This window comes from Embleya sp. NPDC127516, from assembly GCF_044765325.1.
In the GTDB taxonomy this organism is placed as follows: Bacteria; Actinomycetota; Actinomycetes; order Streptomycetales; family Streptomycetaceae; genus Embleya.
Map to the genome: position 1 here is coordinate 513,483 of NZ_JBIWJT010000005.1, position 48,148 is coordinate 561,630.

General features: G+C 71.5%; 40 protein-coding genes and 2 tRNA genes (1 of these 42 running past the window's edge). 13 read left to right on the top strand and 29 right to left on the bottom strand.

The window, feature by feature from the left end; translation table 11 throughout:
- The 8 genes from ybeY to hrcA all read right to left on the bottom strand — a co-directional run.
- Window positions 1-183, bottom strand: the 5' portion of a protein-coding gene (gene ybeY, locus ACIRL2_RS12895; protein ID WP_360304623.1) for an rRNA maturation RNase YbeY. The gene continues 291 nt to the left of window position 1, outside the view; 183 of the gene's 474 nt are visible here — the first part of the coding sequence; the start codon lies at window positions 181-183; its stop codon lies off the left edge, out of view.
- 5 nt (window positions 184-188) lie between these two features.
- On the bottom strand, window positions 189-1,229 hold the full coding sequence (locus tag ACIRL2_RS12900; RefSeq protein ID WP_395862782.1) for a PhoH family protein: 1,041 nt from the start codon (window positions 1,227-1,229) through the stop codon (window positions 189-191).
- A gap of 214 nt (window positions 1,230-1,443) precedes the next feature.
- Entirely contained in the window at window positions 1,444-2,355 is a 912-nt protein-coding gene (locus ACIRL2_RS12905; RefSeq protein WP_395862012.1) for a ribonuclease Z, read from the bottom strand.
- A gap of 6 nt (window positions 2,356-2,361) precedes the next feature.
- Window positions 2,362-2,724: a histidine triad nucleotide-binding protein gene (locus ACIRL2_RS12910; protein WP_395862010.1), complete on the bottom strand. Its 363-nt coding sequence runs from the start codon at window positions 2,722-2,724 to the stop codon at window positions 2,362-2,364.
- Window positions 2,725-2,797: 73 nt separating this feature from the next.
- Window positions 2,798-3,538, bottom strand: coding sequence for a 16S rRNA (uracil(1498)-N(3))-methyltransferase (locus ACIRL2_RS12915; RefSeq protein ID WP_402231950.1), 741 nt, complete (start codon window positions 3,536-3,538; stop codon window positions 2,798-2,800).
- Entirely contained in the window at window positions 3,535-4,602 is a 1,068-nt protein-coding gene (locus ACIRL2_RS12920) for an NAD(P)H-dependent flavin oxidoreductase (protein WP_402231952.1), read from the bottom strand. The genes ACIRL2_RS12915 and ACIRL2_RS12920 overlap by 4 nt, the downstream gene beginning before the upstream one ends.
- Before the next feature lie 196 nt (window positions 4,603-4,798).
- The gene (dnaJ, locus tag ACIRL2_RS12925; protein WP_395862004.1) at window positions 4,799-5,929 is read right to left on the bottom strand and encodes a molecular chaperone DnaJ; all 1,131 of its coding nucleotides are present in this window, start codon (window positions 5,927-5,929) and stop codon (window positions 4,799-4,801) included.
- A gap of 2 nt (window positions 5,930-5,931) precedes the next feature.
- Window positions 5,932-6,948: a heat-inducible transcriptional repressor HrcA gene (gene hrcA / locus ACIRL2_RS12930; RefSeq protein ID WP_026218791.1), complete on the bottom strand. Its 1,017-nt coding sequence runs from the start codon at window positions 6,946-6,948 to the stop codon at window positions 5,932-5,934.
- 148 nt (window positions 6,949-7,096) lie between these two features.
- Between hrcA and ACIRL2_RS12935 the strand changes: the two genes are divergently transcribed.
- From ACIRL2_RS12935 to ACIRL2_RS12945, 3 genes are read left to right on the top strand one after another with little or no spacing between them, the layout of a single operon-like run.
- Window positions 7,097-7,852, top strand: a complete 756-nt coding sequence (locus ACIRL2_RS12935) for an MBL fold metallo-hydrolase (RefSeq protein WP_402231955.1) — start codon at window positions 7,097-7,099, stop codon at window positions 7,850-7,852.
- Window positions 7,853-7,881: 29 nt separating this feature from the next.
- Window positions 7,882-8,712, top strand: a complete 831-nt coding sequence (locus tag ACIRL2_RS12940) for a DUF3097 domain-containing protein (RefSeq protein WP_395862001.1) — start codon at window positions 7,882-7,884, stop codon at window positions 8,710-8,712.
- A gap of 27 nt (window positions 8,713-8,739) precedes the next feature.
- Window positions 8,740-9,945, top strand: coding sequence for a WD40 repeat domain-containing protein (locus ACIRL2_RS12945; RefSeq protein ID WP_402231957.1), 1,206 nt, complete (start codon window positions 8,740-8,742; stop codon window positions 9,943-9,945).
- A 1-nt stretch (window position 9,946) separates the two neighbouring features.
- Here the strand turns inward: ACIRL2_RS12945 and ACIRL2_RS12950 are convergent, their stop codons facing one another.
- Together ACIRL2_RS12950 and ACIRL2_RS12955 are read right to left on the bottom strand one after the other, a co-directional pair.
- Complete coding sequence (locus ACIRL2_RS12950; RefSeq protein WP_402231959.1) at window positions 9,947-10,516, bottom strand: Uma2 family endonuclease; 570 nt, start codon at window positions 10,514-10,516, stop codon at window positions 9,947-9,949.
- 107 nt (window positions 10,517-10,623) lie between these two features.
- Complete coding sequence (locus ACIRL2_RS12955) at window positions 10,624-11,517, bottom strand: phenylalanine 4-monooxygenase (RefSeq protein ID WP_395861995.1); 894 nt, start codon at window positions 11,515-11,517, stop codon at window positions 10,624-10,626.
- Window positions 11,518-11,829: 312 nt separating this feature from the next.
- Here ACIRL2_RS12955 and ACIRL2_RS12960 point away from each other — a divergent pair, with 312 nt between their 5' ends.
- Genes ACIRL2_RS12960 through ACIRL2_RS12975 form a run of 4 tightly spaced genes read left to right on the top strand, consistent with a single transcriptional unit; the run spans window position 11,830 to window position 19,861 of the window.
- Window positions 11,830-13,857: a dynamin family protein gene (locus ACIRL2_RS12960; RefSeq protein ID WP_395861993.1), complete on the top strand. Its 2,028-nt coding sequence runs from the start codon at window positions 11,830-11,832 to the stop codon at window positions 13,855-13,857.
- Window positions 13,854-14,981 carry a hypothetical protein gene (locus tag ACIRL2_RS12965; protein WP_395861991.1) on the top strand — a complete coding sequence of 376 codons (1,128 nt, stop codon included), beginning with the start codon at window positions 13,854-13,856 and terminating at the stop codon, window positions 14,979-14,981. The genes ACIRL2_RS12960 and ACIRL2_RS12965 overlap by 4 nt, the downstream gene beginning before the upstream one ends.
- A gap of 43 nt (window positions 14,982-15,024) precedes the next feature.
- Window positions 15,025-17,859: a dynamin family protein gene (locus tag ACIRL2_RS12970; RefSeq protein ID WP_402231962.1), complete on the top strand. Its 2,835-nt coding sequence runs from the start codon at window positions 15,025-15,027 to the stop codon at window positions 17,857-17,859.
- 28 nt (window positions 17,860-17,887) lie between these two features.
- Window positions 17,888-19,861, top strand: a complete 1,974-nt coding sequence (locus ACIRL2_RS12975) for a dynamin family protein (RefSeq protein WP_395861987.1) — start codon at window positions 17,888-17,890, stop codon at window positions 19,859-19,861.
- 373 nt (window positions 19,862-20,234) lie between these two features.
- Here ACIRL2_RS12975 and hemW read toward each other — a convergent pair whose 3' ends face one another.
- The 3 genes from hemW to lepA all read right to left on the bottom strand — a co-directional run bounded on the left by hemW (window position 20,235) and on the right by lepA (window position 25,677).
- Window positions 20,235-21,455, bottom strand: a complete 1,221-nt coding sequence (gene hemW / locus ACIRL2_RS12980) for a radical SAM family heme chaperone HemW (RefSeq protein ID WP_395861985.1) — start codon at window positions 21,453-21,455, stop codon at window positions 20,235-20,237.
- Between the two features lie 184 nt (window positions 21,456-21,639).
- Window positions 21,640-23,496 (bottom strand): AMP-dependent synthetase/ligase, encoded by a 1,857-nt coding sequence (locus tag ACIRL2_RS12985; protein WP_395861983.1) that lies wholly within the window; start codon window positions 23,494-23,496, stop codon window positions 21,640-21,642.
- 327 nt (window positions 23,497-23,823) lie between these two features.
- Complete coding sequence (lepA, locus tag ACIRL2_RS12990) at window positions 23,824-25,677, bottom strand: translation elongation factor 4 (protein ID WP_395861982.1); 1,854 nt, start codon at window positions 25,675-25,677, stop codon at window positions 23,824-23,826.
- A gap of 363 nt (window positions 25,678-26,040) precedes the next feature.
- Between lepA and rpsT the strand changes: the two genes are divergently transcribed.
- Entirely contained in the window at window positions 26,041-26,307 is a 267-nt protein-coding gene (rpsT, locus tag ACIRL2_RS12995) for a 30S ribosomal protein S20 (RefSeq protein ID WP_020553196.1), read from the top strand.
- 216 nt (window positions 26,308-26,523) lie between these two features.
- Here rpsT and holA read toward each other — a convergent pair whose 3' ends face one another.
- The 3 genes from holA to ACIRL2_RS13010 form a co-directional block, all read right to left on the bottom strand.
- Complete coding sequence (gene holA, locus ACIRL2_RS13000) at window positions 26,524-27,513, bottom strand: DNA polymerase III subunit delta (RefSeq protein WP_395862780.1); 990 nt, start codon at window positions 27,511-27,513, stop codon at window positions 26,524-26,526.
- The gene (locus ACIRL2_RS13005; RefSeq protein WP_402231965.1) at window positions 27,479-30,691 is read right to left on the bottom strand and encodes a ComEC/Rec2 family competence protein; all 3,213 of its coding nucleotides are present in this window, start codon (window positions 30,689-30,691) and stop codon (window positions 27,479-27,481) included. The genes holA and ACIRL2_RS13005 overlap by 35 nt, the downstream gene beginning before the upstream one ends.
- Window positions 30,692-30,780: 89 nt before the next feature.
- Complete coding sequence (locus tag ACIRL2_RS13010; RefSeq protein ID WP_395861873.1) at window positions 30,781-31,413, bottom strand: helix-hairpin-helix domain-containing protein; 633 nt, start codon at window positions 31,411-31,413, stop codon at window positions 30,781-30,783.
- Between the two features lie 67 nt (window positions 31,414-31,480).
- Between ACIRL2_RS13010 and ACIRL2_RS13015 the strand changes: the two genes are divergently transcribed.
- A complete protein-coding gene (locus ACIRL2_RS13015; protein WP_402231967.1) occupies window positions 31,481-31,687 on the top strand; it encodes a hypothetical protein in 207 nt (68 codons plus the stop codon).
- Window positions 31,688-31,880: 193 nt separating this feature from the next.
- Here ACIRL2_RS13015 and ACIRL2_RS13020 read toward each other — a convergent pair whose 3' ends face one another.
- From ACIRL2_RS13020 to ACIRL2_RS13035, 4 genes are all read right to left on the bottom strand, one after another.
- The gene (locus ACIRL2_RS13020; RefSeq protein WP_395861870.1) at window positions 31,881-32,726 is read right to left on the bottom strand and encodes a DegV family protein; all 846 of its coding nucleotides are present in this window, start codon (window positions 32,724-32,726) and stop codon (window positions 31,881-31,883) included.
- A 198-nt stretch (window positions 32,727-32,924) separates the two neighbouring features.
- A complete protein-coding gene (locus ACIRL2_RS13025) occupies window positions 32,925-33,557 on the bottom strand; it encodes a hypothetical protein (protein ID WP_395861869.1) in 633 nt (210 codons plus the stop codon).
- Between the two features lie 235 nt (window positions 33,558-33,792).
- Window positions 33,793-36,693 carry a leucine--tRNA ligase gene (leuS, locus tag ACIRL2_RS13030; RefSeq protein ID WP_395861868.1) on the bottom strand — a complete coding sequence of 967 codons (2,901 nt, stop codon included), beginning with the start codon at window positions 36,691-36,693 and terminating at the stop codon, window positions 33,793-33,795.
- 271 nt (window positions 36,694-36,964) lie between these two features.
- The gene (locus ACIRL2_RS13035; protein ID WP_395861866.1) at window positions 36,965-37,609 is read right to left on the bottom strand and encodes a lysoplasmalogenase family protein; all 645 of its coding nucleotides are present in this window, start codon (window positions 37,607-37,609) and stop codon (window positions 36,965-36,967) included.
- Between the two features lie 268 nt (window positions 37,610-37,877).
- On the opposite strand from ACIRL2_RS13035, the gene ACIRL2_RS13040 reads away from it, so the two are divergent.
- The gene (locus ACIRL2_RS13040) at window positions 37,878-38,003 is read left to right on the top strand and encodes a hypothetical protein (RefSeq protein ID WP_395861864.1); all 126 of its coding nucleotides are present in this window, start codon (window positions 37,878-37,880) and stop codon (window positions 38,001-38,003) included.
- 2 nt (window positions 38,004-38,005) lie between these two features.
- Here the strand turns inward: ACIRL2_RS13040 and ACIRL2_RS13045 are convergent, their stop codons facing one another.
- Window positions 38,006-38,983, bottom strand: a complete 978-nt coding sequence (locus tag ACIRL2_RS13045; protein WP_402231970.1) for a helix-turn-helix transcriptional regulator — start codon at window positions 38,981-38,983, stop codon at window positions 38,006-38,008.
- A 62-nt stretch (window positions 38,984-39,045) separates the two neighbouring features.
- On the opposite strand from ACIRL2_RS13045, the gene ACIRL2_RS13050 reads away from it, so the two are divergent.
- Window positions 39,046-40,221: an epoxide hydrolase family protein gene (locus ACIRL2_RS13050; RefSeq protein WP_402231972.1), complete on the top strand. Its 1,176-nt coding sequence runs from the start codon at window positions 39,046-39,048 to the stop codon at window positions 40,219-40,221.
- A 72-nt stretch (window positions 40,222-40,293) separates the two neighbouring features.
- On the opposite strand, the gene ACIRL2_RS13055 is transcribed toward ACIRL2_RS13050, so the two are convergent.
- From ACIRL2_RS13055 to ACIRL2_RS13065, 3 genes are all read right to left on the bottom strand, one after another.
- A tRNA-Ala gene (locus tag ACIRL2_RS13055) sits at window positions 40,294-40,366 on the bottom strand.
- Window positions 40,367-40,377: 11 nt separating this feature from the next.
- Window positions 40,378-41,154, bottom strand: coding sequence for a rhomboid-like protein (locus ACIRL2_RS13060; RefSeq protein WP_395861860.1), 777 nt, complete (start codon window positions 41,152-41,154; stop codon window positions 40,378-40,380).
- A gap of 553 nt (window positions 41,155-41,707) precedes the next feature.
- A complete protein-coding gene (locus ACIRL2_RS13065) occupies window positions 41,708-42,727 on the bottom strand; it encodes a GlxA family transcriptional regulator (protein ID WP_402231974.1) in 1,020 nt (339 codons plus the stop codon).
- A gap of 135 nt (window positions 42,728-42,862) precedes the next feature.
- On the opposite strand from ACIRL2_RS13065, the gene ACIRL2_RS13070 reads away from it, so the two are divergent.
- Window positions 42,863-43,501 (top strand): HD domain-containing protein, encoded by a 639-nt coding sequence (locus ACIRL2_RS13070; RefSeq protein ID WP_395862817.1) that lies wholly within the window; start codon window positions 42,863-42,865, stop codon window positions 43,499-43,501.
- On the top strand, window positions 43,498-43,950 hold the full coding sequence (locus ACIRL2_RS13075; protein ID WP_402231976.1) for a nuclear transport factor 2 family protein: 453 nt from the start codon (window positions 43,498-43,500) through the stop codon (window positions 43,948-43,950). The genes ACIRL2_RS13070 and ACIRL2_RS13075 overlap by 4 nt, the downstream gene beginning before the upstream one ends.
- Window positions 43,951-44,108: 158 nt before the next feature.
- On the opposite strand, the gene ACIRL2_RS13080 is transcribed toward ACIRL2_RS13075, so the two are convergent.
- The 5 genes from ACIRL2_RS13080 to ACIRL2_RS13100 form a co-directional block, all read right to left on the bottom strand.
- Entirely contained in the window at window positions 44,109-45,092 is a 984-nt protein-coding gene (locus tag ACIRL2_RS13080; RefSeq protein WP_395862822.1) for an SDR family NAD(P)-dependent oxidoreductase, read from the bottom strand.
- Window positions 45,093-45,255: 163 nt separating this feature from the next.
- Window positions 45,256-45,328: transfer RNA gene (locus tag ACIRL2_RS13085), tRNA-Ala, on the bottom strand.
- 144 nt (window positions 45,329-45,472) lie between these two features.
- Window positions 45,473-46,234: a glucose 1-dehydrogenase gene (locus ACIRL2_RS13090; protein WP_402231978.1), complete on the bottom strand. Its 762-nt coding sequence runs from the start codon at window positions 46,232-46,234 to the stop codon at window positions 45,473-45,475.
- Between the two features lie 58 nt (window positions 46,235-46,292).
- Complete coding sequence (locus ACIRL2_RS13095) at window positions 46,293-47,069, bottom strand: glucose 1-dehydrogenase (RefSeq protein WP_402231979.1); 777 nt, start codon at window positions 47,067-47,069, stop codon at window positions 46,293-46,295.
- A 116-nt stretch (window positions 47,070-47,185) separates the two neighbouring features.
- The gene (locus tag ACIRL2_RS13100; RefSeq protein WP_395862828.1) at window positions 47,186-47,941 is read right to left on the bottom strand and encodes a glucose 1-dehydrogenase; all 756 of its coding nucleotides are present in this window, start codon (window positions 47,939-47,941) and stop codon (window positions 47,186-47,188) included.
- Window positions 47,942-48,148: the final 207 nt, after the last annotated feature.

The following is a 48,148-nucleotide window of genomic DNA, read 5'->3' on the forward strand; positions in this document are numbered from 1 at the left end:
GGTCGGACCGGGCAGGTCCATCCACTGGATGTGCAGTTGTTCCATCGCGGGTTCGTCCACGATGACCACGGACAGTTCCGCCAGTGGATGGATGCGCATACGGTCCAGCGTCCACCGGGCGACGTCCACGATCGCGTGTTCGTCCACCCCCGTGCCGGACTCGTTGGCGATGTCGATGGACATGGCCTTCAGTTCACTTCCCGTTCCACTGTTTGCATGTTCACTGTGTGCTTGCCCCGACCGTTCTTGTCGACCGGCCGCCGGCCGCGCGACCTGGGCAGATCCCCGTTGCCGTTCGCGTGACCGTCGGCCTCGACCTGGATGTCGTAGCGCGCGTACGCGTCCACGATCCGGCCGACCAGCTTGTGTCGGACCACATCCTCGCTGGTGAGGTTGCAGAACGCGATGTCGTCCACGCCACGCAGGATCTCCTGCACCACGCGCAGCCCCGACTGGGTGCCACCGGGCAGGTCGACCTGCGTGGTGTCCCCGGTGACCACGATCCGCGACCCGAACCCGAGCCGGGTCAGGAACATCTTCATCTGCTCGGCCGAGGTGTTCTGCGCCTCGTCCAGGATGATGAACGCGTCGTTGAGCGTGCGACCGCGCATGTACGCGAGGGGGGCGACCTCGATGGTGCCGGCGGCCATCAGCCGCGGGATCGAGTCGGGGTCGATCATGTCGTGCAGCGCGTCGTAGAGCGGGCGCAGGTACGGGTCGATCTTCTCGTAGAGCGTGCCGGGCAGGAAGCCGAGCCGCTCGCCCGCCTCGACCGCCGGGCGGGTCAGGATGATCCGGGTGACCTGCTTGGACTGCAGGGCCTGGACCGCCTTGGCCATCGCCAGGTAGGTCTTGCCGGTGCCCGCCGGGCCGAGACCGAACACGATGGTGTGTTCGTCGATCGCGTCCACATAGCTCTTCTGGTTGAGCGTCTTGGGGCGGATCGTGCGGCCTCGGTTGGACAGGATGTTGAGCGTCATCACCTCGGCGGGACCGTGTCCGTCGTTCGAGCGGACCATCGCCACCGAGCGCTCGACCGCCTCCTCGTTGAGCGGCTGGCCGGTGCGCACGATGACCAGGAGTTCGTCGAAGAGCCGGCGGACCAAGGCCACGTCGGCCTCGGTACCGGAGACGGTGACCTCGTTGCCTCTGACGTGGATGTCGGCCTCGGGGAACCCCTGCTCGACCACTCGCAGGAACGAGTCGCCGGAACCGAGGAGCGCCACCATGGGGTGCTTGGCGGGGATCGTGATCTTCGCCTGGGCCTGCGCGGTCGGAGTTTCGCGCCGGGTGTCTCGCGCGGTGTTCTCGGAGCTCGCGCCTCGCGCGTTCGTCGTGGGAGCCATGGGCGGCCTTGGCGGCCTGATCACGCCTCATTTCCGTGCTCGGGAAGCGGTTCGATGTTGCTCAATGGTAACTCTCCGGGCGTGGCGGACCCGGAGATTATTCCGGTACCGGACGCCGCCTGGGGACTTCGATCCGATCCAGGTCGTGCGCCGCGACGGTGTCCGGGAAAACCTCGCGGGCCTGCTCCAGGAGCGGCCCCACGTCGGTGTAGCGCTGGGAGAAGTGGGTCAGCACCAGCCGGCGGGCGCCCGCCTCGGCGGCGATCCCCGCCGCCTCGCGCGCGGTGAGGTGGCCGACCTCGCGCGCGAGGTCGGCGTCGGCGTCGGCGAAGGTGGACTCGCACACGAGCAGGTCCACGTCGCGCGCGAGCTCGACCGCGGCCGGGCACAGCCGCGTGTCCATCACGAAGGCGAACTTCTGCCCGGGTCGAGGCGCGCTCACCTGCTCCAGGGTCACCGCGCCGACCCGGCCCTCGCGCTGGATCCGGCCCACGTCCGGGCCGGATATGCCCAGTGCGGCGAGCCGCTCGGGCAACATCCGACGGCCGTCCGGCTCGACCACGCGGTAGCCGTACGACTCGACCGGGTGCGACAGCCGGCGGGCGTGCAGGGTGAAGGGCCCGGCGGGGAGTTCGACGTGTTCTCCCGCCAACGGGTGTTCGATCAGCACGGCGGTCTCGTGGAACGCGGTCGCGTGGTGCAGGCGATCGAACCACTGTTGCCCACTGGCCGGGTAGTGCGCGGTCACCGGATGCGGCACACGATCCAGCGACATGCGCTGGATCACGCCGGGGAGGCCGAGACAGTGGTCACCGTGGAAGTGCGTGACGCAGATCCGGGTGATGTCGTGCGCGGCCACCCCGGCGTGCAACATCTGCCGCTGGGTGCCCTCACCGGGGTCGAACAACAACCCCTCGCCGTCCCAACGCAGCAGGTAGCCGTTGTGGTTGCGCTGCCGTGTCGGAGCCTGGCTCGCGGTGCCGAGGACGACGAATTCCCTGGTGGACACGTTCGACTAGCCGGGAGGCCAGCTCAGCCCGCGGCCGCCGAGCAGGTGCGCGTGCACGTGGAACACGGTCTGGCCGGCACCGGCGCCGGTGTTGAAGACGATCCGGTAGCCGGACCCGGCGATGTCCTCGGCGGCGGCGACTACCGCCGCCTCGGCGAGCAGCGTGCCCGCCAGTTCGGGTGCCTCGGCGCCCAGTTCGCCCGCGCTGGCGTAGTGCGCGCGCGGGATGACCAGGACGTGCGTGGGCGCCTGCGGGTTGATGTCCCGGAAGGCCACCACGTCCTTGGTCTCGTGGACGATCGTGGCCGGGACGTCGCCGGCGAGGATCTTGCAGAACAGGCAGTCGGCCTGGGGTTCCCCCGCAGCCATGGGTGCCTCCATCGGGTCCGAGTCGATCACGGGCGGTCGCCCCCGATCGTAGTCACGTCCCGCGCCCGGCGCTTCAGGCCCAGCGGCCGGAGCGGGCCAGCAGGACGGACGCGGCCGAGACGCCGGCCGTGGAGGTGCGCAGCACGGTCGGGCCGAGCCGGTAGGCGGTCGCGCCGGCGGTGGCGAACGCGGCCAGTTCCTCCGGGGACACCCCGCCCTCGGGACCGACCACCAGGACCAGATCGCCCTCGGTCGGCGTCGCGGCGGTCGCCAGCGGTTCGGTCGCCGCCTCGTGCAGGACGCCCGCGAACGCGGCGGCGCCGAGCAGGGCGGTGACCCGGCGCGTGCTCATCTGCTCGGTCACCTCGGGCAGGTGCGGCCGGCGGGCCTGCTTGCCCGCCTCGCGGGCGGTCGAGCGCCACTTGGCCAGGGCCTTCGCCCCACGCTCACCCTTCCACTGGGTGATGCAGCGGGAGGCGGCCCACGGCACGATCACGTCGACGCCGACCTCGGTCATCGTCTCCACCGCGAGTTCGCCGCGGTCGCCCTTGGGCAGCGCCTGGACCACCACGATCCGGGGCGTGGGGGCGGGTTCCTCGGTGCGCGAGTCGACGTCGACGTACAGCCTGTCCTTGCCCTCGGTGCGGTTGACCGTGCCGTACACGGCCAGTCCGGCGCCGTCCGCCAGGACGACCGGCTCACCGGCGACGAGCCGGCGCACCGTGACGGCGTGCCGGCCCTCGGCGCCGTCGAGGACGACCTGCCGGCCGTGCCGGATGGCGTCGCCGGGGGCGAGGAAGACGGGGGCGCTCAAGCGCATGCCTTTCGGGCGGCGGCCATCTCGTCGACGAGCCGGCTGATCACCTCTGCGGCCGGCTCCTCGCGGGCGAGGCGCCAGCCCTGACCGGCCCACAGGGCCAGGCCGTCGGCCTCGCCCCGGGCGGCGGCGGCCTTGCGGATCGGCGAGACCAGGTGGTGGACGAAGGGGTAGACCCCGGGAGCCTCGGCCTCGTGGCGGGCCACGAAGCCGTTGCGCAGTCCCCTGGCCCAGCGGCCGGAGAACGCGCGGGTGAGCACGCTGCGCTCGAACGCCGGGTCGGCGAGCGCGGCTTTGTGCGCGGCGGGCGCGCTGCCCTCCGGGCAGCGCAGGAAGGCGGTACCCAGTTGGGCCGCGCTCGCGCCGGCGAGCCGCACCGCCTCGATCTGTCGGCCGGTCATCAGGCCGCCCGCGGCGATCAGCGGCAGCTCGGTCTCGGCGGCGATCAGCGTGAGCAGGGTGAGCAGGCCGTACGGGGCGGGCGCGTCGGGGTTGGCGAATCCGCCCTGGTGGCCGCCGGCCTCGGCGCCCTGCACGCACAGCGCGTCGACCCCGGCGTCGGCGGCGGCGCGGGCCTCCTCGGGCGTGGTGACGGTGGCCACGGTCAGCGTGCCCGCGGCCCGCAGCGCGGTGATCGCCTCGGTGTCGGGCAGGCCGAAGGTGAAGCTCACGACCGGGACCGGGTGGGCGAGCAGCAGTGCGAGCTTGGCGTCCCAGTCGTCGCGTTCGCAGCCGGGGGCGGGCGTGCCGACGGTGCCGCCGTAGTGGGCGGCGGCCCGGGTGAGCGAGGCCGCGTAGCGCCGGGTCAGCTCGTCCTGGGCGCGGGTGGGCGTGGGGTGCGGCATGAACGCGTTGACCCCGAAGGGGGCGTCGCCGACCAGCGTGCGCAGTTCGTCGATCTCGGCGGCCAGCTCGTCGGCCGAGCGATACCCGGCGGCCAGGAAGCCGAGCCCACCCGCGCGGACCACCGCCGCCGCGAGCGCGGGTCCGGCGGCGCCGGCCATCGGCGCCTGCACGATCGGCAGTGCGGTGAGCCGGGTGGGGTCGGTATTCGTCGGCATCATGCTCCCCGTTCGCTCGGTGGGCTCGGCTCGGCTCGTGTCGCCCGGCCCAGCCTAGGGAGTGTCCGGCCGCGGACGGAGCCGCCGTCCCCTCGCCGACGCGCCGCGGGTGCCGAAGCGGCCGAAAATCGGCCCGTCCGACACCCGCGACCACGAAACCGCGCGCGGCGCGCCCTCGGGCGCGCCGCGCATCGTCTCAGCGTCCGTTGAACGCGTCCTTGAGCCGGGAGAACAGGCCCTGCTGCCCCGGCGTGAACTGACCCGAGGGGCGTTCCTCGCCGCGCAGCTTGGCCAGCCGGCGCAGCAGTTCCTCCTGCTCGGGGTCGAGCTTGCTCGGCGTCTGCACCTCGACGTGCACGATCAGGTCGCCCCGGCCGCCGCCGCGCAGGTGGGTGATGCCGCGCCCGTGCAGCGGGATCGACTGGCCCGACTGGGTGCCGGGGCGAATGTCGATCTCCTCGGTGCCGTCCAGCGTCTGCAACGGCACCTTGGTACCCAGCGACGCCGCCGTCATCGGGATGGTGACCGTGCAGTGCAGGTCGTCGCCGCGCCGCTGGAAGGTGGTGTGCGGGACCTCGACGATCTCCACGTACAGGTCGCCGGCCGGGCCCCCGCCGGGGCCGACCTCGCCCTCGCCCGCGAGCTGGATCCGGGTGCCGCTGTCCACGCCCGCCGGGATCTTGACGGTGAGCGTGCGCCGCGCGCGAATCCGGCCGTCGCCCGCGCACTCGGGGCACGGGTGCGGGACCACGGTGCCGAAGCCCTGACACTGCGGACACGGCCGCGACGTCATGACCTGGCCCAGGAAGGACTTGGTGACCTGGCTGACCTCGCCGCGACCGCGACACATGTCGCAGGTCTGCGCCGTGGTGCCGGGCGCCGCGCCCTCGCCGTTGCACGTGTTGCACGTGACGGCGGTGTCCACCTGGATCTCGCGGGTGGTGCCGAACGCGGCCTCTTCGAGGGTGATCTCGATCCGGATCATCGCGTCCTGGCCGCGGCGCGTGCGCGAGCGCGGACCGCGCTGGCTGGCCTGGCCGAAGAACGCGTCCATGATGTCGCTGAAGCCGAAGCCGGCTTGGCCGAAGCCGCCGCCCGCGCCGCCCCCGGAGGACAGCGGGTCGCCGCCGAGGTCGTACATCTGCCGCTTCTGCGGGTCCGAGAGGACCTCGTAGGCGTTGTTGATCTCCTTGAACCGGTCCTGCGTCTTCGGGTCCGGATTGACGTCCGGGTGCAGCTCCCGAGCCAGCCGGCGGAAGGCCTTCTTGATTTCCTCCGGGGTGGCGTCCCGCCGCACCCCGAGGACCTCGTAGTAATCGGTAGCCAACTCTACGACTCCGCGAGGATCTGTCCGACGTACCGTGCCACGGCGCGCACCGCTCCCATCGTTCCGGGGTAGTCCATTCGGGTCGGCCCGAGCACCCCGAGCTTCGCCAGCGTTTCCTGCCCACTGCCGTATCCGACGGCGACCACCGAGGTCGCGGCCAGTCCTTCGTGCATGTTCTCGTGTCCGATCCGCACGACCATGCCCGGGTCGGTCGCCTCGCCCAACAGGCGCAGCAACACGACGTGTTCCTCCAGTGCCTCCAGGACCGGGCGGATCGTGTTCGGGAAGTCCATACCGAAGCGGGTCAGGTTGGCCGTCCCGGCCAGGACGACCTTCTCTTCCTTGTGTTCGACCAGGGTGTCGAGCAGCGTGGCCAGGATGCCCGCCACGATCGGCCGTTCCTCGGCGGTGAACGGCTCGGCGAGGTCCTGGACCAGCAACGGCACATCGGCGAACCGCTTGCCGGTGATCCGGCTGTTCAGTCGCGCGCGCACGTCGGCGAGCAGGTTCTCGCCGACCGGGCCGGGGGTGTCCATCACCCGTTGCTCGACTCGGCCGGTGCTGGTGATCAGCACGAGCATGACGCGCGTCGGCGCGAGGGTGAGCAGCTCGACGTGCCGGATCGTCGAGCGGGTCAGCGAGGGGTACTGCACGACGGCCACCTGATGGGTGAGCTGCGCGAGCAGCCGCACCGTCCGGCCCACCACGTCGTCCAGGTCCACCGCGCCGGCCAGGAACGTCTGGATCGCCCGGCGCTCGGCGCCCGACAGCGGCTTGACACCCGCGAGCCGGTCGACGAACAGCCGGTAGCCCTTGTCCGTGGGCACGCGGCCGGCGCTGGTGTGGGGCTGCGTGATGTAGCCCTCCTCCTCCAGCGCGGCCATGTCGTTGCGAATGGTGGCCGGGGAGACCCCGAGGTTGTGTCGGTCCGCGAGCGCCTTGGAGCCGACCGGCTCCTGGGTCGCCACATAGTCCTGCACGATGGCGCGCAGCACGTCCTGCTTGCGATCGTCGAGCATGGTGCGCACCTCCTGACCCGTTGTTCCGCCCGTTGCCTGTCCCGTTCGCGGCGGTTCGTCACGCTGGTTGGCACTCCGTCCCGCCGAGTGCCAGTGTACGGGTCACCCGATCCGGACCGTACCCCTGAGTCCGTGCCAAGGTTGACGCATGGTACGCGCCGAACAGCCGAAACACGCCACCTGGGAGCCGATCGGACCGGGCGTCCTGCGCCGTCGGCTGCCCGGCCTGGAGCTGAATGTGGCGGTCGTCACGGGACGCGACGGGATCCTGCTCGTGGACACCGGATCGCACGACCACGAGGCCGCGAATCTGCTGGCCTCGCTGGCTCGTGAGCTGCCCGCGCACGACCTGCCCGACCGGGTGGTCGCGGTGGTGAACACGCACGGTCACTTCGACCACTGCTTCGGCAACGACGAGGTGCTGCGCGCCTTCCCCGACGCCGAGGTCTGGGGCCACGCGGACCTGCCGGACTATCTGGAGCGGTACGCCGAGGCCGGTCGCGCGAGCGGCATCTCGCACGGCTTCGACCCGGATCTGATGAACGCCGCGCGGATCGTGCCGCCGACCCGGCTGGTGGCCCGCGAGCAGCCGGTGACCGTGGACCTCGGTGGGCGCGAGGTGGTGTTGTACGCGCCGGGCCGCGGACACACCGATCACGACCTGGTCGTGCACGTGCCCGACTGCGGTGTGCTGATCGCCGGCGACATCGTCGAGGAGAGCGGACCGCCGCTGTTCGGCTCGGACGCGTTCGCCGCCGAGTGGAGCGATTCGCTGGCCCGGGTGCGCGCGCTGGACGCGAGTGTCTGGCTGCCCGGACACGGCGCGGTGGTCGACACGGAGTTCGTGATCCGGCAGAACCGGTGGCTGGCCGACGTCGCCGCCGGGCGCGTCGTACCGGACTGACGGACCGTCACCCGGCTAGCGTCACCGTCATGCGCAGTTACGGACCCGAGTCGCTGATCCCGGGATGGAAGAAGGACAAGCCCGTCCCGGAGGTCGCGGCCGATCGCGATCTGGTGGTGGAGGAGGCGTCCACCGGCTTCTGTGGCGCGGTGGTCCGGGTGGAGAAGACCCCTGAGGGGTTCACCGTCACGCTGGAGGACCGGCACGGGCGGCTGCGGGTCTTCCCGATGGATCCGCGCGGGTTCCTGATCGACGGCGAGGTGGTCACCCTGGTCCGGCCGCGGGCGCCGGGGCCCGCGCGTGCCCCCGGGCGGACCGCGTCGGGTTCGGTCGCGGTGGCGGGTGTCCGGGCCAAGGTCGCGCGGGCGGGCCGGATCTACGTGGAGGGCCGACACGACGCCGAGTTGGTCGAGCGGGTCTGGGGCGACGACCTGCGGATCGAGGGCGTGGTCGTGGAATACCTCGAAGGCATCGACGATCTCCCGTCGCTGGTACGCGAGTTCGGGCCGGGTCCGGATCGGCGGCTGGGCGTTCTGGTGGACCACCTGGTGCCGGGCTCGAAGGAGAGCCGGATCGCCGCGCGAGTGACCGGCGACCATGTGCTCGTGGTGGGACACCCCTATATCGACGTGTGGCAGGCGGTCCGGCCGGCGTCGGTGGGCATCGCGGCTTGGCCGGACGTACCGCGCGGAGTCCCGTGGAAGGAAGGGGTCTGCGCGGCGCTCGGCTGGCCGGTCGACCCGCCGCGGGCGTGGCGTCGGATTCTCGCGGCGGTGGATTCGTACCGCGACCTGGAGCCGGCGCTGCTGGGACGGGTGGAGGAGCTGATCGACTTCGTGACGGCGCCGTCCGAGGTGTGAGTCCCGGGCCGGCGCTAGCGTGCTCGGATGCGACAGGAACAGGTCACGCTCGTGCTGCCGGGCTCGGCCGGCCCCAAGTATCGAATGTTCGCCGTGCACGGCACCGAGTTCGTCCGTTCCGCCTGGTCGGGCAACGGGACGCCCCGGGACACCCGCCGGGATTTCACCGATGCCGGAGCGGCGCTGCTCGCGCTGCGGCGGGAGGCGGACAAGGCGATGCGGGCCGGCTTCGTCCGGCTGGGCGGGGCCGAGGACGAGGTGGTGTTGGAGTTCCTGCCGCCCGGCAAGACCTCGTCGCGGGGGCTGGACCTGCACCCGGACGGGCACACCGTGGTGGTCGGCTACGACGGCGCGATCCGACTGGTGGACGTGGCCACGGGGGAGCGGCGCACGGTGCACGCCGTGCCGGCGGCCGAGCGGCTGACCGATATCGGCGGCGTGTTGTTCGACGCCGGCGGAACGGCCGTGGTCTACACGATCGGCGGCGCGACCCGCCGGTTCGACCTCGACACGGGACGCGAGGAACAACTGGCCTGCTACCGGCAGTTCGAGGACGCGCTGTTCAATCCGTACGTGGTGCAGCCGTCCTGGGACACGGCCCGCGAGCGGCTCGTGGTCTTCGACGCGGGCGACCTGGTGCAGGTGCTGGACGGCGCGGGCAAGCCGGTGTGCGAGGTGTCGACGGCGTCGCCGACCACCGAGTGCCGCGGCGCGGCGCTGTCCGCGTCGGGCCGGCTGTTGGCGGTGTGGCGGGTGAGTCGCGGCGTGGTCTACGGGCATCGGGACGCGACGGAGGATCCGACCAACGAGGTCGAGGTGTGGGACGTGGCGGCCGGCCGGTTGACCGCGCGGGTGCCGCTCGCGTGGGAGATCGGCGAACTGGGCTTCGACCCGAGCGAGACGCTGCTCGTGGTCAACCGGGGCCGGGTGCACGGACCGTTCGCGATCTCGATCGAAACGGGCGAGCCGGCCTGGCAGTTCGACAATCCGCACCACCCGAACGGCTGGGGCACCTGCTACGCGTGGGCCTACTCCCCCGACGGCCGTCGGCTCGCGGTGGGCGGCCATCGCACGAGTGCGCTGCACATCTACGACGCGGACCTGCGCCAGGCCGACGCGCGGGCCCTGCCCGGCTACGACGACCAACGCGTGCGCCGCCTCGTCTTCTCCGCCGACGGCACCCTCCTGGCCACCGGCGGCGACTTCGGCCGAGTCTTCGTACGGCGGGTGTGAGTCAGCCGAACCCGTTGGTGCTCAGCGCCATCGCGAACGGCGCGGGCAGATCGAGCGGGCGACCGAACGGTCTGACCTGGATCCTCGTGTAGTCGCCGTCCTCGGGGTCCGAGAACAGCGAGCTCCGGTGCGCATCGCGATCGACCAGCAGGTAGAAGGGAATGTCACCCCGCGCATAGCAGCGCCGCTTTTGCTCCCGATCCAACTCCGGCCGTCGATCGGTGACCTCGAGAACGAGGAGCACCTTCGAGCACGGCATCCAGGCGGCGGCGCCACGGAATACGTCCAATGCCGCAGGCACGAAAACCCCGTCCGGGATGACGTGGTTGGGGGGAAATGTACCGATGCTCGGCGCAACCAGGCCCTTGTTGCCGGAGAATTGCAGGTCGATGGCCGCATCTGCGTGAATACGGCGGATCACCGATGAGATCACGTGTTCATGGCTGCCGGGCGGCGTCACCCGCACCACGACTTCCCCGTCGACCAATTCGGGCCGCAGATCGGATGGGGTGTCCAGTTCGTGGAACACTTCCAGGAGGATGGCCGCCTGGGTATCGAGCTCTTGGGTCATCACGCGTCTCCCGGGTGTCGACGCGAGAGTATGAGCAGGTCGTACGGGTGAACGGAGAGTTGGTCTCCGATCACCCGCACGAGTGAACGACTACAACGAGTGGGGTGCTACGGCGTCTTCGCCGAGGCCGTCAGGGCGGCGATCGAGTCGTCGGTGCAGGTCGCCCAGAAGGTGCCGACGACGTCCTCCAGGTGGGTCATCGAGCGGGCCGCGTACAGGATGTCCTGGTAGTGGGTGATGTCGTACTGCATCGTGCCCATCGCGACCAGGTCCAGGTCGCGGATGTCGACGGTGCGGAACTCGCGGATCTCGCCGTAGGAGGACAGGATCCCCGCGCCGTAGGCCTTGAGCGCGCCGGCCTCGTGCATGACGCCGAATTCCAGGGTGAACCAGAAGACCTTCGAGACGAACTCCAGGGCCTCGCGGCTCTCCACCCGGCGGGCGGCCTCGCCGGCAACCCGGTACAGCGCCGCGAAGCGGTCCGAGGCGAGCATGTTGGCGTGGCCGATCACCTCGTGGACGACGTCCGGCTCGGGCGTGTACAGCGGCACGCTGTGGTGCCGGATGTACTGCGTCGAGTGGAAGTACGAGTCGGCCAGCGACCCGTAGAAGTCACGCAGCGGGACCAGGCCGGCCGCGGGCAGGTAGCGGAAGCCGGTGAGCGGCTGAAGCGCGCCGCTGACCTCCTCCAACTGGGGGATCCGGTCCGTCGGCAGCTTCAGCCGCGCGGTGCCCTCCAGGTAGTCCGCGACCGCGTACTCCGCGTGCGATACGGACAGCTCGTGCGAGACGAGGCGCCAGACCTCGTGCTCCTCCTCGGTGTACTCCACCTCCGGGATGGGCTCCCCACGCCGGTGGTCCAGGGCCAGTTCCGCGATCCGGTTTCGGCGCTCGCGGTATACCGCGTCCGCGAATCCCGGGTGACTGCGGGACAGCTCGACCTCGACTCCGCCGTCGGCCCTACGGGTGACCGGGGCCAGATACTGGGCCTCCTCGAACATGCCATCTCCTGATCGCATCGGAATCGACTCGCCGGACGAGCCGAGACACCCACGCGACCATTATGCGCCGCTTACATACCATTTCGACCGGTCAGGCCGACTGGGTGACGACGTGGAGCAGGTGCGAGGGATCGCCTCGGCGCCCTCATCGCATCATCCGGACGGCCGTCACACAAGAGGCACAGCCGTTCCGTCGCCCGGCCCGAATCCGCTTTCGATCCATCGAGACGGGATTCGGGCCCGCGTGACAGGATCGCCCGTACATCGGGGAGGGCACCGTCGGGAGGGGGCGCGGTGGTGGATTCTCGCGGCATGGCCGGGGATCGTGCACAACGACGCGATGTGGTCGAGGCGCTCACCGAGACCTCCGATCACCTGGATTTCGCGCTCGCGATGGTCCGTCGCATCGTCGGCGACCAGGAGCGCCTGGCACAACTGACGGCACGGATCCGCGAGATCGAGACCCGGCTGCGGGACGACCGTTACTACCTCGCCGTGATCGGCGAGTTCTCGGCCGGCAAGAGCACCTTCATCAACGCGCTGCTGGGCGAGGACCTGCTGCCCACGTCGGCGCTGCCCACCACCGGCGCCGCGACCAGGATCACGCACGGCGACGAGTTCGCCGTCGAGGTGCGCTTCAGCGGCCACGGGATCCGCTACGTGTATCCCTCCGGGCGATACACCGGCGCGGCCAGCCCGCTCGGCGGCATGCTCGCCGACCTCGCACCGCATGTGGTCGTGCCCGAGGACACGGCCGGCGTCCTGCGCCTGCTCACCGCCGACGAGGCGATCGCGCCGCACGTACAGAGCCTGGAGGTGCGCCACCCCGCCGCCGCGCTGCGCGACGGGCTGGTGATCATCGACACACCCGGCACCAACGCCCGGGCCGGGCACACCGAGATCACCCGCGCCGTGATGCGCGACATCGCCGACGTCGCGGCGGTGCTGACCGCGTCCACATCGCCGTCGCCGGTGTCGTTGGCCGAGTTCCTCACCGACGCGCTCGATCCCGGACAACTGCGCCGCTGCATCATTTTGGTCACCAAGATGGACCACATCGACGAGGACGAGCGGGACGACCTGCTCGCCCACGTCCGCGGGCGGTTCGCCCGGATGTTGGGCGTGGCCGATCCGGTCGTCGAGCCGGTTGCCGCCGAGCCGGTGGTCCGGCTGGCCGGCAACCGACCGCTGCGGGGCCCCGAGCAGGCCTACTGGGCCGAGGAGTTCCCGCGCACACTGGCCCGACTCCGGGACCTGATGCAGCGTCAACGCATCGTCGCGGTGTCCGACCACCTGCTGCGGTTGCTGGAGGACCTGCTCGACGAGTTGCGCCGCGAGGTGACCCTCGCCGAACAGCGGCTCGACGCCGAGGAGAGCGAACTCGCCGGTGCCCGGATCGCCGACATGGCCGCCTTCGTCCGGGCCCAACACGGCGAGACCGCGCGCCTGCTCGGCGCCGGTGCCCAGCGCGCCCAGCAGGCCGTCGGCGGCATGGCGCCGCAGTGGTGGCGCTACACCCGCGCCGAGATCGACCACGCCCTGGACGGCGCGGAGACCCCGGACGAACTGCGCGCGGTGATCGGCGTCCGCGCGCCCGAGCTGATCCGGCAGGGCCTGCCCCGGATCGGCGACATCGTGCAGCAGGCGGTCACCGGCGCGCTGGCGACCGCGGCCGAGAGCGCGCGGGCCGCCGCGGACACCGCGTTCGAGGCGGCCTATCGCAAGCTCGGCGCGATCGCCCGAGCCGACGGCCCGGACCGGGTCACCGTGCTGACCGGGCATCAGCTCGCGGACGCCGCGATGCGCGCCTACCAGGACTCGGTCACCGGCGTGACCCAGCAGATCCGCGCCGTGCGCCTGGATCCGACCGCCCCCAGGACGCCCGGCGCGCGGATCGGCGGCGCCCTGGACCAGTGGTTCGGCGGCGGCCGGAACGGCGATCCGGGAGCCCCGTCCGGCCGGGCCGGATTCGGCGGTTTCATGGCCAAAGTGGCCGATTCCCTCGCATCCACCGACATGACGGCCCTGCGGAACCACGCACGCGCCGAAATGCATCAGACACTGCGAACCGTCGCCGACGGTTTGTCCCGACAGATCGACGAGGCCGTCGGGGCGGCGACGACGCACTACTCGCTGGACGTCTCTCGACACGTGGACCGCTATCGGGCCAGGTACGAGGCGGCGGTCGCCGAGATGGTGGCCGAGCATCACCGCCGTGAGGATATTCTCGCGGCTCGCAGAAGCCTGTTGCAGGACGCGGACAGGCAGACGGAACGGCGCCGCGGCACGGTGAACAGCCAACGCGAGCGCCTCACACGCCGGGGGGAATTCGGCAGATGAGCGACTACACGCACGACGACGACCTGTTCGCGATGGTCTCCGACGACACCATCGACACGCTGGACACCGCCGACGGGGGCACTGTCGGGGCGGCACCACTGTGGGAGACCGACGCGGGCGGCGAGTCCAACGGCGCCTACCCCAACTCCACTCTGCCGTATACCGACCCGAACTTCGATCCGCTGCACGACCCGAACTACGACCCGTTCCACGCGGACAGCGACGGCGACGGCAAGATCGACATGTACGACCCGCAGATGTTCGACCCGAACGACGGCAACGTGCCCCCGGCCACGCCCAGTCAGCAGTGGCGCGACGACCAGCTCGCCAACGACCCTTACGCGAACGACCCGTACGCCGATCCCTACGGCGATCCCTACGCCGACCCGTACGGCGACCCGTACGGCAGCGACCCGTACGGCGGCTCCGACCCGTACGCCGACCCGGCCGGCTACGACCCCGGGCCCGCCGCGGACCACGGCCAGGGCGTCAGCCCGCAGTGGGGCGCCGTCGACGACGGAAGCGGCAACTGGGAGTACCACGCGCCGGACAACTGGACACCGGCCCAGTTCGACGGTTTCGGCGACCCGGTGGGCGACGCGCAGTACTGGCAGCAGCAGACCAGCCCGACGAGCTGCGCGGTGGTCTCCCAAGGGATGATCCTGGAGAAGCTCACCGGCGTGCCGCTGGACGAGAACGCGCTGATGACCGAGGCCCAGCAGGCCGGCATCTACGACCCCGAGACCGGCACCAGGACCGACGACATCGGCAAGCTGCTGGAAATGCACGGTGTGGACACGGACATGGTTCCGGGCGCCGACATGCGCCAGATGCTCGACGCGCTGGAGAAGGGCGACCAGGTCATCGTCGCCCTGGACGCGCAGGAGATCTGGTCCCCCGTGCACGACCCGAACACCGGGGCGCCGCTGGAGCAGGACCCGACGATGGGGCACGCCGTGTGGGTCACCGGCATCGACACCCAGCCCGACGGATCCGTCTACGTCCTGCTCAACGACTCCGGCGCGCCGTTCGGCCAGACCGAGCCGATCCCGCTGGCCGACTTCGTCAACGCGTGGCAGGACCGGGACACCACGATGATCGTGGCACACCCGACGCACGCCTGATCGTTCGACATCACAACGGATTCGATGGGAGTAGGGACCACACATGTCGTTCGATCGTGAACACGTGCTGCGCCAGGCCGCGCAGGTACAGCCGCGCCGACGCCCCGGCGTCGCGGGCCTGTTGAGCGGGATCCACCGCAGCGACGAGCTGCGCGGCTGGGTCACCATGGAGTCGGTGGCGCTGCCGCCGGTGCCCGAGCGCACCGCGGCCGGCTGGACGTTGTGGAGCCTGATCGGGGTCGGCAAGGCCACCCCCGGGCGCCGCGAACTGCCGATCCACCCGGTGTGGGGCGCGGTCCAGTGGGCCTGGCCGTCCGAGGACGTGCTGCGGCACGTGAAGCTGACCGAGTTGCCCGAGGTCGCGAAGTCGGTCGAGAGCACGATCGGGGACGAGGCCGCCTGGGCGCTGTCGATGCGGCCGGAGGGGCTGGCCGAGCGGGCCCGCTTCTTCCAGTCGCTCGGCCGCTTCCTGGCCGACCCCGAGGCGGACGCGAAGGGCGGACCGAAGATCCTCGCCGGGCTGTACGCGCGGGTGATGCCCTCCGGCGCGGTGGCCGCGTACCACCAGCTCGTGCCGAGCACCGCCTCGTGGCTGCGCGCGGGTGCGCCGCGTGAGGCGGCGCCGCGTCGCGACTCGGGCGACTCGCCCACCGGCCGACCCGGCCCGTCGGGGCAGACGGCGGACCGGAGGCAGGCCCCGGCTCCGGGTCCGCGCCCGGCGGGCGATGCCTCGACCGTTCCGGGGCCGAATCCGGACTGGGCGGGCCGCCTCGCGGGCGGCCCGTCCGGCGCGGGTGGCCCGGGTGGATCCGGCGGGTCGGGTGGGTCGGGTGGATCCGGCGGGTCGGGTGGGTCGGGTGGGTCGGGTGGGTCGGGTGGGTCGGGTGGGTCGGGTGGGCCGACGCCGGTCGCCTCGTCGCCGCCGGTCGCCTCGCCGCCGCCGGCCGCACGACTGCCGCAGGCCGCACCGGCCGCGCAGGTCGTCGCGCCCGCGCCGCCGGCCCCGCGTACGCCCGTCACCCCGCACGGCACCCCGGCCGACGCGCCGGCCGTACCCGCGTCCGCGCCGCCCCCGCCCGGATCGGTGACCAGCCTGGTCAAGCAGGCGCCGTCGGCGACCACGCTCGGCCGGCGGATCAACGACGCGCACAAGATCGCCGACGATTTCGGCCTGGACGCGATCGCCGGTGAACTGGACCGACTGCGGGCGCGGATGCGCCGGCCGGGACTGCGCGTCGCGGTGGTCGGCGAATTCGGCCGCGGCAAGACCTCGCTGATCAACCGACTGCTCGGCGCCCCGGTGTTGCCCGAGGGTCGACACACGCCCGTGCCTCTGGTGATCGCCTCCGGACCGGAGCCGCGCCTGGAGTTGCAGTTCGCCGACGGGCGGGCCGAGCCGCGGCCGGCGGTGTCCGCGTCCTGGGACGAGGTGCACCGGCTGAGTGAGCGTCGGGACTCGGACGCGGCCCGGCTGATCGGCGTCCGGGTGCTCGTCGCCGAACCCGAACTGGCCCGCCTGGACATCGAGTTGGTGGACACTCCGGGCATCAACGCCGGGCGCGGCAAGGGCGAGGACGCCGAGGAGCACGACCGCCGGACCGAGGACCTGGTCCGGCGCACGGTCTCGGCGAGCGACGCGGTGCTGATGGTGGTCTCCGCGAGTGCACCGCTCGGCCTGTCCGAGACCGCGTTCCTGGAGGAAGAGGTGATCGCCCGGCACGTGCCGCGGATCACCGTGGTGGTGTCCAAGCTGGACACCGTCGACGAGGACGAGCGCGAGGACATCGTCGACTACCTCGGCGGCCGGGTGCGCCGCATCTCGCCGATCCTCCAGGTGCTGGCCGGTCCGCATCGCGAGGACCTCTCGCCGGTGGCCGGCGTGCTGGAGCGGATCACCGAGTACTCCACCTCCGGCGGCCGGCGCAGCATGCGCTCGCGGCAGACCGCCGGCCAACTACTCGCGCTGCTGGGCGAGATGGCCCAGGTGGGCCGGGACGGCCTGGCCGCGGCCGAGCTCGGCGCGGCCGAACGGCAGCGCGCCGCCGAGCGGTCCGAGGTGGAGATCGACCGGATGTCCTCCGAGTGGGGCAAGGTCCGGGTCGAACTCCAGCAGCGGCGCACGCAGACCGCGGAGAAGTTCCGCGAGCACCTCCAGCTCTCCCGCGGCGACCTGCTGGACACGATGCGCTACGAGATGGAGCGCGCGCCGGACCCCCGGACCTGGTGGGAACGCGACCTGCCGTTCCGCCTGCGTCGTGAACTGACCGCGCTGGCCAAGAAGTTCGAGGCCCAGTTGCATTCCAGCGTGCAGGCCGACGTGCAGTGGTTGGACGCGAAGATGAAGCTGCACTTCGGGCGCGGCAGCGGATACCGGCTGGAGAAGGTCGAGCAGCTCTCCACCGAGTTCGAACTCGGCGAGGCGGAGTCGCTGGGTCTGAAGGACCTCAAGAGCCGCAAGCTCGCCTGGCGGATCGGCCCGACCGGCCTCGCCGTGCTCGGCGCGCTGCTGATCCCGCTCACCGGTGGCGTCTCCGCGCTGCCGATGGGCGCGAGCATGGCCGCCTCGGCGGGCGGCATGGTGCTCGGCGAGGTCAAGTCGACGTCGCTGACCGAGGCACAGCGCGCCCAGGCGATGAAGGCGCTGGAGCCGATGGTCGAGGACGTGCTCGGCGGCTTCTCCGAGGAGGTCTCCAAGCGCCTGCACACGCTGTACGCCGGGGTGATGGACGAGGCGGTGCGGGGCCAGAAGGCGTGGCGGACGGATCGCCGGACCGCGCTGGCCAAGGTCGGCACCGATGGACCCGCATGGCAGGATCTGGTCTCGCGCAGCGAGCAGCTCGGGGTTCAGCTCGACACCATGCTGGGCGCCAGAGGCTGAGACGCCGTCGAGGAGGGGAGCGTTCAGGGTGGACAAGGGTCACGGGGCGGCCGATGGGGCCTACGCGGGTTACGGCGCGTGGCGGGCACGGCAGGAGACCCTGGTCGGCCTGATCGACCGGCTCACGCCGATCGTGGCCGGGTTGCGGATCGGCGCGGGCGTCAAGAAGTTGGACTCGTTGAAGCAGCGGGCCGCGTCCGAGGCGTTCAAGGTGATGATCGTCGGCGAGTTCAAGCGCGGCAAGAGCACGGTGATCAACTCGATGCTGGGCGAGAAGGTGCTGCCCTCGTTCGCCCGGCCGTGCACCGCGATCATCAACGAGGTCACGTGGGGTGACACCCGCTCCGCGCTGATCTATCCGCTGGAGGCGGATGGTACGGCGGGCGAACCGCTGACCGTCGGCGTGGACGAGATCGCCGACTACGTCACCATCGGCGCGGACGACGACAACACCCCGAACCCGTACGAGCGGGCGGTGGTGCGCTGGCCGCTGGAACTGTGCCGCAACGGCGTCGTGGTGGTCGACTCGCCGGGTCTCAACGAGGCCCCGGAACGCGAGAAGGTCACCCTGAACTACCTCGAACAGGCCGACGTGCTGGTGTTCGTGGTGGACTGCCAGGCCGCGATGTCGCGCAGCGAGCAGCTCTTCCTGGACGTACACGTCAAGGCCCGCGGCCACGAGGACGTCTTCTACGTCGGCAACAAGATCAACCTGGTCGAGGAGGAGGAGCGCGAGGACGTACAGCGGGAGATCCGCAAGCGTCTCTCCCCCTATCTCTCCCGCCCCGACCGGGTGTTCTTCGTGAACGCCCGGGCCGCGCTGACCGGCCGGCAGAAGGGCGACCCGGACCTGCTGGCCGGCTCCGGGATGCCCGAACTGGAGCGCGGTCTGGAGGAGTTCCTGACCCGGGAGCGCGGTCGGGCGAAGATCCTGTCTCCCGCGCGCGAGCTCAAGTACCTGCTGATCGAGGCGCGCGAGCAGATCGACCGCAAGGAGGCGCTGCTGACCCAGGACGTCGAGGAGCTGCGGGCCACCTACGAACGGGTCCAGGGCCCGCTGACCCGGCTGGAGCAGAACCGGCGGGTGATCGTCGCGCAGATGGAGGAGCACCTGCGCGAGACCCGCGGCGAGGTGGAGGCCGCGACCCGGCGGTTCATGGACCGGGTCGCCGCGAACATCCCGAACTGGGCGCAGGAGTACGACCCGAGCAACACCATCGGCGCCAATCCGTTCAACGCGCGCGAGAAAATGGAGGCGGCGGTCAAGGAGATCACCGACCATCTCTCCGGGCGGGTCCAGGTCGAGTTCGCGCAGTGGCAGGAGAACGAGCTCAAGCCGCTCGTCTCTCGTCGCGTCGAGGATATGGAGCGGATGATCGACGACGACGTGAAGCAGTTCGTCACGCGCATCGACGAGATCCGCGCGTCGCTCACGTCGGGGCCGGTCGGCACGGACGAGGACGGCAAGCCCTCGACACCGATCGAGCGGCTGCTCGCGGACGCGGTCAGTTTCGTGCTCGACCCGGCGACGGCGGTCTCCGGCGGCAAGTTCAACCTCCGGTCGATGCTCACCGCACTGCTGCCGCAGATCGCGGTCGGCACGGCGGCGTTCCTGGTCGGTCTGGGCCCGTTCGTGATCCTCGGCGCGGTGCTCGGCTCGACCGTGTTCAAGGGCGCGCTGCAACTGAACAAGGCCAACCGCCGCCTCAAGGAACAGGTCGCCGAACAGGTCCAGTTGGAACTGCGCAAGCAGGCCGACACCGACGTCACCAACCTGGGCGAAGAGGTCGTCAAACAACTCCGCAAGATGCGCGACGCGATCGCCCAGGGCCTGGACGCGGAGATCAAGTCGATCCGCGACGAGGTCGGCGCGGCCCTCCGCACCAAGGAACAAGGCGAGTCCGACGCAAAGCGCGAGAGCGGCGAAATGCGCCGCTACGCCCAGGAACTCAACCGCGTCGACGAGTCCCTGGCAGACCTGATCATGGACGTGGCGATGTAGGCACCACCCACAAACGCCGGCCGGGCAACCACAACCCGACCCAACAGCCCCGCCGGCGTTTGAGGCCAATCAGCCCGGCCGGCGCATGAGGCCAATCAGCCCGGCCGGCGCATGAGGCGAAACAGCCCCGCCGGCGCATGAGGCCACCCAGCCCCGCCGGCGCATGAGGCGAAACAGCCCCGCCGGCGCTTGAGGCGAAACAGCCCCGCCGGCGCATGAGGCGAAACAGCCCCGCTGGCGCATGAGGCGAAACAGCCCGGCCGGCGCATGAGGCCACCCAGCCCCGCCGGCGCATGAGGCGAAACAGCCCCGCCGGCGCATGAGGCGAAACAGCCCGGCCGGCGTTTGAGGCCAGAAGCGGGTGTCGGCCGCCCTAGTCGACCAGATCCCGCACGACCGCGTCGGCCAACAACCGCCCCCGCAACGTGAGAACCGCCCGCCCGCCCCCAAGCGGCTCGAGCAGCCCGTCCGCAGCAGCCCGAGACGCCGCCTTCCGCCCCACGTCCGCAAGGAGCGAGAGCGGGACGCCCTCGGCCAACCGCAGCTCGAGCAGGATCCGCTCGACCCGCCGGTCCTCCGCGGTGAGCAACTCGCGCGCCTGCGCGGGAGACGTCCCCGCCGCCAGCCGCTGCGCGTACGCGGCGGGATGGCGCACATTCCACCACCGCACCCCGCCCACGTGGCTGTGCGCCCCCGGCCCCGCGCCCCACCAATCCGCGCCGGTCCAGTACAGCTCGTTGTGCCGGCAGCGCGCCGCGGCGTCGGTGGCCCAGTTGGACACCTCGTACCAGCCGAGCCCGGCGGCGGAGAACGCCTCGTCGGCCATCAGGTAGCGGTCCGCGAGCACGTCGTCGTCCGGCATCGGCAATTCGCCCCGACGCACCCGACCGGCCAGCCGGGTGCCGTCCTCGACGATCAGCGCGTACGCCGAGACGTGGTCGGGACGCGCGCCGAGCACCGCGTCCAGTGAGGCCCGCCAGTCGTCGTCGGACTCCCCCGGCGTGCCGTAGATCAGGTCCAGGTTGACGTGCTCGAACCCGGCCGCGCGCGCGTCGGCCACACACTGTTCGGGCCGACCCGGGGTGTGCCGGCGGTCCAGGATCTGCAGGACGTGTTTGCGCGCACTCTGCATGCCGAACGACAGCCGGTTGAAGCCGCCCGCCAGCAACGTGGCCAGATAGGCCGGATCGACCGACTCCGGGTTCGCCTCGGTGGTCACCTCGGCGCCGGCGGCGAGCCCGAACTCGTCCCGGATCGCGCCCAGGATCCGAGCCAGATCCTCGGCCGGCAGCAGGGTGGGCGTACCGCCGCCGAAGAACACCGTCTCCACCGGGCGGTCCACGTCGCCGAGCCGCCGCCGGGCCAGCCGGATCTCGGCGATCGCGTCGTCCGCGTAGGACCCCTGCGAGGCCGACCCACCCAGCTCGGTCGCGGTGTACGTGTTGAAGTCGCAGTAGCCGCACCGCGACGCGCAGTACGGCACGTGCACGTAGAAGCCGAACGGACGACTCGCGTCCGCGAACTCGGCGAGCGCGGACGCGGGCAGCGAACCGTCTTCGGGCACGGGCAGACCGTCGGGGGGTGCGGAGGGCATCCTCCCATTGTCCACGAGCCGGCGACCGAGCCCGGCGCCGTCGACACCTCGGCGCCCACCCCGGACCCGGACGACTGTCCGACGCCCCTCGACGCGCGACCCGGCACCGGCGCCCGGCCCCCGCCCCTGCCCCGGGGGCCAGCCCAGCCCCCGGCCCGGGCTCGGGCCCGGCCCAGCCCCGAGCTCAGGTGACCAGCGTGCCCGTGTACATGCCCTCCAGCAGCTCCGCGTACTGCTGCTCCACCACCCGCCGCTTGACCTTCAGGCTCGGCGTCAGCTCACCGTGCTCGACGCTCAGGTCGCGCGGCAGGATGGCGAACTTCTTCACCGTCTGCCAGCGCTGGAGGCCGGCGTTGAGCTCGTCGAGGCAGTCGGCGATGAGCGCGCGGGCCTCCGCGCTGCCGGCCAGTTCCTCGTACGACTTGTCCCGCAGTGCCGGCCGGTCGGCGGCCCAGCCCCGGATCGCGTCCGGGTCCAGGGTGATCAGCGCGGAGCAGAAGTTTCGGCCCTCGCCGTGCACGAGGATGTTGCCGACGTACGGGCACATGCCCTTGAACCGGCCCTCGATTTCGCTGGGCGCCACGTACTTCCCGCCCGACGTCTTGATCAGGTCCTTCTTGCGGTCGGTGATCCGCAGGAAACCGTCCTCGACCACCCCGATGTCGCCGGTGCGCAGCCAGCCGTCCTCGGTGAGCACCTCGGCGGTGGCCTCGGGGTTGTTGTGGTATCCCTGCATCACCCCGGGGCCGCGCACGAGCAGTTCGCCGTCCTCGGCGATGCGCAGCTCCGAGCCGGGCAGGACCACGCCGACGGTGCCGATGCGGTGCGCGTCGTAGCGGTTGACCGAGCTGCCCGCGCTGGCCTCGGTCAGACCGTAGCCCTCCAGGATGGGGATGCCGATCGCGTCGAAGAACTCCGCGACGTCGGGCGAGAGCGCCACGCTGCCGGAGATACAACCCTTGAGCCGGCCACCGAACAGGTCGCGCAGTTTGCCGAAGACGAGCCGATCGGCCAACCGGTACTTGGCGTTCAGCAGCACGGAGGGGGTGCGACCGGCCTGCCGGGTCTGCGACGTCTCCCGACCGACGCCGATCGCCCACCGGAAGATCCGGTACTTGAGGCCGCCCTCGGCGCGCATCCGCACGTGCACGGAGTTGTACACCTTCTCGAACACGCGCGGCGCGGCGGCCATGAAGGTCGGCCGTACGATCGGAAGGTTGGTGATCAGCTTGGGAATCCGGCCGTCGATCGCGGTCGGGTAGCCGATCCGGATCTGGCCGGACACCATCACCTTGCCGTAGCAGTGCGCGAGCGGCAGCCACAGGTACTGCAGCTCGTCGATCTCGGTCAGCCCCATCGCGGCCTGCGCGGCGGCCTGGTAAGCCCACGTGTCGTGCGCGAGCCGAACGCCCTTGGGTCGACCGGTGGTACCGGAGGTGTAGATCAGCGTCGCGAGCTGGTCGCGGGTGATCGCGCCGACGCGGGTTTCGACCAGGTCGGGTTCCTTCTCCAGCCGGGCACGGCCCAGTTCCTCCAACTCGGCGAGGGTGCTCACCCAGTCGTCGTCGGCCTCGTCGGCGGCGTGGTCGAAGACGATCACCTTGCGCACCGCGTCCAGACCGGTCCGCTCGCCGCGCAGCTTGGCGAGTTGGGCGTCGTCGGCGGCGAACACCACCACGCTGCCGGAGTCGGCCAGGATGAACGCGGCCTCGTCGGCGTTGGTGGTCGGATAGACGGTGGTGGTGGCCGCCCCGGCGCACATGATGCCCATGTCCGCGAGCACCCACTCGAACCTGGTCTCGGCCACGATCGCTACCCGGTCCTCGGGCTCGACCCCCAGCGCCACCAGGCCGGCGGCGATCGCCTTGGCCCGGTCGCCGGCCTGCCCCCAGGTGAGCGACCGCCATTCCTCGCGGTCGCCGTCGCCCACCGCGACCGGGTATCGGTACGCCTCTCGTTCGGGCGTCGCCCGAACGCGCTCCAGGAAATCCACCGCGATGGACGGCGGGCGGTTGTCGATGCCGACGGGCTCTGGACTCACTGCGGCCTCCGTGTCCTGGGCGGATTTCAGGGGTGGTGGCGGTGCCGTTGTACCGGCGTCGATACCGGTACCCATACGGGTATCCACAGGGGTGTCCGTACGGGTATCGGGATCGGTGGGAGTGCGGAGTGTTCGGTATAGCGGGAGTAAAAAGCACAGCGGGTGCATCGGTTGTGCCCGATGCACCCGCAACGTACGCCGCCGCAGGGCTACGCGGTAGTAGCTTCGCCCGGATCCGCTATCGAATCGCGTCGCCACACCCGCCGGCCGACCCGGCCGCGGCCCTGCTTCCCGCCTGTGTTCCCAGCCTCCGCGCCCCGCGTACCGCTACTTCTTGCCGCCGCTGTCGTCGGTGGACAGCGCCGCGATGAAGGCCTCCTGCGGCACCTCCACGCGGCCGACCATCTTCATCCGCTTCTTGCCTTCCTTCTGCTTCTCCAGCAGCTTGCGCTTGCGGCTGATGTCACCGCCGTAGCACTTGGCGAGCACGTCCTTGCGGATCGCCCGGATGTTCTCGCGGGCGATCACCCGCGCGCCGACCGCCGCCTGGATCGGCACCTCGAACTGCTGACGCGGAATCAGCTCGCGCAGCTTCTTGGTCATCTCGACGCCGTATGTGTACGCCTTGTCCTTGTGCACGATCGCGCTGAACGCGTCGACCGCCTCGCCCTGGAGCAGGATGTCGACCTTGACCAGCGCGGATTCCTGCTCACCGGTGGTCTCGTAGTCCAGCGACGCGTAGCCGCGCGTCTTGGACTTGAGCGCGTCGAAGAAGTCGAACACGATCTCCGCCAGCGGCAGCGTGTAGCGCAGCTCGACCCGGTCCTCGGAGAGGTAGTCCATCCCGATCTGGACCCCGCGGCGGGTCTGGCACAGCTCCATGATCGTGCCGATGTACTCGCTCGGCGCCAGGATCGTGGCCCGCACCACCGGCTCGTGCACCTCGGCGATCTTGCCGCCGGGGAACTCGCTCGGGTTGGTCACGGTGTGCTCGGTGCCGTCCTCCATGACGACCCGATACACCACGCTCGGCGCCGTGGAGATGAGTTCCAGGTTGAACTCGCGCTCCAGGCGCTCCCGGACGATCTCCAGGTGCAGCAGCCCCAGGAAGCCGCAGCGGAAGCCGAAGCCGAGCGCGACCGAGGTCTCCGGCTCGTACACCAGCGCGGCGTCGTTGAGCTGGAGCTTGTCGAGCGCGTCGCGCAGCTCGGGGTAGTCCGAGCCGTCCAGCGGATACAGACCGGAGAAGACCATCGGCTTCGGGTCCTTGTAACCACCGAGCGCCTCGGTCGCACCGTGGTGCAGCGAGGTGATCGTGTCACCGACCCGGGACTGCCGAACGTCCTTCACGCCGGTGATGATGTAGCCGACCTCGCCGACGCTCAGGCCGTCGGACGGCTTGGGCTCGGGCGAGATGACCCCGATCTCCAGGAGTTCGTGGGTCACCCCCGTCGACATCATCTGGATCCGCTCGCGCTTCTTCAGGTCGCCGTCGATCACGCGGACGTAGGTGACCACGCCCCGGTACGAGTCGTAGACCGAGTCGAAGATCATCGCGCGGGCGGGCGCGTCCTTGGCGCCGATCGGCGGCGGAACCAGGCGTACGCACTCGTCCAGCAGCTCGGACACGCCCACGCCGGTCTTGCCGGAGACCTTGAGCACGTCCTCCGGGTCGCAGCCGATGATGTGCGCGAGCTCGGCCGCGTACTTCTCCGGCTGGGCGGCGGGCAGGTCGATCTTGTTCAGCACCGGGATGATCTGGAGGTCGTTCTCCAGGGCCAGGTAGAGATTGGCGAGCGTCTGCGCCTCGATCCCCTGGGCCGCGTCGACCAGCAGGATCGCGCCCTCACAGGCCGCGAGCGAGCGGGACACCTCGTACGTGAAGTCCACGTGGCCGGGGGTGTCGATCATGTTGAGGATGTGGATCTGGCCGTCCGGGGCCGTCCACGGCAGCCGCACCGCCTGCGACTTGATGGTGATGCCGCGCTCACGCTCGATGTCCATGCGGTCGAGGTACTGCGCGCGCATCTGCCGCGCATCGACCACACCGGTGATCTGAAGCATCCGGTCGGCGAGCGTCGACTTGCCGTGGTCGATGTGGGCGATGATGCAGAAGTTCCGGATCAGCGCCGGGTCGGTACGGCTGGGCTCCGGCACGTTCACTGGCGGGGTCGCGGGCACGCGGGCTTCCAGATTCTCGATCGGGTGGACTGGCGAGGGCCTTGCGGGTGGCACGTGGGATCGGTGTGGGATCACAGGTGTTCCCTACATCGTCCCATGCGGCATGGGTGAGCCGTGTTGGTGGAGCCGGCCGAACCGGTTCGGGTCGCCGCGCGTGGGGGCGAACGGGAGTGAGCGGGGGCGGGCACGGGCCACGCACGGGGGTGGATCGGGCCATATTGGCCGGCCGTGTCGTGGGCGCCCGCCGATGACTGGTAATCTGATGGATCGCGTGTGGCGTACGTGTCTCTGCCACGCAAGTCAACGTCCGAACGGGCCCTCTCCCTGGATCGGATCCCGACCTAGTACTCAGAAGGCTCTTTCGTGGCGAACATCAAGTCCCAGATCAAGCGCAACAAGACGAACGAGATTGCGCGTCAGCGCAACAAGGCCGTCAAGTCGGAGCTCAAGACCTTCGTGCGCAAGGCGCGCGAGGCGGCCGAGGCCGGCAACGTCGAGCAGGCCGAGGCGCTCACCCGCCTCGCGGCCCGCAAGCTCGACAAGGCCGTCAGCAAGGGTGTCATCCACAAGAACCAGGCCGCCAACAAGAAGTCGGCGCTGGAGAAGCGTGTCGCGACGGCCAAGGCCTGACTCGCGACACCTTTGATGGTGTGACACCCGAGCGCATGCGCTCGTAGTGACTTCGAAGGCGCCGTCCCCGGATCTCGGGGACGGCGCCTTTGTCGTTGTGGGGGTGTGGTCTTTCGGCGGGGCGCGGGTCGGCGGGTCTCGGATCGCCGGCTCGTGGATCGCCGGGTCGTGGGTCGTGGGTCGTGGGTCGGCGGATCGTGGGTCTCGTCGGCGGCCTCAGAGGTTGCGGACCGTGGAGACCGTCACGACGGCCTTCTCCAGCGCGTACGCGGGATCCGTACCGCCACCCTTGACCGCCGCGTCGGCGTCCGCGACCGCGCACAGGGCGCGCACGATGCCGTCCGGGGTCCAGCCGCGAAGCTGCTGCCGCACCCGGTCCACCTTCCACGGCGGCATGCCCAGCTCGCGGGCCAGGTCGTTGGGGCGGGCATTGCGCGAGGCGGCCCCGACCCGGGCGATCTGCCGCACACTCTGCGCGAGCGCGCTGGTGACCATGACCGGCGCGACGCCCACCGACAGCGCCCAGCGCAACTGCTCCAGCGCCTCGGCGGTACGGCCCTCGACGGTCTTGTCGGCGACGGTGAAACTGGACGCCTCGGCGACGCCGCTGTAGTAGCGCGCGACCACCTCTTCGTCGACCACGCCATCGGTGTCCGCCATCAACTGGCTGCACGCGGACGCCAACTCGCGCAGGTCGTTGCCGATCGCCTCGACCAGGGTGCGGCACGCGTCCTCGGTGAGCGAGCGGCCCGCGATCCGGAACTCGGCGCGCGCGAACGCGACCCGGTCGCCGACCTTGGTGACCTTGGGGCACGCGACCTCTCGCACACCCACCTTGCGGACCGCGTCCAAGAGGTTCTTGCCCTTGGGCCCGCCGAGGTGGGCGAGCACGAGCACGATCTCGTCGGCGGGATCGGCGATCAGCTTCTTGACCTCGCCGGCCAGGTCCGCCCCGAGGTCCTGCGCGGACCGGATCACGATGACCTTGCGCTCGCCGAACAACGACGGACTGGCCAACTCGGACAACATCCCCGCCTGCAACGACCCGGGGGCGAGGTCCCGGACGTCGGCGTCGGGATCCTGCGCCCGCACGGCGCGCACCACATCCCCGATCGCGCGATCCACAAGCAGTTCCTCGGGCCCGACGACAAGCGTCACGGGCGCGAGCGGATCATCCTGCATTCTCCTGGCCACCCGACCAAGCATCCCACGCCCCACAGACACACCCCACAACCTCGCCCCGCCGGCCGGATGCCGGCTGCGGGTCTGGGGTTCGGGGGCGGCCGGCGCGGGCCGGGATGCCGGGCGCGGCTGTGTGGGGAGTGCGTGGGTGGTGGGTGCTTCCGTGGGGTGCTCGCTGGAGTGCGCACGTGTGGCGCGGGCGCGGGCGCGGGCGGCGGGCGGGGCCGTTGGCCCGACGCCGGTGGGCGTGCGAGGCGGCGGTTGTGCGGTGGTTGGCGGTCCGTTCGGGTGTCGGGGTCGGAGTGGGCGCGCGGAGGGCGTGGGCGGCGGTGTCGGGGCCTCGGGCGACCGCGTTCAGGTGGGTCGGAGTGCCTGTGACGGCGATCGGGCCGTCGGTGTCGGTGCGCAGGAGGCGGGCGCCGGTCGCGGCGATCAGGGCGCGGGCGGAGGGCGACGGGTGGCCGTAAGGGTTGTCCTTGCCCACCGAGACGAGCGCCAGGCGCGGGTGCAGCCCGAGCACGAGACCCGGGTCCTGGCGCGCCGAGCCGTGGTGCGCGACCTTGAGCACATCCACCCGAAGACCGCCCAGCCGGGCCCGCAGCGCCTCCTGGGCTTCGATCTCGACATCCCCCGTGAGCAACATCCGAACGCCGTGGCGCTCCGCGAGCACCACGAGACTCGCGTTGTTGGCCGGTGAGCCGCCCACCGCACTCCCCACCGGGACGTCCCACACCGCCACCCGCTCTCGGGCATCGGACCCGGTCCACGGTCTGCCGGGATCGGGGACGCCGATTCGAGGGGCCGGAACACCCCGCGCCGCCACCCACCCCGACACCCCTGACCCCGCCCATGGTCTGCCCGGATCAGGGACGCCCGTTCGCATGGCCGGGACACCCCGCGCCGCCTCCCACCCCGACGCACCCGGCCCGATCTGCGGCCTGCCGAGATCAACGGCCCCAGTTCGAATCGCCGGAACGTCCCGCGCCACCACCCACCCCGATACACCCGGCCCGATCTGCGGCCTGCCGGGATCAAGGGCGCTCGTTCGCGTGGTTGGGGTGTCCGGTGGGGGCGGTGGAGCGGGGCGGGGTGAGGTGGTGGGTGGGGCGGAGGAATCGGGGGTGGTCGCACGCGGTCTCGGGGTGGGTACGTCGGGAGGTGGGGTGAGGGTTTGCCAGGTCAGGGCGGCCCGGGTGCGGTGTTCGCCGTCGGTGGGGGTGGTCAGGGAGGTGCCGGCGGCGCCGGCCCAGCGGCGGACTCGGGTGACCTCGGCTCGGGGCTCGAGGACCGTCGTGCCCTGGAGCAGGCCTACCGCGCGACCGCGCAACGCGCCGGGGAGGCCCTCGACGTGGTCGGCGTGGTAGTGGCTGAGCAGGACCAGGGGCAGTCGGTGCACGCCGAGGTCGCGCAGACAGCGGTCGACGGCGTCCGGATCGGGGCCCGCGTCGATCAGGACACCGGCGCCGGGGCCCGCGTTGAGCACGATGGCGTCGCCCTGCCCCACGTCGCACATGACCAGGTGCCAGTCCGGCGGCGGCCAGCCGGTCAGCGGGCGGACCAGGACCGGCGGGCGGAGCAGCAATACCACCACAAGCGTCGCGAGCAGCGCGGCGGCCATCGCTCGCGGCCGGCCCGCTCGGGTGGAATCGGGCGGGCGTCGCAGAATACGCAGGGTCGGTACGGCCGCGACCGTGATCGCCGCCAGGACCGCTCCGCCGAACACACCGGTCGGCCACGTGACGGCGGCGCCGGGCAGCGCGGCGCCGGTGCGGGCCACCGTCGCAATCCAACCGATCGGCCAGGAGCCCAGCCAGGCGGCGACCCGCGCGAGCGGGAGGCAGACCGGGGCGAGCACGAGGGCAACGAAGCCGAGGATCGTGGCCGGCGCGACCGCGAACTCGGCAAGCAGGTTGCACGGCACGGCCACCAGGCTGACCCGGCCGGCGAAACTCACCACGAGCGGTCCGCAGACGGCCTGTGCGGCGAGCGGTACGGCGACCACGACCGCGGCCCACGTCGGCCAACCTCGGGTCCGAAGTCGTGCGGTCCAATGCGGCGCGAGCAGCAGCAGTGCGCCCGTGGCCAACGTGGACAACGCGAAGCCGTAGGACCGGGCCAGGGTCGGATCGAAGAGCACCAGGCCGAGCACCGCGACGGCGAGTGCGGGCAGTCCGCGTCGGGGCCGGCCGCTGTACAACGCGACCACGGTGACCAGGCCCATCGCGGCGGCGCGCAACACACTGGGTTCGGGCCGGGCCACCACCACGAAGCACGCGATCGCCGCCGCCCCTGTGATCGGCAGCACGCGTCCACGCAGACCGCTACGGCGAAGCACGAAGAGAACGAATCCCAGCAGGATCGTGATGTTGGTGCCGCTTACGGCGGTCAAATGCGTGAGTTCGGCGGTGCGGAAGTCGGCTTCGAGGTCGGCCGGGAGTTGGCTGGTGTCGCCGACGACCAGGCCCGGGAGCAGGCCTCGGGCGGCGGGCGGCAGGTCCGCGCACGCCGCGCGCAGGCGGGCCCGGAGGTGGCCCGCGAGGCGCTGCGGGGCCGACGGGGTGCCGACGTGCTCGGGCGCGGACCGGATCAGCAGCAGGGCTCCGCCGCCCTTGCCCGGCACGAGGCGCCCATGCGCCCGCACCGGGGTGCTCGGGAGCAGCCCGAGCCAGGATCCCGCCTCGGGCCCGCCGACCAGAACCGTCACCGGAGTCCGCACGCGCGCACCACGCGGACCACGAATCCCGGGCGAGCCGGGCCGGCCGAGTGGACCGGCCGCGGCGTGCGCACCGCGTGCGTCGGACGGGTCGGGCGGGTCGGATGCCGTGCCGAGAAAGTCGATCCGGGCACCGAACAGCGTGGGAGGCGCGCCGAGTTCGCTGCCTCGGACGCGGGTGACGCGGCGCTCGGGGTCGGTGCGTACGGTCAACTCGACGCCGACTTCGGCGCGCTGCCGGGCCGCGGTCGCGACGGGACCGGCGTGGTCGGCGGCGGTACGCAGGCCCGCGACCAGACCACCCGCCGCGACACACACGAGCACGACGGCAAGGGTCACCCGACGGCACACCCCGACAGCCCCGGCGAGCACGGCGGCACCGAGGATCGCGCACGCACTCGCGATCGCGACGACCCGGAACGAGACCAGCGGCGCGGTCCACGCCGCGGCCCACGCGGCGATCGCCCCCGGCACCAGCCGGGCGTCCACCCGCGCACGATCCCCGTCCCCCGCCCGGCCGCGACGTGCGGTGGCAGGGGCACCCGGGGCGGCAGCCGAGCGGCCCACCGTGCGGGGGCTCATACCCGGACCCTCGGTTTCAGGTCGGAGTACTTGCGGTCGCCGATGCCTCGGACCTGGCGGAGCTGGTCGACCGTCGCGAAGCGGCCCAACTGGGTGCGCTTTTCGATGATCTGGCGGGCCAGAACCGGGCCGACGCCGGGGAGTTGCTCCAGTTGCTCGGCCGTTGCCGTGTTGAGGTCGAGCACCTGGGTCGGGCTCGTGGACGTGCCGCCGCTCGTCGGGGCGGCCTGAGCGGGTGCGGCCGGGGCACCCGGAACGCCGACCGGGATCTGTTCGCCGTCGGTCAGCGGCCGGGCCAGGTTCAGCGTGGCCAGGTCCGCCGCCGGCAACGCGCCGCCGGCGGCCTGTACCGCGTCCGCCACCCGCGCCCCCGGCGGCAGCACCACCACTCCGGGGCGCGCCACCTTCCCCGCCACATGCACGGTGATCGGCCCGGCCGCGGGCGCCGGCGCGGCGGCCGAGGCCGGCCCCGGCGGTCCTGCCGACACCGGGCCGCCGCCGGGCACCGAAACCACGCTCGCCTGCCCCACCGGCGCCGGCGCCGCCACGCTCTGCGGACGCGCCCGCCACCACCCGCCGACCGCGAGCGCGACCGCCACCAGCGCCAGCACCGCGACAGCCGCGATCACGCGGCGATCCACACCCACCCGAAGCCGCGCCGGCAACCGATCCGCGACCGCCTCGACCATGCGCCGCGTGGGGTCCGGCCCCCGATGCGCGGCCGGCTCACCCGACCCGAGCAGCGCGGCCACCCGCTCCGCCCCCGAGCGCGGCGCCGCCGCCGCCGAGGAACCGTGCCCGACCGACGCGGACCCCGAGAACGCGGCCGAGGACGGCGGCGGGAAAGCGGACGCGGACGCTGACGCTGACGGGAAGGAAGACGACGAGGACGGCGACGGATAGGCAGACGAGGACGACGATCCGGACATGCCCCGAAGCTAGGCCGAACGGCTCACCCGAACCCGACCACCGAGCCCGCCTGTGCACAACCCCGCGGCCTGTGGAAAACGAACCCACCCACGTGGGTGACCCGCCCCGCCCCACCCCGCCGCGTCACCCACGTGGGCGACGCGCCCACCGCCGCCCCCACCCACCCTCACCGAGGCGAAACCACCACCGCCAACAACCCCGGCCCTGCATGCGCCCCGATCACCGCGCCCACCTCGCTCACATACAGCTCCCCCAGCCCCGTCAACCGCTCCCGCAGCCGCCCCGCCAGCGCCTCCGCGCGCTCCGGACTGGCCAGATGGTGCACCGCGACGTCGACGGCCCCGGCCCCCGCCCGCTCCACCGCCAACTCCTCCAGCCGGCTGATCGCCCGCGCCGACGTACGCACCTTCTCCAGCGGCCCGATCAACCCGTCGCTCACGTGCAGCAGCGGCTTGACCGCCAGCGCCGTCCCCATGAACGCCGTCGCGGCCCCGATCCGCCCGCCCCGGCGCAGGTACTCCAGCGTGTCCACGTAGAACAGCGCCGACGTGGTCTGCGCGCGCTTCTCGGCCGCGATCACCGCCTCCTCCAGGGATGCGCCGTCGGCCGCCGCCTCCGCCGCGGCCAGCACCGAGAAGCCCATCCCCATCCCGAGCGTGCGCGAGTCCACCACCCGCACCGGCACGTCCGCGGCCCGCGCGGCGAGCAGCGCGGCCTCGTACGTGCCGGAGAGCTCACCGGAGATGTGGATCGAGACGATGCCCGTCGCGCCCTTCTCGGCGAGTTCGCGATAGGTCTCCGCGAACGTCTCGGGCGCCGGCCGCGACGTGGTCACGATCCGGCGTTGGCGCAGGGCGTCGGTGAGTTGGGCGGGCGTGGCCTCGATGCCGTCGTCCAACGGTCGCCCGCGCAGGACGACCTTGAGCGGGACCACCACGAGGCGGTGCCGCTCCACGAGCTCCTCGGGCAGGTAGGCCGTGGAGTCCGTGACCACGGCGAGATCGGTCGGCATCGTCGGCATGAGCGGGCAACCACCCGGATGTGAGACGACAGGGGGGCGGGGTCGGTGTCTCGGCTACCCCGTGTCGGGTCGCTGAGTCGAGACACCACAATCAATATTCGGTCACCATGCCACGCCCCGACGCACGGGTGACGCGCGCCGTGGTGCGGCCGGCGCGTCCCGTCGTGGGGGCTCGCCGCCGGCAGCCGCTCAGGTCAGCGGCTTGCTCCGGGATCGGCTCTCGTCCGCGTACGCGCGCAGGGCCGCGGCCTCACGTTCGACGTCCGTGCCGAGCCGGTCCAACTCGTCCTCGCCCAGGTGGCGTTCGCGATCCTGGACGGCCCACCGCAGCGAGGCCGCGGTGTGCTCGATGCGATCCGCGCGCTCCTTGAGCCCGGGCAGCTCACGCGCGACCCGGTCCCGGTCCGGCTCACGCTCGACCAGCTTCAGGTCGGTGTCCAGGGCCTTGGCGAAGTGGTCCAGCCTGCGCAGCAGCGCCACCGCCTCGGAGAGCTGGGCGTCGTGCGCGTAGCCCGCCTCCAGCACCCGCCGGGTCTGCTCCAGCGAACGCCGCACCGACCCGCGCATCCGCGCCGCCTCGGCCGCGCCACCCGTAAGGGTGTACGCCCGAGCCTTGGACGTGGCGTCCTCCACGAGGCCGCGGACCCGGGGCGCGTGCCGCTCGATCCGGCGGCGCACCGCCCGCCGCATCATCGTGATCAGGCCCACCACGACGCCGACGAGCACGAGACACGCGAGCACACCGGCGCCCAACACCACGCCGAAGGTCTCGGCGCCATCGGCCAACGAGTCGGTGGTCGCGGGAACGTCGGCGAGGGCCACGAGGCGTCTCCTGCCTGGTCGGGGCCGGAAGGTTTCCCCTCACACTAACGCCGCCGAGGCGCTCGGATACGCACGCGGCGGAAAACACCGCGTTCCAGACCGATCGTCACCGACCGGAAACGGGACCGACACGGGCCGGAAATCGACCCTCGACGAACCCTCGGCGAACCCGCGCCGGGCCCGCCGAGGGCCGGTCGAATCACACTCGGCGACCGACCGACCCCCGCCGACTCGGCTACGCCGGAACGATGTTCACCAGCTTCGGCGGCTTGACGATCACCATCCGCACGCCGGCTCCGTCCAGCGCGGCCAGCACCGTCGGATCGGCCAGCGCCAGCGCCTTCAGCTCGTCCTCGCCGATGCTCGGCGGGACCTCCAGGCGGGCCCGGACCTTGCCCTTGATCTGCACGACGCAGGTGACCGCGTCCTCGACCAGGTAGGCCGGATCCGCCTGCGGGAACGCCTCGTAGGTGACCGTGTCGCCGTGGCCCAGCTTCGACCACAGCTCCTCGGCCACGTGCGGCACCAGCGGCGCGACCATCAGGACCAGCTTCTCGGCGATCTCGCGCGGCACCGCCGGCAGCTTGACCAGCGTGTTGTTCAGCTCGATCGCCTTGGCGATGGCGGTGTTGAAGCGCAGCGCGTCCATGTCCCGCCGCATGCCGTCGATCGCCTTGTGGGTGGCCCGCAGCGTGGCCTCGTCGGCCGGCTCGTCGACCACGATCGGCGCTCCGGTCCGCTCGTCCACGATGTTGCGCCACAGCCGCTGCAGGAAGCGGTACGAGCCGACCACGGCGCGGGTGTCCCAGGGCCGGGAGATCTCCAGCGGGCCCATCGACATCTCGTACAGGCGCAGCGTGTCCGCGCCGTACTCCTCGGCCATCTGGTCGGGCGTCACCGAGTTCTTCAGCGACTTGCCCATCTTCCCGTACTCGCGGGTGACCGCCTGCTCGCCCAGGAAGAACTTCCCGTCCCGGTCCTCGACCTCGCTCGCCTCGACGTAGACGCCGCGCTCGTCCTTGTACGCGAACGCCTGGATGTAGCCCTGGTTGAACAGCCGGTGGAACGGTTCGGACGAGGACACGTGGCCCAGGTCGAACAGCACCTTGTGCCAAAAACGCGAGTACAGCAGGTGCAGCACCGCGTGCTCGACACCACCGACGTACAGGTCCACGCCGCCGGTGTGGCCCTCGTGCCTGGGCCCCATCCAGTACTTCTCGACCTCGGGATCGACCAGCACCTCGGTGTTGGTCGGGTCCAGGTAGCGCAGCTCGTACCAGCACGAACCGGCCCAGTTGGGCATGGTGTTGGTCTCACGGCGGTACCGCTTGGGCCCGTCGCCCAGGTCCAGCTCCACGTTCACCCAGTCGGCGTTGCGCGACAGCGGCGTCTCGGGCTTGGTGTCCGCGTCGTCCGGGTCGAACGTGCGCGGGCGGTAGTCGTCGATCTCGGGCAGTTCGACCGGCAGCATCGAGTCCGGCAGCGCGTGCGCGACGCCGTCCTCGTCGAACACGATCGGGAACGGCTCGCCCCAGTAACGCTGGCGGGAGAACAGCCAGTCGCGCAGCTTGAAGTTGATCGTGCCCTCGCCGATGCCGCGCTCGGCCAGCCACTCGGTGATCGCCTTCTTGGCGTCGACCACGCCCAGGCCGTCCAGCGAGATGCCCTCGCCGGAGCTGTTCACCAGCTTCGCGTCGTAGGAGACGAACGCGTCGGCCCAGTCGGTGGTGTCCTGGATCGAGCGGTCGTCGGCGGGCTCGACCACGCAGCGGATCGGCAGCTCGAAGGCGCGCGCGAACTCGAAGTCGCGGTGGTCGTGCGCGGGCACCGCCATGATCGCGCCGGTGCCGTAGCCCATCAGCACGTAGTCGGCGATGAAGATCGGCACCCGCTCGCCGTTCACCGGGTTGCTCGCGTAGGCGCCGGTGAAGACGCCGGTCTTGTCCTTGCCCTCGCTCTGCCGCTCGACGTCGCTCTTGGAGCCGGCGAACCGGCGGTACGCCGCGACCGCCTCGGCGGGTGTGGCCGCGCCGCCGGTCCACACCGCCGGGATGCCCTCGGGCCACGCGTCCGCGACGATCGCGTCGACCAGTTCGTGCTCGGGTGCCAGCACCATGTAGGTGGCGCCGAACAGCGTGTCGGGCCGGGTGGTGAACACCTCGATCGGCGTCGCGTCGGTGGCGAACGAGACCTTGGCGCCCTCGGATCGGCCGATCCAGTTGCGCTGCATGATCTTGATCGGCTCGGGCCAGTCCAGCTTGTCCAGGTCGCCCAGCAGGCGGTCGGAGTACGCGGTGATCCGCATCATCCACTGCCGCAGGTTGGACTTGAACACGGGGAAGTTGCCGCGCTCGCTGCGGCCGTCGGCGGTGACCTCCTCGTTGGCCAGCACGGTGCCCAGGCCCGGCGCCCAGTTGACCGGGGCCTGCGAGACGTACGCCAGGCGGTACTCGTCCAGCACCGCCGCACGCTCGGTCTCGGTCAGGTCGGCCCACGCGCGACCGTCCGGGGTGGCCCGGTCGCCCTTCTCGAACTGCTCGACCAGGTCGGCGATCGGACGGGCGCGACCCGTGCCGCCGTCCGCGCCGGGCGCCTGGGGGTCGTACCAGGAGTTGAAGATCTGCAGGAAGATCCACTGCGTCCAGCGGTAGTACGCCGGGTCGGTGGTGGCCACCGAGCGGCGCTGGTCGTGGCCCAGGCCCAGCCGGCGCAGTTGGCGGCGCATGTTGGCGATGTTCGCCTCGGTGGTCACGCGCGGGTGCGTGCCGGTCTGTACGGCGTACTGCTCGGCGGGCAGGCCGAACGCGTCGTAGCCCAGCGTGTGCAGTACGTTGTGGCCGGTCATCCGCTTGAACCGGGCGAATACGTCGGTCGCGATGAAGCCCAGCGGGTGTCCGACATGCAGGCCCACACCCGAGGGGTACGGGAACATGTCCATCACCATCATCTTCGGCCGCCCGGCGACCTTTTCCGGCTCGGCCAGTGGGCCGGCCGGGTTGGGCGCCTCGAACGTGCCGTCGGCCTCCCAGCGGTCCTGCCAGCGCGCCTCGATGTCGCCGGCCAGGACGGCGTTGTAGCGGTAGGGCTCGGTCGGGGCGTCGGTGTTGCCGGCAGGACCCTGCGTCATCTCGGTCATCGTCCTCAACCATCGGGGTGTGGGCAGCCGTCGGCTGCTTCCGGTGTCGTCGCTCGCGCGCGGCGACCGTTTCTGAAAACGAAAAGACCCCTCGCTCAGGAGGGGTCGCCGCGCCGAGTCGGGTGGGAGCGGTCCTCCACCCGGCCTGCTCAGCGCGGCCCGGTAAGCAGCAGTACGGCACGCATGGCCTCAGGTTACCGCAGGTGGCCTGAGGTTACTTCAATGCGGTCGTGGTCCGGGTCCGACTCGGGCCGCACTCGGGCGGTGACCGTCACAGCCCCGGGGCGGGGCCCGTGGACAGCGACAACACCAGCAGGATCAGGGCCAGGTGATAGGCGACCGCGATCAACACCGGCGCGTACGGCGTCGGCGCGCGGAACCGGTTCCAGCCGACCAGGGTGTCGGCGACGTAGAACAGGAACGCGCCGGCCACCGCGCTGGGCCGGCCGGTGGCCGCCGCGGCGACCACCATCAGCGAGACCACGCCGATGTAGAGCAGCACCATGCCGATGTACGTGGGCGCGGTCTCGCGGGCGCCGGTGACCAGGCGCACCGCGTAGGCGCCCGCCGCGAACAGCACGACCACAATGCCGGCGGCCGCCCACAGCCAGGACCAGCCCATGCGTTGGAAGCCCGCGACGTAGCCGATGTGGGCGAGCAGTGAGGCCGCGACCGCGCCGGCGAACCAGCGCGGGGCGAGCACGTCGCGCAGCAGCGACAGCGCGAGCGCGACGCTGAACAACGCGCGCAGTGCCCCGTCGACGTCCTCGAACGACCAGACGACGACGGCCAGGGCACAGATCACCGCGGGTTTCAGGAGCCGATCGAGCGGGAGGCGTTCCCGGGCGACGGCCACCCAGTCGGCGACCGCGAGCAGGCTCGCGAGCACCAGCACGAGTACTGCGGTGAGGTTCACGTCCGGCGACACTACTGACCGGAAACCGGACCATTCGCCCACTCGTTCGACCGTCACGCAACCGTGACGGGAAAGACCCTAATCGTGATCACCGAAGGCCCGCGAAACGGTCCGCATCCGACCCGGGCCGACCCCGCATTCGCTCGAAGCCTGGGCACAACTCCCCGCCGGTGACCGCCGCATCGTAGCCGGCGCGTGGACCGGGCGCCGTCGGCGGAATGCTCGACGACCTCGGTGCCGAACAGCTCGGCCGCGGGACGAACTGCCGGTGGTTCACGTCTTCGAATTGGAGCCGACCACAGGCGCGTATGTGGCCACGGCGATCGAGCGCGTGCGTCTCGATCTTCCGGTGCCGTTCGCGATCGACATCGACGTGGCCTCGCTGGTGCGTTGAGTTCAGCCCTCGGGCGGCTCCGGCGGTGTCGAGCGGGTGTAGCGGGTGGCCAAGGCGCGTAGGTGGGCCATCAGTTCCGGGGGGTCGGTGACGTCGAAGTCGTGGCCGAGCATGCCCAGGTACACGGCCAGGGTGTCGAGGGAGTCGGCGCCGGTGTCCAGGACGCAGGTGTCGGCGTCGATCGCCTCGACGGTGCCCACGGCCGGGTTGATCCGCTCCAGGACCTCGGCGGCGGGCGCGTGGACCAGGACCCGGGCGCGGTGTCGCCACGCGGCGGCGGAGACCTTGCCGGCCACGTACCTCGCGGCGTCGCCCTCCGGGTCCTCGCGCGGCGCGAACCTGGGGCCGCTCGGGGTCCGCGGGGTGATCCGGTCGACCCGGAAGGTGCGCCAGTCGCCCCGGTCCACGTCCCACGCGACCAGATACCAGCGGCGGCCCCAGTTGACCACGCGCTGGGGCTCGACGGTGCGCCGTGTGGACGCGCCGGCGTGGTCGAGGTAGTCCAGCCGCAACCGCTCGCGGTCCCGGCAGGCCGCGACCAGGACGGTGAGCACGTCGGTGTCCACCTTCGCGCTCGGCCGGTCCGCGGGCACCGGCACCGCGTACCGCTGCAACGTGCGCACCCGCCGGCGAAGTCGCGCCGGCAGCACCTGTTCCAGCTTGGCCAGCGCTTGTATGGAGGTCTCCTCCATGCCCGCCATCGCGCCCTGGGCGACGGTTCGCAGGCCGACGGTGACCGCGACCGCCTCGTCGTCGGTGAGCAACAGCGGCGGCATCGCGGCGCCGGAGGCGAGTCGGTAGCCGCCGGTGGAACCTCGGGTCGCGTCGACGGGATAGCCGAGGTCGCGCAGCCGCTCGACGTCCTTGCGGATCGTGCGGCCGGTGACGCCCAGGCGTTCGGCCAATTCGGAGCCCGGCCAGTCGCGGGGGGTCTGGAGCAGGGACAACAGGCGCAGCAAGCGTGCGGAGGTTTCCAACATTCTTTCAGCCTGATGCCTCTATAGGAGCGGAGTGTTCCTATTGGCATCCTACTGTTCTTCTCATGGAGAACAGCAGCAACACCGCAGCCGAGAACGTCACCGCGAACGCCGATGCCACCGCGATCCGCCCGTTCCGGATCGAGATCGCCCAGGCCGAGGTCGACGACCTGCGCGACCGCCTGACCCGCACCCGCTGGGCCGCCGACGTCCCGGGCGTGCCCGACTGGACGCGCGGGGTGCCGGCGGACTACCTCCGGGGCCTCGCCGACTACTGGGCGAACGGGTTCGACTGGCGCAAGGCGGAGGCGCGGCTGAACGCGTTCCCGCAGTTCGTCACCGAGGTCGACGGTCAGGACATCCACTTCGCCCACGTGCGCTCGGCCCGGGCCGACGCCCCCGCGCTGTTGTTGATCCACGACTGGCCGGGCTCGTTCGTGCAGTTCGTCGACGTGATCGAGCCGCTGTCGCGCGACTTCCACGTCGTGGTCACCGACACTCCGGGGGTCGGCTTCTCCGGGCCGCTGTCCGGCCCCGGCTGGACCACCGGCCGGATCGCCGGCGCGTTCACCGAGCTGATGGCCCGCCTGGGCCACGCCCGCTACGGCGTACAGGGCAATGGCGGCGGCGCGTGGATCGCGGCCGAGATGGGTCGTATCGCACCGGAGAAGGTCATCGGGATCCACGTCAACGGCCTGGTCACCTTCCCGTCCGAGGACCCCGCCGACTTCGCCGGGTTGACCGAGAGCGAGCAGTCCAGGCTGGCCCGGCTCCAGGAGTTCCGGGACGACAAGATGGGCTTCAACGCGATCCAGTCGACCCGGCCGCAGACGCTCGCCTACGGGCTGCACGACTCCCCCGTCGGCCAGCTCGGGTGGATCGTGGAGAAGTTCAAGGAGTGGACGGACACCGCGAGCGAGTTGCCCGAGGACGCGGTGGACCGGGACACCCTGCTCACCAACGTCAGCCTGTACTGGTTCACCGGCACGGCCGGTTCCTCGGCCAACCTCTACTACGAGATGGCGCACGATCCGAGCGCGTGGGCGCCGAAGGACCGCGGCACGGTCCCCACGGCGGTGGCCGTCGCGTTGCCGCAGGACGTCGCGATCCGTCGGTTCGCCGAACGCGACCACAACGTGGTGCGTTGGACGGAGTTCGAGCGTGGTGGCAACTTCCTGTCGCTGGAGCAGCCGGAACTGCTGATCGGCGACGTCCGGGAGTTCTTCGCGGGCCTGAGCTGAGCCGGCGCCCGGCAACCGGGCCCGGAACGACCGAAGGCCGCTTCCTGACGGAAGCGGCCTTCGCGATTGCGGTGGAGCTACGGAGAATTGAACTCCGGACCTCTTGCATGCCATGCAAGCGCTCTACCAACTGAGCTACAGCCCCGCGTGAATACGTCATAAGTCTACCGGGTCGGTAGTCGTGCTCACGACCAAGGGGGTCCGCAGCGGCGGCGGCTCGCGCAGCGGGCCGACCGCCCGCAGCAGCGCCGCGGCGGTGAGGCCGCACAGCGTCGCGAACAGGTGGCCGAAGTCCCAGATGGTGTGGTCCACGATCACCGGCAGGCCGACCGAGAAGAACATCACCGCCGTGCCCGCGAACCGGATCCAGCCGGACATGATCAGCACCGCGGCGGCGCACGAGCCCACCTCGACGTAACTCACCCCGACGTCCGTCGCGAACGCGATCTTGTGCGGGAGTCGGCCGGCCTCGATCGCGCCTTTCTCCACCGCGGCGGTCAGCAGCGACCCGAACACGTGGCCGCTCGCGCCGATCAGCAACATCCTGGGCGAGCCGTAGCGGCGTTCCGCCCAGGCCACGATCGTGCCGAACACGACCACGTAGCCGGCCAGTCCCGAGCCGTGGTCGGCGACCCAGAACGCGCTGGTGAGCAGCGCCTCCAGCGGATCGTCGCCGAGCCGGAACAGGTTGGTGCTGTTCAGCTTGGTGAGCAGGTCGATCAGCCGGGGCGGCGACGTGCGTTGCACGACCGTGGACGCGGTGAAGATGGCGATGTAGGTGAACGTCACCGGCGCGGACAGCACCCACGCGTGCAGCCGCGCGGTCCACGGGCTCAGGACCCGCACGCAGCGGCGGGCCCAGGCCCAGTGGCGGGCGAGACCGCGCAGTACGTACCACGCGATGGCCAGGCCCAGGCCGATTCCGACGGTCACCCGGGGCGGGTGCCCGGGTGATGCCCGATGTGAACGCTGTTTTGGGCGACTTTGTCGGCGGCTCGCGAGGGGGTGGGGTGGGGTGGGGTGGGGTGGGTCGTGGGTGGGGGCGTGGGGTGGCGGGTCGGAGTCGTGGGTGAGGCGATGCTGCTTGTTGGGCGACTTCGTCGCCGGCTCGCAAGGCACCACCTTTTTTCTCTCCCCCGCTTCGCTCCTCCGAGAAAAAAGGCGGCGCCTCGCTCGGGGCTTCGTGTCCCTCCGCTTCGCTCCGGGCCACGAAGCCCAAACCTGCGGCTCCGCCGCTCTCCGCGCTTCGCGCGTCGATCACTGGGGTGGGCGCGGGTCGGGGGCGCTGACGCGCCTGGGCGGAGTGGGTCGTGGGTGGGGCGTGGAGTGGCGGGGCGGAGTCGTGGGGGCGGCTGCTTGTTGGGCGACTTCGTCGCCGGCTCGCGAGGCGACGGCGCCTCGCTCGGGGCTTCGTGTCCCTCCGCTTCGCTCCGGGCCACGAAGCCCAAACCTGCGGCTCCGCCGCTCTCCGCGCTTCGCGCGTCGATCACTCGGGTGGGCGCGGGTCGGGGGCGCTGACGCGCCCGGGGGTGGTGGAGGTGGCGTCTGCGGGCTGGGTGGTGCTGCGGAAGCGGGAGCGGTAGGTGCTGGGGGTGACGCCCAGGCGGCGGAGGAAGGCTCGGCGCAGCGATTCGTCGCTGCCGAGGCCGCTGTGCGTGGCGGCGGCCGTGACGGTGGCGCCGGCGGCCAGGAGGGATTGGGCCGCCTCGATCCGGACGGCCTCGACGTAGACGGCCGGCGTCGAGCCGACCCGCTCGTGGAACAGGCGGGTGAGGTGGCGCGGGCTGAAGCCCCCGAGGCGGGCGAGCACGGGCAGCGAGTGGTCGGCGGCCGGGTCCGTGGCGATCGCGTCCAGGACCGGTCGCAGCGGGTCGTCGGCGGCGGCGCGGGCGCGCGAAGGTACCGAAAACTGCGACTGGCCGCCCGGCCGGCGCAGGAACACCACCAGGTCGCGGGCCACTTCGCGAGCCAGGTCGGCGCCCTCGTCGGACTCGACCAGGGCGAGCGCAAGGTCGATGCCGGCGGTCACCCCCGCGGACGTGTACACCGTGCCGTCCCGAACGAAGATCGCGTCCGGCTCGACGGTGACGCCCGGATGTCGCCGGGCCAGGGTCGCCGCGTGCCGCCAGTGCGTCACCGCCCGGCGCCCGTCCAGCAGCCCGGCCCGGGCGAGCAGGAACGCGCCGGTGCACACCGACGCGATCCGCTCGGAGGTCGCGGCGAGCGCGGTCACCGCGTCCAGGAGCGGCAACGGCGGCGCGTGTTGCGGAAAGTCGACCGATCCCGGCACGACCAGCGTGTGGGTGCCGTCGATCTCGGTCGCGGCCGCGTCGACCAGCAGCCGGGTGCCCGCGGACGTGGTCACCGGCGCACCGGTCGGCGAGCACAGCGTCAGCGTGTACGCGCCGCCCATCCGCGCGGCCGTCCCGAACACCTCCAGGGGCGCGGTGACGTCCATCAGCCGGACTCCGTCGTACGCGAGCACCGTCACGTTCCTAGGTCGCATGACTCCGAGGCTACCCGCCGGCCGTGTCCGAATCCGAGGGATCGGTGTCCGGATGGACATGGCGTCGGAGGGGCATCCGGGGCCAGGCTCGAACCACGAACACCAGCCGCTCCCACCTCGGAAAGGACCGCCCTCATGTCCGACCGCATCGCCGACGTCGACATCCCCGACAGCGCGCTCGCCAAGGAGGCCACCGAACTGGTCCGGGACATCGCCGGCCCGTTGTTGTACGACCATTCGCGCCGCGTGTACCTCTTCGGGGCGCTTCAGGGCCGCCGCCGGGGCTTGGACTTCGACCCCGAACTGCTCTACGTGGGCGCGATGTTCCACGACCTGGGGCTGACCGCCGGGTACCGGGCCTCGCAACAGCGCTTCGAGCTCGACGGCGCCGACGCGGCCCGCGACTTCCTGCTGCGGCACGGCCTGCCCGCCGACTCCGCGCGGATCGTGTGGACCGCCATCGCGCTGCACACCACACCGGGGATCCCCGCCCGGATGGAGCCCGAGGTCGCGCTGGTAACCGCCGGCGTCGAGCTGGACGTACTCGGCATCGGCCTCGACGACATCCCGGCCGAGGCGCGCGCCGCCGTGGTCGCCGCGCATCCGCGCCCGGACTTCCGGCGGCGGATCCTGCGGGCCTTCACCGAGGGCATCGAGCACCGCCCGCAGACCACGTTCGGCAACGTCAAGGCCGATGTGCTCGACCGGTTCGTGCCGGGCTTCGAGCGCACGAACTTCGTCGATGTGATCGAGGCGTCGGGGTGGTCCGCGTGAGGCCGCCGCTGCCCCCGTTCACCGAGGCCGACGCGCTCGCCAAGGTGCAGGCCGCCGAGGACGCCTGGAACACCCGCGATCCCGAACGCGTCGCGCTCGCGTACACGCCCGACTCGGTGTGGCGCAATCGCGACCGGTTCGTCACCGGGCGCGCGGCGATCGTCGCCTTCCTGACCGAGAAGTGGGCCCGCGAGCGGGACTACGCGCTGCGCAAGGAGTTGTGGTCGTACACGGCCGACCGGATCGCGGTCCGCTTCCAGTACGAGTGGCACGACGGCGCGGGTGGCTTCCGGCGCAGCTACGGCAACGAATTGTGGGAGTTCGACGAGAACGGCCTGATGCGGCGGCGCGAGGCGAGCATCAACGACGTGGTGATCGCCGAGGCCGACCGCCGCATCCACGGGCCGCGCCCGATCGAGGAGCACGGGGTCGCGTTCCCGCTCGCCTGAGCGCGGTCGAAAAGGGCCGGGGCGGGTACGGGGGTCGGGCCAGGGCGGGCCAGACCCGGGACGGCCGCGGACTCGGACCGGGGCTCGGTCTCGACCCGGGGCCGAAAACGCGGTCGGCACGAGGCCGCACCGGGTTCCGGTCCCGGGTCGCCTCGGGATCAGTCCGCGCGACCGCCGCACTCCCCCGCCCACGGGTGGGTCAGTTCCTGGCAGCGCCGCCAGAACCAGGCGCGGTCCGGCCGGCTCTCCCGGGTGGCCGAGCGGTAGTGGGTCGGTCGCGGGGTCCGGTCCTGCCAGAACAGGCCGGTGCTGCGGCCCGGTTCGTCGGCCGCGCACAGCCACACGGCGGTGTCCGCGCCCTGTTCGGGAGTGCGCAGCAGCGGCGCGGTGAGCCGGCGGAAGGTCGGCATCGAGGTGCGCAGGCCCGGGGTGTCCACCCAGCCCGGGTGGGTGGCGTGCACGACCGGGCCGCCGGCGCCCAGGTGCTCGGCCCACAACTCGGCCAGCACCACCTGCATGCGCTTGGTCCGCGCGTACGCGACGGCCGCCTTGTACGGGCCGCGCTGGTACTCGATGTCGTCCACCGGCAGCCGCTGGGTGTACATCCCGCCCGAACTCATCCACACCACCCGGGCGCAGGACGCGGGGTCGGCGGCCACGAGTCGGCTGAGCAGATGCGGCCCGAGCACGTGCACGGCCAGTGACGACTCGTGCCCCTCGGCGGTCTCGGTGCGCACCTCGGGCATCGTGCCGGCGTTGTGCACCAGGGCGTGCAGCGGGCCGTGCTCGGTGCGCAGTTCCTTGGCGAACCGGGCCACGTCCGGCAGGCTGCCCATGTCGCAGCGCCGCACGGTCACCTCGGCGCCCGGTACCAGCTCCAGCACCCGCAGGCGGGCCGCCTCGGCGCGCTCCTCGTTCCGGCCCACCAGGACCACTGTCGCGCCGAGCCTGGCCAGGCCGGTCACGGCCGCCTCGCCGATCCCCGACGACGCCCCGGTCACCACGACGGTCCGCCCCTTGAGCGCGGCCGGCTCGGGGTCGGCGGGAAACCCGGCCCGCCGGCGCACCCGGTACCCGAACCGGCTGTATCCGGGCACGACCGCCCGGTCCATCGCCCGCTCCCAGAACCGACTCTCCGTCATCGCACGCCCACCTCCGTCGTCGGGGTCACGGGAAGACAATGCCCGGAACGCGCCTTTCACACCTTTCCCGACCCATCGCACATCCGACGCTCGATGACTCCGACCGGCCCACGGGCACAAAAAAGACCGCCTCCCGGACGAATCCGAGAGGCGGTCTTGTCTGTGGAGCTACGGAGAATTGAACTCCGGACCTCTTGCATGCCATGCAAGCGCTCTACCAACTGAGCTACAGCCCCGCTATTCAACTGGGCCGGCGGGCTCACCCGCTCGACCACGAGTACTTTACACGCTCCCCCGCGCCGCATCCAAACGCCTTTTCCCGGCGCCGTTCGCGCGGCACCCGGGACCCGCGGAGCGCCTCCGCGAGTCCCGACGCGCACTCAGAAGCTGCCGACGGGCCGGATCATCCCGGCCATCGCACCGCCGTCGACGACCAGCTCGGTACCGGTCAGGTAGGACGCCGCGTCCGAGGCCACGAAGGCGACCACCTCGGCGACCTCCTCCGGCGCGGCGATCCGGCGCAGCGGCACGGACGGGAATTTGCCCGGCCCCTGCTCCAGGCCGACCGCGGCGATCATCGGGGTGTCGATCGTTCCCGGGTGCACCGAGTTGACCCGGATCCCGTGCTCACCGACCTCCAGCGCGACCGTCTTGGACAGGCCGCGTACGGCCCACTTGGTCGCGCCGTAGGCCGCGTGTCCCGGCATGCCCTCCAGGCCGGCCTGCGAGGAGATGTTGACGATCGAGCCGCCGCCGCGTTCCTTCATCGCGGGCAGCACCGCCTGCATCCCGTGCCAGACGCCGAAGAAGTTGACCTGGAGGATGCGCTCGACCCGCTCGGGCGTCTCGTCCGCGAAGCCCTTGGTCCAGTAGATCGCGGCGTTGTTGACCAGGATGTCCAGCCCGCCGAACTCGGCGACGGCTACGGCGACCACCTCGGCCCAGTCAGCCGGAACCGACACGTCGTGCCGGACGAAGCGCGCGGCCTCGCCCAGCTCCGCGGCGAGCCTCGTGCCCTCCTCCGCCAACAGGTCGGTGAGCACGACCCGGGCGCCGTTCGCGACGAACAGCCGTGCCTCGGCCGCGCCTTGGCCGCGTGCGGCGCCGGTGATTATCGCGACCTTGCCGGTCAGATCCGCCATGACTGGTCACCTTTCCTCGATGGGTGTGAACGCTTCGCCCCGACGACCCGCACCCCGGTCAGCCGCCCATGACGTACTTGACCGTCGGCCCGGTGGTCCAGCCGCCGTCCACGGCCAGCTCCGCGCCGGTCACGTAGGAGGCGGCGTCGGAGAGCAGGAAGGCGACCGCGGAGCCGATCTCGCTCGGCTCGCCGACCCGGCCCATCGGGGTGTTCGGGTAGTTGCCCTCGCCCTGCAGAATGCCCACGGACGAGGTCATCGGTGTGTAGACCATGCCGGGGTGCACCGAGTTGACCCGGATTTTGGAGCTGCCCAGCTCGACCGCGGCGACCTTGCTCATCCCGCGCACGGCCCACTTGGACGCGCCGTAGGAGCCGGTCATCGCCAGGCCCATCAGTCCGGCCGCGGAGGAGATGTTGACGATCGAGCCGCCGCCACCCGCCTTCAGGTGCGGGATGACCGCCTGCATGCCAAGCCAGACGCCGGTCAGGTTGACCTTGATCACGAACTCGAAGTGTTCGAGCGTCTCGGTGTCGAACATCGCGCCGGTGGCCACGCCGGCGTTGTTGACCAGCCCGTCGACCCGGCCGAACTCGGCGATCGTGAAGTCCACGACGGTCTTCCACTGCTCTTCGCTGGTCACGTCGTGCTTGTGGAAGCGCGCGTTCGCGCCCAGCGCGGCGGCGGTGTCGGCGCCGTCGTCGAGCAGGTCGGAGACGACCACCCGCCCGCCGCCCGCGACGATCTGCTCAGCCGCGGCGGCACCCAGGCCGCGGGCGCCACCGGTGACGATGACGACCTTGTCGGTCAGGTTGGGGCCCTGGAGTTCAGCCATGATGCGTTCCTTCGATCTGTGCCTGCCGACTTCTCGGCTCGCAATTTGCATAGTACAACTAAGCAAATCGGACGACAAACGAACGGTTGCCCATCGGCCGCCGCATGGCGCGGCCGTTACCCCCGGACCGGGGGCACGATGCCCGCCGTCGAGCCACCGTCGATGACGAACTCGGTCCCGGTGATCCACGAGGACTCGTCCGACGCGAGGAACACCACCAACGCGCCGATGTCCTCCGGCTCACCGACCCGACGCAGCGGCACGGTGGGGAAGTTGCCCGCGCCGCGGGTGAAGCGGTTGCCGACCATCGGGGTGTCCACGGCGCCCGGATGCACCGAGTTGACCCGGATCCCGTACTCGCCCAACTCCAGCGCGGCGGTCTTGGTCAGCCCGCGGATCGCCCACTTGGAGGACCCGTAGGCCGCGTGCCCCGGGATGCCCTGGAGCCCGGCGAGCGAGGAGATGTTCACGATCGAGCCGCCGCCGTTCGCGCGCATCAGCGGGGCCACCGCCTGGATACCGTGGAACGTCCCGAACAGATTGACCTTGAGGATGCGATCCAGCCCTTCGGGCGTCTCCTCCAGGATCGGCTTGGTCCACATGATGCCCGCGTTGTTGACCAGGACGTGCACCCCGCCGAACTCGCGCACGGCAACCTCGACGACCGCCGCCCAGTCCCCCGCGTCCGACACGTCGTGCCGCACGAACCGCGCGGCGTCCCCGATCCCGGCGGCGACCGCGGTCCCCTCGTCCTCCAGCAGGTCGGTCAGCACCACCTTCGCCCCACGCTCGGCCAACAGCCGCGCCTCGGCCTCCCCCTGCCCCCGCGCCGCCCCGGTGACAATCGCCACCTTGCCCGTCAGATCACCCACACCGACCACCTCCACCTCAGCCCCGACCACGCCCACACCGACCGCCCAACGCCCCCAACCTCCACCCGAAACCACCCAGGCGCGTCAGCGCCCCCGACCCACCCTCACCCCAGCGATCGACGCGCGAAGCGCGGAGAGCGGCGGAGCCGCAAGCTTGGGCTTCGTGCCCCGGAGCGAAGCGGAGGGACACGAAGCCCCGAGCGAGGC

Bases quoted from the DNA above. Each gene is read 5' to 3' on its own strand.
- ACIRL2_RS12950 (WP_402231959.1), bottom strand. From the start codon at position 10,516: ATGACCCAAGAGCTCGATACCCAGGCGGCCATCCTCCTGGAAGTGTTC.
- ACIRL2_RS12955 (WP_395861995.1), bottom strand. From the start codon at position 11,517: ATGTTCGAGGAGGCCCAGTATCTGGCCCCGGTCACCCGTAGGGCCGAC.
- ACIRL2_RS13080 (WP_395862822.1), bottom strand. From the start codon at position 45,092: ATGACGGAGAGTCGGTTCTGGGAGCGGGCGATGGACCGGGCGGTCGTG.
- ACIRL2_RS12910 (WP_395862010.1), bottom strand. From the start codon at position 2,724: ATGGCTGCGGGGGAACCCCAGGCCGACTGCCTGTTCTGCAAGATCCTC.
- holA (WP_395862780.1), bottom strand. From the start codon at position 27,513: ATGCTTGGTCGGGTGGCCAGGAGAATGCAGGATGATCCGCTCGCGCCC.
- ACIRL2_RS13020 (WP_395861870.1), bottom strand. From the start codon at position 32,726: ATGCCGACCGATCTCGCCGTGGTCACGGACTCCACGGCCTACCTGCCC.
- ACIRL2_RS13065 (WP_402231974.1), bottom strand. From the start codon at position 42,727: ATGCGACCTAGGAACGTGACGGTGCTCGCGTACGACGGAGTCCGGCTG.
- ACIRL2_RS13045 (WP_402231970.1), bottom strand. From the start codon at position 38,983: ATGTTGGAAACCTCCGCACGCTTGCTGCGCCTGTTGTCCCTGCTCCAG.
- ACIRL2_RS12965 (WP_395861991.1), top strand. From the start codon at position 13,854: ATGAGCGACTACACGCACGACGACGACCTGTTCGCGATGGTCTCCGAC.
- ACIRL2_RS12960 (WP_395861993.1), top strand. From the start codon at position 11,830: ATGGCCGGGGATCGTGCACAACGACGCGATGTGGTCGAGGCGCTCACC.
- ACIRL2_RS13090 (WP_402231978.1), bottom strand. From the start codon at position 46,234: ATGGCGGATCTGACCGGCAAGGTCGCGATAATCACCGGCGCCGCACGC.
- ACIRL2_RS12920 (WP_402231952.1), bottom strand. From the start codon at position 4,602: ATGCCGACGAATACCGACCCCACCCGGCTCACCGCACTGCCGATCGTG.
- ACIRL2_RS12940 (WP_395862001.1), top strand. From the start codon at position 7,882: ATGCGCAGTTACGGACCCGAGTCGCTGATCCCGGGATGGAAGAAGGAC.
- ACIRL2_RS12900 (WP_395862782.1), bottom strand. From the start codon at position 1,229: ATGGTGGCGCTCCTCGGTTCCGGCGACTCGTTCCTGCGAGTGGTCGAG.
- ACIRL2_RS12935 (WP_402231955.1), top strand. From the start codon at position 7,097: ATGGTACGCGCCGAACAGCCGAAACACGCCACCTGGGAGCCGATCGGA.
- leuS (WP_395861868.1), bottom strand. From the start codon at position 36,693: ATGACCGAGATGACGCAGGGTCCTGCCGGCAACACCGACGCCCCGACC.
- hemW (WP_395861985.1), bottom strand. From the start codon at position 21,455: ATGCCCTCCGCACCCCCCGACGGTCTGCCCGTGCCCGAAGACGGTTCG.
- ACIRL2_RS13050 (WP_402231972.1), top strand. From the start codon at position 39,046: ATGGAGAACAGCAGCAACACCGCAGCCGAGAACGTCACCGCGAACGCC.
- ACIRL2_RS12970 (WP_402231962.1), top strand. From the start codon at position 15,025: ATGTCGTTCGATCGTGAACACGTGCTGCGCCAGGCCGCGCAGGTACAG.
- ACIRL2_RS13095 (WP_402231979.1), bottom strand. From the start codon at position 47,069: ATGGCTGAACTCCAGGGCCCCAACCTGACCGACAAGGTCGTCATCGTC.
- ACIRL2_RS12945 (WP_402231957.1), top strand. From the start codon at position 8,740: ATGCGACAGGAACAGGTCACGCTCGTGCTGCCGGGCTCGGCCGGCCCC.
- ACIRL2_RS13070 (WP_395862817.1), top strand. From the start codon at position 42,863: ATGTCCGACCGCATCGCCGACGTCGACATCCCCGACAGCGCGCTCGCC.
- hrcA (WP_026218791.1), bottom strand. From the start codon at position 6,948: ATGCTCGACGATCGCAAGCAGGACGTGCTGCGCGCCATCGTGCAGGAC.